This is a genomic window from Limnothrix sp. FACHB-406 (genome assembly GCF_014698235.1).
Taxonomy (GTDB): Bacteria; Cyanobacteriota; Cyanobacteriia; order CACIAM-69d; family CACIAM-69d; genus CACIAM-69d.
This window is the reverse complement of record NZ_JACJSP010000007.1, coordinates 1-57,671: the sequence shown is the minus strand read 5'-3', so window position 1 is coordinate 57,671 and position 57,671 is coordinate 1. Positions and strand designations below refer to the sequence as shown.

49 protein-coding genes, 2 tRNA genes and 1 pseudogene are annotated in these 57,671 nt (G+C 56.0%); 30 read left to right on the top strand and 22 right to left on the bottom strand.

Going from position 1 to position 57,671, the window contains the following annotated elements; translation table 11 throughout:
• Positions 1 to 140: 140 nt before the first annotated feature.
• The 5 genes from fraC to cysW all read left to right on the top strand — a co-directional run bounded on the left by fraC (position 141) and on the right by cysW (position 4,647).
• The gene (gene fraC, locus H6G53_RS09025) at positions 141 to 722 is read left to right on the top strand and encodes a filament integrity protein FraC (RefSeq protein ID WP_099535239.1); all 582 of its coding nucleotides are present in this window, start codon (positions 141 to 143) and stop codon (positions 720 to 722) included.
• A 63-nt stretch (positions 723 to 785) separates the two neighbouring features.
• On the top strand, positions 786 to 1,382 hold the full coding sequence (locus H6G53_RS09020; RefSeq protein WP_099535237.1) for a DUF5357 family protein: 597 nt from the start codon (positions 786 to 788) through the stop codon (positions 1,380 to 1,382).
• Positions 1,383 to 1,718: 336 nt separating this feature from the next.
• A complete protein-coding gene (locus H6G53_RS09015) occupies positions 1,719 to 2,537 on the top strand; it encodes an ABC transporter permease (RefSeq protein WP_099535235.1) in 819 nt (272 codons plus the stop codon).
• Between the two features lie 238 nt (positions 2,538 to 2,775).
• Entirely contained in the window at positions 2,776 to 3,621 is an 846-nt protein-coding gene (cysT, locus tag H6G53_RS09010) for a sulfate ABC transporter permease subunit CysT (RefSeq protein WP_190532169.1), read from the top strand.
• 159 nt (positions 3,622 to 3,780) lie between these two features.
• Entirely contained in the window at positions 3,781 to 4,647 is an 867-nt protein-coding gene (gene cysW, locus H6G53_RS09005; protein ID WP_190532167.1) for a sulfate ABC transporter permease subunit CysW, read from the top strand.
• 110 nt (positions 4,648 to 4,757) lie between these two features.
• Here the strand turns inward: cysW and H6G53_RS09000 are convergent, their stop codons facing one another.
• Both H6G53_RS09000 and H6G53_RS08995 read right to left on the bottom strand, forming a co-directional pair.
• Positions 4,758 to 4,913: a PCP reductase family protein gene (locus H6G53_RS09000; RefSeq protein ID WP_099535229.1), complete on the bottom strand. Its 156-nt coding sequence runs from the start codon at positions 4,911 to 4,913 to the stop codon at positions 4,758 to 4,760.
• Between the two features lie 117 nt (positions 4,914 to 5,030).
• The gene (locus H6G53_RS08995; RefSeq protein ID WP_099535227.1) at positions 5,031 to 6,242 is read right to left on the bottom strand and encodes a site-2 protease family protein; all 1,212 of its coding nucleotides are present in this window, start codon (positions 6,240 to 6,242) and stop codon (positions 5,031 to 5,033) included.
• A 148-nt stretch (positions 6,243 to 6,390) separates the two neighbouring features.
• On the opposite strand from H6G53_RS08995, the pseudogene H6G53_RS08990 reads away from it, so the two are divergent.
• Together H6G53_RS08990 and H6G53_RS08985 are read left to right on the top strand one after the other, a co-directional pair.
• Positions 6,391 to 7,278 (top strand): annotated as a pseudogene (locus H6G53_RS08990) (alpha/beta fold hydrolase); the annotation flags it as partial.
• Between the two features lie 429 nt (positions 7,279 to 7,707).
• Positions 7,708 to 8,913: a 4-hydroxy-3-methylbut-2-enyl diphosphate reductase gene (locus H6G53_RS08985; protein WP_190532388.1), complete on the top strand. Its 1,206-nt coding sequence runs from the start codon at positions 7,708 to 7,710 to the stop codon at positions 8,911 to 8,913.
• A gap of 534 nt (positions 8,914 to 9,447) precedes the next feature.
• Here H6G53_RS08985 and H6G53_RS08980 read toward each other — a convergent pair.
• Positions 9,448 to 9,747 (bottom strand): hypothetical protein, encoded by a 300-nt coding sequence (locus H6G53_RS08980; protein ID WP_099535225.1) that lies wholly within the window; start codon positions 9,745 to 9,747, stop codon positions 9,448 to 9,450.
• Positions 9,748 to 10,426: 679 nt separating this feature from the next.
• On the opposite strand from H6G53_RS08980, the gene sds reads away from it, so the two are divergent.
• Positions 10,427 to 11,398, top strand: coding sequence for a solanesyl diphosphate synthase (sds, locus tag H6G53_RS08975; RefSeq protein ID WP_099535223.1), 972 nt, complete (start codon positions 10,427 to 10,429; stop codon positions 11,396 to 11,398).
• A 188-nt stretch (positions 11,399 to 11,586) separates the two neighbouring features.
• Here sds and H6G53_RS08970 read toward each other — a convergent pair whose 3' ends face one another.
• The 5 genes from H6G53_RS08970 to pilM all read right to left on the bottom strand — a co-directional run bounded on the left by H6G53_RS08970 (position 11,587) and on the right by pilM (position 18,297).
• The gene (locus tag H6G53_RS08970) at positions 11,587 to 12,519 is read right to left on the bottom strand and encodes an Npun_R2821/Npun_R2822 family protein (RefSeq protein ID WP_190532164.1); all 933 of its coding nucleotides are present in this window, start codon (positions 12,517 to 12,519) and stop codon (positions 11,587 to 11,589) included.
• A gap of 326 nt (positions 12,520 to 12,845) precedes the next feature.
• The gene (locus tag H6G53_RS08965; RefSeq protein ID WP_199309190.1) at positions 12,846 to 15,059 is read right to left on the bottom strand and encodes a type IV pilus secretin family protein; all 2,214 of its coding nucleotides are present in this window, start codon (positions 15,057 to 15,059) and stop codon (positions 12,846 to 12,848) included.
• 142 nt (positions 15,060 to 15,201) lie between these two features.
• On the bottom strand, positions 15,202 to 15,978 hold the full coding sequence (locus H6G53_RS08960) for a hypothetical protein (RefSeq protein WP_099534313.1): 777 nt from the start codon (positions 15,976 to 15,978) through the stop codon (positions 15,202 to 15,204).
• On the bottom strand, positions 15,968 to 16,924 hold the full coding sequence (locus tag H6G53_RS08955) for a PilN domain-containing protein (protein ID WP_190532161.1): 957 nt from the start codon (positions 16,922 to 16,924) through the stop codon (positions 15,968 to 15,970). Before H6G53_RS08955 ends, H6G53_RS08960 begins: the two co-directional genes overlap by 11 nt.
• A gap of 221 nt (positions 16,925 to 17,145) precedes the next feature.
• Positions 17,146 to 18,297: a type IV pilus assembly protein PilM gene (gene pilM / locus H6G53_RS08950; RefSeq protein ID WP_099534315.1), complete on the bottom strand. Its 1,152-nt coding sequence runs from the start codon at positions 18,295 to 18,297 to the stop codon at positions 17,146 to 17,148.
• Positions 18,298 to 18,596: 299 nt separating this feature from the next.
• Here pilM and H6G53_RS08945 point away from each other — a divergent pair, with 299 nt between their 5' ends.
• A complete protein-coding gene (locus tag H6G53_RS08945; RefSeq protein ID WP_190354567.1) occupies positions 18,597 to 19,910 on the top strand; it encodes an ABC transporter substrate-binding protein in 1,314 nt (437 codons plus the stop codon).
• Between the two features lie 191 nt (positions 19,911 to 20,101).
• On the opposite strand, the gene H6G53_RS08940 is transcribed toward H6G53_RS08945, so the two are convergent.
• On the bottom strand, positions 20,102 to 20,521 hold the full coding sequence (locus tag H6G53_RS08940) for a CAAD domain-containing protein (protein ID WP_099534318.1): 420 nt from the start codon (positions 20,519 to 20,521) through the stop codon (positions 20,102 to 20,104).
• A 331-nt stretch (positions 20,522 to 20,852) separates the two neighbouring features.
• On the opposite strand from H6G53_RS08940, the gene H6G53_RS08935 reads away from it, so the two are divergent.
• From H6G53_RS08935 to H6G53_RS08905, 7 genes are all read left to right on the top strand, one after another.
• A complete protein-coding gene (locus H6G53_RS08935; RefSeq protein WP_199309195.1) occupies positions 20,853 to 21,902 on the top strand; it encodes a thiamine phosphate synthase in 1,050 nt (349 codons plus the stop codon).
• 162 nt (positions 21,903 to 22,064) lie between these two features.
• A complete protein-coding gene (gene thiS, locus H6G53_RS08930) occupies positions 22,065 to 22,289 on the top strand; it encodes a sulfur carrier protein ThiS (RefSeq protein WP_190354566.1) in 225 nt (74 codons plus the stop codon).
• A gap of 621 nt (positions 22,290 to 22,910) precedes the next feature.
• The gene (locus tag H6G53_RS08925; RefSeq protein ID WP_190354565.1) at positions 22,911 to 25,265 is read left to right on the top strand and encodes a CHAT domain-containing protein; all 2,355 of its coding nucleotides are present in this window, start codon (positions 22,911 to 22,913) and stop codon (positions 25,263 to 25,265) included.
• A 526-nt stretch (positions 25,266 to 25,791) separates the two neighbouring features.
• Complete coding sequence (locus H6G53_RS08920) at positions 25,792 to 27,216, top strand: form I ribulose bisphosphate carboxylase large subunit (RefSeq protein WP_099534321.1); 1,425 nt, start codon at positions 25,792 to 25,794, stop codon at positions 27,214 to 27,216.
• A gap of 134 nt (positions 27,217 to 27,350) precedes the next feature.
• On the top strand, positions 27,351 to 27,758 hold the full coding sequence (locus H6G53_RS08915; RefSeq protein ID WP_099534322.1) for a chaperonin family protein RbcX: 408 nt from the start codon (positions 27,351 to 27,353) through the stop codon (positions 27,756 to 27,758).
• A 94-nt stretch (positions 27,759 to 27,852) separates the two neighbouring features.
• Positions 27,853 to 28,188, top strand: coding sequence for a ribulose bisphosphate carboxylase small subunit (locus H6G53_RS08910; RefSeq protein WP_099534326.1), 336 nt, complete (start codon positions 27,853 to 27,855; stop codon positions 28,186 to 28,188).
• Positions 28,189 to 28,394: 206 nt separating this feature from the next.
• On the top strand, positions 28,395 to 28,916 hold the full coding sequence (locus H6G53_RS08905; RefSeq protein ID WP_099534323.1) for a bifunctional nuclease family protein: 522 nt from the start codon (positions 28,395 to 28,397) through the stop codon (positions 28,914 to 28,916).
• Here H6G53_RS08905 and H6G53_RS08900 read toward each other — a convergent pair.
• On the bottom strand, positions 28,897 to 30,084 hold the full coding sequence (locus H6G53_RS08900; protein ID WP_190532155.1) for a tol-pal system YbgF family protein: 1,188 nt from the start codon (positions 30,082 to 30,084) through the stop codon (positions 28,897 to 28,899). The genes H6G53_RS08905 and H6G53_RS08900 overlap by 20 nt on opposite strands.
• A gap of 173 nt (positions 30,085 to 30,257) precedes the next feature.
• Between H6G53_RS08900 and H6G53_RS08895 the strand changes: the two genes are divergently transcribed.
• On the top strand, positions 30,258 to 30,878 hold the full coding sequence (locus H6G53_RS08895; protein WP_190532152.1) for a nuclear transport factor 2 family protein: 621 nt from the start codon (positions 30,258 to 30,260) through the stop codon (positions 30,876 to 30,878).
• 103 nt (positions 30,879 to 30,981) lie between these two features.
• Here H6G53_RS08895 and H6G53_RS08890 read toward each other — a convergent pair whose 3' ends face one another.
• From H6G53_RS08890 to H6G53_RS08880, 3 genes are read right to left on the bottom strand one after another with little or no spacing between them, the layout of a single operon-like run.
• Entirely contained in the window at positions 30,982 to 32,097 is a 1,116-nt protein-coding gene (locus H6G53_RS08890) for a universal stress protein (RefSeq protein WP_099532953.1), read from the bottom strand.
• A gap of 32 nt (positions 32,098 to 32,129) precedes the next feature.
• Positions 32,130 to 33,641, bottom strand: a complete 1,512-nt coding sequence (locus H6G53_RS08885; RefSeq protein WP_234406830.1) for an HlyD family secretion protein — start codon at positions 33,639 to 33,641, stop codon at positions 32,130 to 32,132.
• A 20-nt stretch (positions 33,642 to 33,661) separates the two neighbouring features.
• Positions 33,662 to 33,811: a hypothetical protein gene (locus H6G53_RS08880; RefSeq protein ID WP_190532149.1), complete on the bottom strand. Its 150-nt coding sequence runs from the start codon at positions 33,809 to 33,811 to the stop codon at positions 33,662 to 33,664.
• An 89-nt stretch (positions 33,812 to 33,900) separates the two neighbouring features.
• Between H6G53_RS08880 and H6G53_RS08875 the strand changes: the two genes are divergently transcribed.
• From H6G53_RS08875 to H6G53_RS08860, 4 genes are all read left to right on the top strand, one after another.
• Positions 33,901 to 33,985 (top strand) — tRNA-Tyr (locus tag H6G53_RS08875).
• 4 nt (positions 33,986 to 33,989) lie between these two features.
• Positions 33,990 to 34,061: transfer RNA gene (locus H6G53_RS08870), tRNA-Thr, on the top strand.
• An 81-nt stretch (positions 34,062 to 34,142) separates the two neighbouring features.
• The gene (tyrS, locus tag H6G53_RS08865; RefSeq protein ID WP_190532146.1) at positions 34,143 to 35,351 is read left to right on the top strand and encodes a tyrosine--tRNA ligase; all 1,209 of its coding nucleotides are present in this window, start codon (positions 34,143 to 34,145) and stop codon (positions 35,349 to 35,351) included.
• Between the two features lie 480 nt (positions 35,352 to 35,831).
• Positions 35,832 to 36,443: a PH domain-containing protein gene (locus H6G53_RS08860; RefSeq protein ID WP_099532952.1), complete on the top strand. Its 612-nt coding sequence runs from the start codon at positions 35,832 to 35,834 to the stop codon at positions 36,441 to 36,443.
• A 33-nt stretch (positions 36,444 to 36,476) separates the two neighbouring features.
• Here the strand turns inward: H6G53_RS08860 and era are convergent, their stop codons facing one another.
• Positions 36,477 to 37,406 carry a GTPase Era gene (gene era / locus H6G53_RS08855; protein ID WP_190532385.1) on the bottom strand — a complete coding sequence of 310 codons (930 nt, stop codon included), beginning with the start codon at positions 37,404 to 37,406 and terminating at the stop codon, positions 36,477 to 36,479.
• Between the two features lie 437 nt (positions 37,407 to 37,843).
• Here era and H6G53_RS08850 point away from each other — a divergent pair, with 437 nt between their 5' ends.
• Positions 37,844 to 39,199: a bifunctional 2-polyprenyl-6-hydroxyphenol methylase/3-demethylubiquinol 3-O-methyltransferase UbiG gene (locus H6G53_RS08850; protein ID WP_190532143.1), complete on the top strand. Its 1,356-nt coding sequence runs from the start codon at positions 37,844 to 37,846 to the stop codon at positions 39,197 to 39,199.
• A 266-nt stretch (positions 39,200 to 39,465) separates the two neighbouring features.
• Positions 39,466 to 40,812, top strand: a complete 1,347-nt coding sequence (locus tag H6G53_RS08845) for a class I SAM-dependent methyltransferase (RefSeq protein WP_190532141.1) — start codon at positions 39,466 to 39,468, stop codon at positions 40,810 to 40,812.
• On the opposite strand, the gene H6G53_RS08840 is transcribed toward H6G53_RS08845, so the two are convergent.
• Positions 40,809 to 41,078, bottom strand: a complete 270-nt coding sequence (locus H6G53_RS08840) for a hypothetical protein (protein WP_190532139.1) — start codon at positions 41,076 to 41,078, stop codon at positions 40,809 to 40,811. The genes H6G53_RS08845 and H6G53_RS08840 overlap by 4 nt on opposite strands.
• Positions 41,079 to 41,121: 43 nt before the next feature.
• Here H6G53_RS08840 and H6G53_RS08835 point away from each other — a divergent pair, with 43 nt between their 5' ends.
• Positions 41,122 to 41,610 (top strand): type IV pilin-like G/H family protein, encoded by a 489-nt coding sequence (locus H6G53_RS08835; protein ID WP_190532137.1) that lies wholly within the window; start codon positions 41,122 to 41,124, stop codon positions 41,608 to 41,610.
• Between the two features lie 131 nt (positions 41,611 to 41,741).
• Here H6G53_RS08835 and H6G53_RS08830 read toward each other — a convergent pair whose 3' ends face one another.
• On the bottom strand, positions 41,742 to 43,244 hold the full coding sequence (locus H6G53_RS08830) for an aminotransferase class I/II-fold pyridoxal phosphate-dependent enzyme (RefSeq protein ID WP_190532135.1): 1,503 nt from the start codon (positions 43,242 to 43,244) through the stop codon (positions 41,742 to 41,744).
• A 70-nt stretch (positions 43,245 to 43,314) separates the two neighbouring features.
• Between H6G53_RS08830 and H6G53_RS08825 the strand changes: the two genes are divergently transcribed.
• Positions 43,315 to 43,566 carry a YiaA/YiaB family inner membrane protein gene (locus tag H6G53_RS08825; RefSeq protein WP_190354671.1) on the top strand — a complete coding sequence of 84 codons (252 nt, stop codon included), beginning with the start codon at positions 43,315 to 43,317 and terminating at the stop codon, positions 43,564 to 43,566.
• A 66-nt stretch (positions 43,567 to 43,632) separates the two neighbouring features.
• On the opposite strand, the gene H6G53_RS08820 is transcribed toward H6G53_RS08825, so the two are convergent.
• Complete coding sequence (locus H6G53_RS08820) at positions 43,633 to 43,800, bottom strand: hypothetical protein (protein WP_190528039.1); 168 nt, start codon at positions 43,798 to 43,800, stop codon at positions 43,633 to 43,635.
• A 65-nt stretch (positions 43,801 to 43,865) separates the two neighbouring features.
• Here H6G53_RS08820 and pdhA point away from each other — a divergent pair, with 65 nt between their 5' ends.
• Together pdhA and H6G53_RS08810 are read left to right on the top strand one after the other, a co-directional pair.
• Entirely contained in the window at positions 43,866 to 44,900 is a 1,035-nt protein-coding gene (pdhA, locus tag H6G53_RS08815; RefSeq protein ID WP_099532957.1) for a pyruvate dehydrogenase (acetyl-transferring) E1 component subunit alpha, read from the top strand.
• A gap of 381 nt (positions 44,901 to 45,281) precedes the next feature.
• Positions 45,282 to 46,796, top strand: coding sequence for an ABC transporter substrate-binding protein (locus tag H6G53_RS08810; RefSeq protein WP_190532133.1), 1,515 nt, complete (start codon positions 45,282 to 45,284; stop codon positions 46,794 to 46,796).
• 41 nt (positions 46,797 to 46,837) lie between these two features.
• On the opposite strand, the gene H6G53_RS08805 is transcribed toward H6G53_RS08810, so the two are convergent.
• From H6G53_RS08805 to H6G53_RS08795, 3 genes are all read right to left on the bottom strand, one after another.
• Positions 46,838 to 47,779: an iron chelate uptake ABC transporter family permease subunit gene (locus tag H6G53_RS08805; protein ID WP_190532381.1), complete on the bottom strand. Its 942-nt coding sequence runs from the start codon at positions 47,777 to 47,779 to the stop codon at positions 46,838 to 46,840.
• 8 nt (positions 47,780 to 47,787) lie between these two features.
• Positions 47,788 to 48,546 (bottom strand): metal ABC transporter ATP-binding protein, encoded by a 759-nt coding sequence (locus H6G53_RS08800; RefSeq protein WP_099532945.1) that lies wholly within the window; start codon positions 48,544 to 48,546, stop codon positions 47,788 to 47,790.
• 132 nt (positions 48,547 to 48,678) lie between these two features.
• Positions 48,679 to 48,816 carry a hypothetical protein gene (locus H6G53_RS08795; RefSeq protein WP_190532131.1) on the bottom strand — a complete coding sequence of 46 codons (138 nt, stop codon included), beginning with the start codon at positions 48,814 to 48,816 and terminating at the stop codon, positions 48,679 to 48,681.
• Between H6G53_RS08795 and H6G53_RS08790 the strand changes: the two genes are divergently transcribed.
• Entirely contained in the window at positions 48,815 to 49,951 is a 1,137-nt protein-coding gene (locus H6G53_RS08790) for a metal ABC transporter solute-binding protein, Zn/Mn family (RefSeq protein ID WP_190532129.1), read from the top strand. The two genes, H6G53_RS08795 and H6G53_RS08790, sit on opposite strands and share 2 nt — an antisense overlap.
• Positions 49,952 to 49,976: 25 nt before the next feature.
• Here H6G53_RS08790 and H6G53_RS08785 read toward each other — a convergent pair whose 3' ends face one another.
• Positions 49,977 to 52,445: an ATP-binding protein gene (locus H6G53_RS08785; protein WP_099532943.1), complete on the bottom strand. Its 2,469-nt coding sequence runs from the start codon at positions 52,443 to 52,445 to the stop codon at positions 49,977 to 49,979.
• A 727-nt stretch (positions 52,446 to 53,172) separates the two neighbouring features.
• Positions 53,173 to 55,458, bottom strand: a complete 2,286-nt coding sequence (locus H6G53_RS08780) for an HAD-IIB family hydrolase (protein ID WP_190532127.1) — start codon at positions 55,456 to 55,458, stop codon at positions 53,173 to 53,175.
• Positions 55,459 to 55,726: 268 nt separating this feature from the next.
• Here H6G53_RS08780 and H6G53_RS08775 point away from each other — a divergent pair, with 268 nt between their 5' ends.
• Positions 55,727 to 57,262 (top strand): glycoside hydrolase 100 family protein, encoded by a 1,536-nt coding sequence (locus H6G53_RS08775; RefSeq protein ID WP_190532126.1) that lies wholly within the window; start codon positions 55,727 to 55,729, stop codon positions 57,260 to 57,262.
• Positions 57,253 to 57,441 carry a hypothetical protein gene (locus H6G53_RS08770; protein WP_190532094.1) on the top strand — a complete coding sequence of 63 codons (189 nt, stop codon included), beginning with the start codon at positions 57,253 to 57,255 and terminating at the stop codon, positions 57,439 to 57,441. Before H6G53_RS08775 ends, H6G53_RS08770 begins: the two co-directional genes overlap by 10 nt.
• The last annotated feature ends 230 nt before the right edge of the window (positions 57,442 to 57,671 follow it).

The following is a 57,671-nucleotide window of genomic DNA, read 5'->3' as shown; positions in this document are numbered from 1 at the left end:
GAAGCGCCCAGACCCGATCGCCCCGATCAGCTCGATCGCGACCGAACCCCCCCGATCGCTGAGAAGCCAGCCCGGTAAAATCAGCATTAACCGGCCCCAAATCCCATCCTGCAAACCCTGACACCCCCCCGATCGCCCCTATGCCTCTGATCTTGCCTTTGCCCACCGTTATTTTTCAGATTTTGTTTCTGTTCATCGCGATCGCCAGTGAAGCGGTGATCTTCAACCGACTGGCGGGCATGAACCAGCGCCGCAGCGTGGAATATGCCGCCGCCATGGAACTGCTGGTGCTGTGCGTGGGGTGGGCCTGTTTCTTCACGGCCTATGAGCTGTTCCCGCCCTCAATTCAAAACGATTTGCAGTCGCTGATCTTGCAAGGCGTTTGGTCGAGCGAGCTAAATAACTGGTTATTAATTGTTGTCCCGATCGTCTTTTTCCTGATCTTTGAACTGAAGTCGATCGCCGTCCAATTCCTAGACTTAATCTTGAAATATCCTGCCCCCGGTGCTGATTTGGGCCTTCCGGAAGAGCCGGAAACCGAAACAACCCCCACCCTCACCATCACCATGCGCAAGCAGCTTCAGAGCTTCTTTCAGCGCTATCAGTCCATTCAAAGTGAATTGGCCAAAAAAACGATTTTTTGGGGACATATTGCCAGCACCGGCATTGGCGCTTTGGTGATTGCCATTCAAAGCATTCTCTTTGCCCTTCGTCAGGCTTAGGGTGACTCATTGAGTTCAAAGACAACCGTAAGACCACTGTAAGTTATAGGAAATTGACAGACAATGCTCAAAGAAATTAGCGGTGATTTTTGGAAAATTGTACAACCCAGAAAAGCCTTTTCCTGGCAGACTTTGCTCTGGGTCAGCATTGGCTTTTTAATCTTGTCTGTTATGGCACGGTTGGGGGCGAATAACCTGGAATTACAGCGCACCTTTGCGGGCTTCAGTGCCCTGATGTTGGCCCTGTCTGGGGTGGTTTGGTCGATCGAGCAAAAGCCAATTCAAATTCGGGGTGTTTCCCTTGGCCCCTGGATGGCCGGTGCTCTGTGCTCCCTGCTGCTCTATCGGTTTTTGGCGGATCCCAGCAGCGATCGCACCGATGCCCTGTACCTAGCTTGCTTAACCTTTCCGCTCAGTTCAATTACCATCAAAATTGTCCAAGACTTTCTCAGCAAGCCCACGGATTCTCGCTACAAAGTGCCGATCAAAGAGCGCATTCCTTTGGCGATGTGGTTGCTGGGCCATTTCTTGCTGGCCTTTTGGATTCGGTTTGCTTTCATGATCCAATCCTGGATCGATCAACATCCGGCTCTGAATAATAACGATGTCCGAGCCTATGCGGCTAGCATGTTTGTCTGGCCAGTCGATCTGTTTCAATAGGGTTGATCGATCTCATTAGGATCATTAGGATCAACAGAGTGGTCGTAGCTTCGGCTTCATTGGCTTTGAGTTAATTAGTTTTGGATCAATCATCCTTGAACTAATTAACATCAGATCCAGCGTTAGCCCGTAGGGTGGGCAGTGCCCACCTGATAATTGCTCCATGACACCCGCGATATGGTGTGCCAATCGTTCTAGGTAAAGGCTGTAATTAATTTAGGATTGATTAGTATTGATTGATCTTGAAGGAATCGACACCCGATCAATCAACGTTGAATTCAGCGACTTTGCCCTTTCTCTCTTGTATTCACGTTGCGTTCAGAATTCGTCAGGAACATGGGTCAATTAACAGGTTGGCGAGCATTCTTGGCTGGGTTCAGTGGCCAGCGAATTTGGGCGATCGCCCACAATGCTTTTCTGGAGGCTTGGCGCGCCAAAATCGGCTATTTACTTTTGGTCTATGCCGTAGCCTTGGTGCTGGCGATCGCCCTAGTACCCTTAATTTCCGCCGGTGATTCCGCTGGCAAAATTGTGCTCGATGGCTGCTTGGCCGCCACCAGTCTGCTGGGGCTGTTGGTGACAATTTTGGTGGGCACAAGGCTGATCGATCGCGAAATCGAACGCCGCACCATTTTGCTCGCGATCGCCAAACCCCTCAGCCGCACAGAATTCATGCTGGGCAAGCACTTGGGTTTGTCGATGCTGTTGGCGGCCTGGGTCACGGGGGCCACGCTGGTGCAAACGGTGGGCCTGTGGTTGTGGGGACGGGCCAGCTTTGAACTCAGTGCCATGGTGTTGACGGCTCTGTTTGCTTGGCTGGAGCTGGTGCTGATTGCGGCGGTGACCCTGTTGCTGGGATCCTTCACCAGCCCCCTGCTGGCGGTTGTGCTGACCCTGGCGATTTACCTGATGGGCCACATCAGCCGCAACCTGCTGACGATCGGGATTCAGCTTCAAGATCCCTTTATGCAGCGGCTGACGGAAATTCTCTATCTGATCCTGCCGGATTTGGAGCGGTTTAACCTCAAAAACCTCGCCGTGTATGGCCTAATTCCCGAGGGGCATCTGTTGATCGGTGATGCGGTGTATGGGGTTTTATACGCTGTGCTGCTGTTGTGTGGGGCAATTTTCGCCTTTTCGCGACGAGAGTTCTAAGGGCCATTCTTCTGCTCAGGGAGCGATCGCCCATCCAACGCATTCCATGGCGACTTGCCCGGAGATCACCCACACATTGCCCGTGTATCACCCGGACATCACACCCATGACGCTAGACCCCGAGTTTCTGTGACGCTAGACCCCGAGTTTCTGAAGAATCTCCCCTAAATCGATTGGAAATGTGTACTTTCGGGAACCCTTTGGCTTATCCTGAAAACGACTTCGTTGCAAAATCCCTATGACCGCCAACGCAACTTCCCGCCGTCCGCGTCGCAGCTGGGCCTGGCCCCAGAACCTCTCCATTCCCTGGCAGGTCACGATCGGCTACATGTTGCTGCTGTTGCTGTTGCCCTTTGCGGCCATGTTCAGCAAAGCCAGCACCCTCCCGATCGAGAGCTTTTGGGAAACGGCCACCGCCCCGATCGCCCTGGCCACCTATCAGGCCACCTTTTTAACGGCTTTTTTGGCCGCTGCGGTCAATGGTCTGGCGGGGTTCATCGTTGCTTGGGTGCTGGAGCGCTACCAATTTCCCGGTAAGCGGCTGCTGGATGCGGCGATCGACCTGCCCTTCGCCCTGCCCACCGCCGTAGCCGGCCTGACCCTGGCCACGGTTTACAGCGAAACGGGTTGGATTGGCTCCCTGCTGGCTCCCCTGAAAGTCCGCGTTTCCTTCACCATCACGGGAGTTTGGGTAGCTATGCTCTTCATCTCCCTGCCCTTTGTGGTGCGCACTTTGCAGCCCGTGATTCGGGAAATTGAATCGGAACTGGAAGAAGCGGCCTGGAGCTTGGGGGCTTCCCCTTGGCAAACCTTCACCCGAGTGCTGTTGCCGCCCCTGCTGCCCGCCACCATCACGGGGGTGGCCCTGGGATTTGCTCGATCGGTAGGGGAATTCGGCTCAGTGGTGCTGATTGCCAGCAACATGCCTTTTCAAGATTTGGTCGCTTCCGTCTTGATTTTCCAAAAGCTGGAACAGTACGACATCGAAGGAGCCACCGTCATTGGCACCACCATGCTGCTGATTTCCCTGGTCATGCTGTTGATCATTAACCTGCTGCAAGCTTGGGGTCGCCGCTACGACTAGTTTTTTCCCAATGGAAGCGACCGCCGCAACCACTGTTTGCAGTCCTTTCACGATTAATCGTTAAAAGTTAATCGTTAAAAGTGCGTCGCGCCGGCCGCCACCAGCCGCACGCCACCCCTTCGTCAATCCACCTTTGCGAACTTTTCCCCGTCGGTCACCATGGCTTCGACCCCTCTGAATCCCCCCAACGCTCCCCAGTCCTTGCCCCAAAAAAACTTCAAAGTTGATTGGGTGAAACTAACTCTCATCTTGGGAGTTGCTGCCTATTTATTGCTGGTGCTGGTCATTCCCCTGCTGAATGTGATTTACCAAGCGCTTGCGGGCGGTTTTCCGGGGTTTTGGGCTGCGCTTCAAGAGAGCGACTTTCAAAAAGCCGTTCTGCTGACGCTGCTGATTGCGGTGATTGTGGTTCCTTTGAACACGGTTTTTGGGCTTTGCGCGGCTTGGGCTTTGACGCGGCGCAATTTTCCCGGTCGCGCTTTTCTGTTAAGCGTGATTGACCTGCCGTTTTCCGTGCCGTCGGTGGTGGCGGGGTTGATGTTGGTGCTGCTCTATGGGCGGGAAGGTTGGTTTGGCCCCTTGCTCCAAGATTGGGATGTCAAGATCATCTTTGCGGTTCCGGGAATCGTGTTGGCTTCGGCCTTTGTAACGATGCCCTTTGTGGTGCGGGAAGTGTTGCCGGTGCTTGAGGACTTGGGCAAAGACCAAGAGGAAGCCGCCCGCACCTTGGGCGCGAATGAGTGGCAAATCTTTTGGCGAGTGACGCTGCCATCCATTCGCTGGAGTGTGATGTATGGGGTGATTTTGACCAATGCTCGCACCATGGGCGAGTTTGGAGCGGTGGCGGTGGTTTCCGGCAGCATTGCGGGCAAAACGCAGACCTTGCCGCTGTATGTGGAGGAAGCCTACAAGCAATATCAAACCCAAGCGTCCTATACGGCGGCGTTGCTGTTGGCTTGCTTGGCGTTGGTGACGTTGGTGCTGAAAACGGTGCTGGAACAGCAAACGCAAACAGGGGATGAGTAGTCGATCGAGTCGATCGCCCCACGCCACCAATAGATTAGTAGATCAGTAGATCAGTAGCCGATCGAGTCGATCGCCCCGAGCCGCCACAGAAGAACAGCCTTAAGCAATCCCTAGCCAAATTTTTTCTTGGCGGCTTCGTAAACTTCAACGGTGATGGTGGTTTCACCGGCTTCTTGGGCGAATTTCTCGATCTTTTTGCGAGCGGCGGGCCGTACAAAGAATGGAATTTCTTTGAGCTTGGCTTCGGCTTCGGGAGTCCAGTTCATAAGTAAGCAAATCAAGACGAGCAAGTTAACAAGATTGCCTGGGATTTACGACTGGTCAAGCGGTCGCCACCCAGGACAGCGGCAACTGAGAGCGGTGGCAACCGGGTCAGCAGGCCCCTAGGCCATCTCTTCAGCCAGGGTGCGGGCGATCGCCCCGAGGTTAAAGCCCGATGGGTAGCAATGTTCGGCTTTGCACCGCTTCAGTTCCGTTTCATTGATCACGATTTTGAGCCGCTGCATGATTTGGCGGGTGAGGTCAGCGCGATCGAGCGTGCCCACCACGGAACCGATCGGACTCAAAACCACCAACCGCTTCACCTGCCGTTCTTCCATCAGCAGGGCCGCTTCGGCCAGGGTGGCGCTATCCGCGATCGAGGCGAGGCGGTCAATGGGTTCGATAGCATCCACCACCCGAATCCAGGGCCAGCGCTCATGGTCAATGGCTTTGAGGCTTTCGGGATCAATCCGGCCCCGATCTCGGCCATCCATGGCCACAAAGTACTCCGGGCGATCGGCCGTCAGCAGATAGTTATCCACAAAATCCCGCAGGCTCAGGTGGCCATCCACGATCCGGAATTCCCGGGACTGGGCATTGGCCACCCGTTCATTCACCAGGGCTTCTTGCACGGTGGTCAGGCGTTCGTAACTGGCGGCATTTCGCAAACAGAACCAGCCAATTAACCCAATCCACCACCCCTGGAGACCACCGGGCACAAACAGGATCAGGCAGGCCGCCAAGCTGATGCCCAACCAGCCGATCGCCTGGCCAGCTTTGGCGGCCCAACGCACGCCCGTAAACCGGCTGCCGGTGGCTTTCCAAACCAGTGCTTTCAGCACTTGGCCGCCATCGAGGGGCAAACCGGGAATCAGGTTAAACACCGCCAGCACTAAATTAATCCGTGCCAAATTCAAGCAAAGGATGGTGAGCGGGCTGGTGGGAGCCAACCGCCCGATCGCGGACAGCAAAATAAACAGGCTCAAGCTGACGAGGGGCCCCGCGATCGCCACTTGCATTGCGCCGCCGGGGGTTTTGGATTCCCGGTCGATCGCGGCCACACCGCCAAACATGAACAGGGTGATCGAATTCACGGCGATGCCTTGCGATCGGGCCGCCAAGCTGTGACCCAACTCATGCACCAGCACGGAGCCAAAGAGCAACAAAGCGGTCAGCAAACCCAACAGCCAAGTTAGCCCCGCGCCCCAATCGGGATAGCGGTTCGCCCACTCAACACTGTTGGCGGCCGAAAACCAAACCAAAATTAAAAACCACGATGGATCGACTAGTAGCGGAATGTTAAAGATCGACCCCACGCGCCAACCGCTTTGCATGGTAACCGCCTCAATCGATCGAACTCTTTCTTCCAGGGTAACGCGCTTCCTTGGATCGACTGAATCGACGCAAGGAAATTGATAATTATCAGCTTTACAATCTCGTTAGGCTCCCTTTTCCAATCCCTTTCCCCCTGCCGTGACTGCGATCGCCCCTGAACTCACCCAATTTTCCGCCACCGATGCTTGTCCTTATGTTTGGACTTGGCAAGGCCATCGCATTTGCTATCAGCATTCGGGTGATGCTGGCCCCGCTGTGGTTTTAATCCATGGGTTTGGCGCTTCCTGGCGGCATTGGCGTAAAAATATTCCCTTTTTGGCGCAACATTGCCGAGTGTTTGCCCTTGATCTAATTGGCTTTGGGGGGTCAGCCAAGCCCACGCCCGATTGGGAAATTCGCTACACCTTCGAGACTTGGGGGCAGTTGGTGGCGGACTTTTGCCGCGAGGTGGTTGGGGAAGCGGCGTTTTTGGTGGGCAACTCGATCGGCTGCGTGGTGGCCATGCAGGCGGCCGTTGACCACCCCGAGCTGGCGCGGGCGGTGGTGTTGCTGAACTGTTCCTTGCGCCTGTTGCACGATCGCCGCCGGGCCGAGCTGCCCTGGTTCAAGCGGGTTGGCTCCGGCTATTTGCAAAAAATCTTGGGTTGGCCTTGGTTGGGCCGAACTTTTTTCCAACAAATTGCCCAGCCGGCCACCGTGCGCAAAATTCTTTGCCAAGCCTACCGAGACACCAGCGCGGTGACGGATGAGCTGGTGGAGATCCTGATGGAACCGGCACGTGATCCGGGGGCGGCCGATGTGTTCTTGGCCTTCACGCGCTATTCCCAAGGGCCGTTGCCAGAGGACTTGCTCCCGAAGCTGCCTTGTCCGGCCATGATTCTGTGGGGCGCGGCGGATCCTTGGGAGCCGATCGAGCGTGGGTTGGCCTTCGAGCAATACCCAGCCGTTGAGCGGTTTGTGAATTTGGAAGGGGTCGGCCACTGCCCCCAAGACGAGGCTCCCAAGCAGGTGAACTATTTGCTGCGGGATTGGATTCTTTGGAAAGCGGCAGCCAAGCAGCAGCATTCACCCTTGTCGATCGGGGATTGGGTGGAAATTGCAGTGGTGCGGCCCGACGGAGACCCAATTTGGAACGGCCTGCGCGGCCAGGTGGCACAGGTGGGCGATCGGGCGGTGACGGTGCGAGTGGAACAGGGCCAAGGCATCCGGCACTTCTATCGAGAAGATGTGAGGGCGATCGAACCGCCAACGGATTTGGAGTGGGAAAAAGATGGGGAATAGGTTGCGCAGGAAGTCCATCACTGCCGCTGGATCCGGCCCATCACTGCCCGATCGCCCCTGATACAATGGGGCCGAGCCGTTTAAACAAAACTCGATTTAAATCCCGAGAGCGATCGCATGGAAACGCCCGTCACCGACCTGGCCCCCGAGACCCAAGACAGCGCCGCCCAAACCGCCGCCCCTCTGGATACCAAAGCATTTCGGCGATCGCTGAACCATTCCGATAATTACTTTCGGCGCGGGTTTGGTCACGGAGAAGCGGTGGCTGAAACCATGGCCACCTCTTACCAAAGCGGTTTAATTCAAGAACTGCGGGCCAATGGCAATGTGTTGACCCGGGGCGATGTGACCATTCGCTTGGCCCAAGCATTCGGGTTTTGTTGGGGGGTGGAACGGGCGGTGGCCATGGCCTATGAAGCCCGCAAACAATTCCCCACGGAGCGCATTTGGATCACCAATGAAATCATTCACAATCCATCGGTGAATGACCATTTGCGACAGATGGGCGTGTTGTTCATTGAAGTGAACCATGGCCAAAAAGACTTCTCGGTGGTGGAACGAGGAGACGTGGTGATTCTGCCGGCGTTTGGGGCCAGTGTGCAGGAAATGCAACTGTTGAACGATCGCGGTTGCATCATCGTAGACACCACTTGTCCTTGGGTGGCGAAGGTGTGGAATAGCGTTGAAAAACACAAAAAAAGCGATTACACCTCAATCGTTCATGGAAAATACAACCATGAGGAAACGATCGCCACAAGTTCCTTTGCCAATAAATATTTGGTTGTGCTGAATATGGAGCAGGCGGAATACGTCAGCAACTATATTCTGCACGGCGGAGACAAGACAGAATTTCTCGCCAAGTTTGCCAAGGCCTGTTCTCAAGGGTTCGATCCCGATCGGGATCTCGATCGGGTGGGTGTGGCGAATCAAACCACCATGCTCAAGAGCGAAACCGAGGCGATCGGGAAACTATTTGAGCGCACCATGATGCAACGTTTTGGCCCCGACAAATTGAACGAGCACTTCATGAGTTTCAACACCATTTGTGATGCCACCCAAGAACGGCAAGATGCCATGTTTGAGTTGGTGGATGCGCCGATGGATTTGATGATTGTGATTGGTGGGTTTAACTCTTCCAACACCACCCATTTGCAGGAAATTGCCATCGAACGCCATATTCCTTCCTATCACATTGACAGTGCCGATCGAATTGTGGATGAGCGGGCGATCGAGCACAAACCTCTCCACGGCGACATCGAACGCGCCGAAAACTGGTTACCCGCCGGGCCGATCACCGTGGGCATCACTTCCGGTGCATCCACGCCGGATAAGGCCGTTGAGGAAACGATCGAGCGGATTTTTGCCTGCAAAGAACGCCTCGCTCAATAGGCTAGCTAGAATTTTTATTCTGAGAGGCGGTCTAGGACGTTAACGCTTGATGAGCGATCTTAATGGGCGATCTTAATGGGCGATCGTGATAGGCAACTTTGTTAACCCACGAAAGCCCCATCAAAAGCCTCATCAGAAGCCTCATCAAAAGCCCCGCCAAAAACGCTATAAAAACGGGGTACTGGCTCTTAACCAGCACCCCGTTTCTGTTGTGGCAAAAGCTTAGAGGATGTCTGAGCGGTAATGGCTTGTAAAGCACTAGCAGTCGTGGGGGCAAGGGGCTTAAGCCCCTTGTCTCTATCGGTTAAATTGATCGATGAGACCCACAAGGTAGCATTTTGATTGTTGAGACATCCCCTCACAGCAACTTGGATTGACTAGGGACTTGAGATCCTTATATTTGAACCCAAGAGTTGAATCCAATCTTGGTTGAACTCAATCATTTCATCAGAGAAATGCTGCTAGAGAGAACCTGTTGGATATTGTGTCCTTTGCCTTCTTGGTTTGACCTTTATTCAACTTTTGCTCCTGGAGCTAAAAGCGTCTGGTGGCCAGGTCGCGACCATCCGATAACCCCAACGATTCCACCCGATCGCCTCTGGATTCCGTAACTCGTTCAGCGACTTCTTGGTAGCGGTTTTTATAGCGTTGCTGTGCGATCGACAGCAGCAAATAAACCACCGCCAAATAGACTACCGATGCCCCCAAAATAGTCCAAGACGTTTGCTGCGGAAACACCAAATGCGCCACGTTATTAATCGGTAATGAATACCGATTTGCGATCACCAATCCTTGGTAGAGGGCCAATCCCACCAACAGTCCCAGCGCGTTCATAGCAGTAACTGTACATGAATATAGTTTTTGTGAGCTGAAAATATGGTCGCGCTGAAGCCAGCACTGAAATATGGTTCAAAACGCGATCGACATCCCCCGGTCGCCGTTTCAAAACAATGACAGCACTCACCATGGCGCACACCAAGGCCGAACCCTGACTCAAGGCAATTGAGAATCGGAGTCCAACCTAGTGCTTAACCCCTATCTGGGTCTGGGCCTCACTGAATAGAACCATCCCATCGGGAACCGGAACACCCTTAAGGATGCTGATTCGCGATCGCTACCGGATTGGTTCGGGTCAGCAGACCTGATAGCGGCTTGGATCTGGTCGTCTTTGTGTGATAGTGCTCACGCAATTCACATTTCGGAGTCCAGTCCTATTCAATTCGGCAAAGCTTGCAGCGGGCAGCTTTCCCATGAAGTTTTTAGAAACCCCTGACCTATAGAATAACACCTGATTTCTCAGGGTTGACAGTGAATTTTTGGTGGTTTTTACAAATCTTTAGAAATCCCCAAAAGCCCGTATTGATGGGCATTCGTGCAACAGCGATCCCCGATCAATCACCGTAACCTTGACAAATCCCGATCCCACTCATCTACACGGATTGGTCTGGGGTTAGCTTAAAATAATCACAGAATGCGTAAAATTTCGTAACCTGATGCTGCACCGGGCCAATCCATGACCTCGACGATTTCCCTGCTTTCTCCGGTTGAAGCCGATCTTGATGCCATGACGATGAACCTGCGCAAGCTGGTTGGCGCAAAGCATCCGATCCTCTATGCAGCGGCAGAGCACTTGTTCAGTGCAGGCGGCAAGCGTTTGCGACCGGCGATTGTGTTGTTGGTGGCCCGGGCCACGATGGGGTCAGCGGAAATTACGGCCCGACATCGACGGTTGGCAGAAATTACGGAAATGATCCACACGGCCAGCTTGGTTCATGACGATGTGGTGGATGAAGCCGGAACGCGGCGGGGTGTGCCCACGGTACACAGTCGTTTCAACAACCGGGTGGCGGTGCTGGCGGGCGATTTCCTCTTTGCCCAGTCCTCTTGGTACTTGGCGAATTTGGATAATCTGGAAGTGGTGAAGCTGCTTTCGGAAGTGATTATGAATTTGGCGGAGGGCGAAATTGACCAAGGCCTCAATCGCTTTGACACCAGCCTGACCCTGGAAGCCTATCTACAAAAGAGCTACTACAAAACCGCATCGCTGGTGGCCAACAGTTCCAAGGCGGCGGCGATTCTGAGCGATGTGGAGCGATCGGTGGCTGAGCGGCTCTATAGCTACGGTCGCCATGTGGGTTTGGCGTTCCAGGTGGTGGATGACATTCTCGATTTCACCAGTTCCGATGAAGTGCTCGGGAAACCGGCGGGGTCAGATTTGCGCAGCGGCAATCTGACGGCTCCGGTTTTGTATGCGCTGGAGGAGTTCCCCCAACTGGAGGGGCCGATCGAGCGGGAGTTTTCAGAGGAGGGCGATATTGAAACGGCCCTGGAATTGGTGCGATCGAGCCAGGGTATTGAGCGGTCTCGTGCTTTGGCGAAACATCACGTGGAGCAGGCGATCGAGGATGTGATGGTGTTGGCTCCGTCGGCGGCGCGGGAGGCCTTGGTGGGGTTGGCACATTACGCGATCGAACGGATTTACTAAGGTTGGCTGGGTTTCAAGGGGGGGCGATCGGGTGATGGTCGCCAACGGGTGATCATCCCAGAGCAATCACGATCCAGATCAATCACGATCTCAAACCAACAGCCACTCCAGACAAGGGGCTTAAGCCCCTTGCCCCTCAGGATTTTGAGATGTAAGAACCGGGGGTTTGCGAATCCGAGTGATCGGCCCTAGCGTTTGGGATGGGGCTTCAGGATGCGTTTGGCCTTGGTCAGGGCCCGTTGCCAGATCGATCGCGGGGGTGGCGGGGCCAACGGGGAAACGGTCGGTTTCGGTTCGTGTAAATATCGATATTGCTCCCACAGTTCCCAGTAGGGACAACCGGGCTGGAGTCGAATGCCGGCCCAATGCAGATAGGGAACGGGTTTGTTGACCTTTGGATCAATCAAGCGATCGCCCTGCCAAACAAAATGTTTGCTACCGGCCCAGCTTCCGGGCCCCTTTGCGGGTCGCTGTGTCCAATTCCAACGCCGAGGAAACCGACGCAAAACCATGTAGTTAATGATCGGTTGGTCGGATGTTTTCTTAGAAAAATCAAAATATTCTGGGTGAGCGGCACATTCAGCAAAGGTGTCGTACAAATCCTGTTCGGTAATTAATCCCTTGCGAGATCCCCACAAACCGCCGTTAAAAGTTCCCCGCAAATCTTCTTCTGTAAAAATGCCTTGCTCGAGAACGGTGGATGTGAAAACGTCCTTCAGACCTCCAGCATGTTGATAGTCATAGCAAACAAAGTCTGCTTCAGAGAGGGCATCAAGGCATTGAATAATCGGCTCAAAAACAATCAGGTCTGTGTCAATGTAGAGAAATTCATCAAAGGGGCCAAACCAGCAAGCTTGTTTACGAAACTGATTAGGACGAGCGAAAAATTCCTGACCAAAGATGCTTTGAAGCTGAACAGAAAGACGCTGAATAAACTCTAGATCTTCAAATAATAAAACACCGAAGCGATTGCTCAGAATTTTGGCAACCTTTTGGTAGTGATCATCATAGGGAATGAGCATAACGGGTGTTTCGGAATCAGTTGCCCGAATACTTTCGAGCAGCGCGATCGCATGTTCCGTTACTTTGTCATTAGCGATGATATAAAATCCACGACTCATAGTCGATCGATCCTTTGCAATTCAGTTCAGCCGATCCTTGGCCATTTCAGCATAGGCCTGAACCTTTATTCTTGCCATCGGTTGCCAAATCCCCATAAATCGGAGCCATCTTGGACGGTGCTCAAAGATGATGCGCCCAAGAATCATGCGCCCAAGCATCATGCGCTCAGGGACGATCGGCTGAGAAAGAATTGGGCGATGAAATTGATATTGATCAAGAATAATCTGCTCAGAAATTCAAAGGGGCGATCGAACCCGCTCGATCGCCCCTTAATTTGCTCGATGGATGCCGTCAACCCTTGAAAACAGCAACCGCCAGTGTTTTTCTATCGCATGTTGGTGCGTTGAATTAGCTCTTGGGCTTCTCGGCTGGGCGTGTAGCTGTAGCCAGCGGTTGAAGCGTTCGAGTCGTCCAGCAATTGCGGTGTGAGCAACACCACCAACTCCTTGCGCTCGTTGCGGCGATCGGTGCGGCGGAACAGAGACCCCAACAGCGGCAAGTCACCCAAAATCGGAATCTTGCGCACTTCGCTACGATCCGTGTCTTGAATAATGCCCGCCAGGACTAGGGTTTGGCCATCCCGAATCCGAATCGTGCCGGATGATAGCTTCCGCTCAGACAACAAAGTGGCAAAGGCATTATCTTCAAGGGCCCCAAACCGATCAACCGGGACTTTCAGCGAGGGCGAAACCGATAGGGTCACAAAACCATTGTCATCGATTCGATCGACTTGAATGCCCAAAACGAGGCCGGCCTTTTCCTTTTCAATGGTGAAAGTCGTGTTGCTCACACCATTGGAAACTTCCGTTTCCGCCTCCACGGTTCCCACCACTTCTTCAGTGAGTTCCACGTTGGCCACTTGCCCTTCCTGCACCACCAAGGTTGGATCGGTCAGAATTTTGGCATTTCCGTTAACCACAGACGCTTGGAGCTGAGCGAGGAAGTCGTTGGCGATGTTAAAACCATTGGGATTTTGGCCATTCACATCGCCTGAAATTGACAGGGGAACCGAAACGGGCCCAAACCCAACGGACTCGGGAGCCAGACTGGTGGAGTAGGGCGCGCCCCGATCGCTCCAGTTAATCACCCCGATGCCGCCCGTGTTGACGATGCGAGTACCGCCCACCCCAAAGGAGAAACTCGTACCCAGTCGATCGTTTTGCAGCAGGTTGATGTCAATCACCCGCACATTCACCACCACCTGACGCAGGCGGCTATCAATCCGCGACAACTGCTCAGAAGCCAGGGCAACCAAATCCCGCTGCCCCACCAAGGTGATGGTGTTGGTGCGCTGATCTACCGCAATTTGCAGGCCGCGGAGAATCGGAACCGAATCTTTCGGGTCATAGCGAAGCGGGTTAATGACCGTGCGCTCACTAGTGCGGGTTTGGGTCAAGGGAGCCGCTTGGACTTGCGCATCACCACCGCCCTGCTGCTGTTGCTCTGCCCCGATCCGCACAACCTCCGTTGTTCGCTCCGTGGCCGCCGTGGCACTTTCGGCCCCCAAAATCACCAAATAGCCAGCCGCTTCGTTGGCCCGCACTTGGTTGAGGCGCACGGAACGCATGGCCACATCCCGGGCCGCGTTGGGCAAACTGCGGCCCACAAAAATGGTGCGGCCATTGCGGCTGGCCTGAAGACCGCTAATCCGCAAGACGTAGTTAAAAACGTCCTGGGCCGATTCGTTTTCAATGTCGAGGCTAATCCGAGCATCGGCTCCGGTGGTGGGAGGCGTGCCGGGAGCGGTGGGGCTGCCGGGGGTGGGGCCAGCCGCGTTGTCGGCGAAGGCAATGTTCACGCCGCTGGCCCGGGCTAGCAGCGACAACACCTCGCGCACGGGGGCTTCTCGTAACACCAAACGGGGAATGATTTGGTTGCTGCCCAGGTTAATGGTGTAGGGCTGGATCGGCAGATCGGAAATGGCAATGTCGCCAACGGGTGGGGCGATCGCCCGGGGCATAGTGGGGGGAGCCACCGCCGGACTGAGCACGGCCGGTTGACCATCAATGGTGATGGTGGGGTTGGGAACCAGGACGTTGGGTGCGCCGTTGCCAACCGGCGAGCCGGTGTTGGCCGGTGTTTGGGCTACGGGACTGCCAGTATTGCTGGGGGTGCTTGGGGTGCTGGGGGTGGTCGTGCCGGCATAGCTCAGCAGAACGGCATTGTTGTTGCTGGGGCGAATGCGACCGGTGGGGCGAGCCGTGGTGCCACGTACCGTCACCTGGACGGTGCTGCCATCCAGTTGGGTCACTTCCACTGCTGCAATCCCGGGGGCTGGGTTGGCTCGGGTCACGTTGCCGCCGGGAACCACCAACCGCGCGCCGGCCACATGGGCAATCAGGCTGGTTCCTTGGGGAGGCAACAGGAACACCTGGGGTCGATCGACCGAATCGGTCACCAACTCCACATCCACGCCGCTGCCGCTGCCGCTGATCCGCACATCCAGCACGTTGGTTTCGGCCAAGGCGGGCTGCACGATCGCCACCGTTGCCAACCCACCCATCAGCGCTGCATTGCCCAAAATCCGCTCGTAGTTCACCGTTCGCTCCTCACTGCTGTTTTGTCGATCGTGGTTGTTGGGGTTAGGGAAAGGAAAATGGGTGTTCGCCAGGGCGATCGAGTCAGAACATCATGATGCTGCGGATCCCTCGGCCACCAATCTCGCGATTACTTTCTGGCGATTACTTGGGTGCTTCGCCCTCCGGTTTATCTGCGTTTTCGCCTGCTTTGTTGGCTTCGGCGGCGGCCTGTTGGGCCAACTCCCGAGCCGAGAGTGGTAGGAGCACCTTTAACGAAAAATTGGTTTGAATCCGAACCTGGGGCGCACCTTGGGCGACAAACTGCCCAGTTTTGTCATCAAACCGCACCGCCTGCTTGGAGAGTTTTAGCTCGGAGGTCAAATCATCGATCGCCAGCATTGACTGATAGCGCTCAAGGTTGCGCAGGATGTTGCCGGTGCGATCGTAGTCCGCCTCGAACCCCACCTTCAGCACCAGTTGCCGAATTTTGCTGTTGACCGCATCGCCCCAAGAGCCATCGGTGACCATCTCCTCCGATGGACTTTTGACCGGGACAGGTTCCAGCTTGGTGATTTGGCCAAACTGTTCGGAAACAATCCGGTTGAGATCCAGCGGCAGCACCGAAACCGTGGTGGGAGCGGGAAACAAAGCCAGCACTTGCTCTTGGGTGGCGCGGGCCCGCTGCAAATTGTCGAGGGTTTGCTGCACCTTGCGCTTTTCTTCGGCCACCTGCTCTAGGCGTTCTCGTTTGGTGGCCACATCCTCTTCAAGCTTTTTGTATTCTTCGTATTGGGGCATCACCACCTGAATCAGGAGCGCTACGCCGCCAATGACACCGACGGCGGCCACAACACCACCCAGGATGGTGGGTGTGAAGGTAATCCCAAAAACAACGGGATCGCTGGGTTCCGTGACCGCTTGCTGTGCGCTAAACGCCATTGTTGGTATTCTCCTTAGGCTCGCTGTCGCCGGCCGGTGGGGTGAGACCGGTGTTGGGGGTTTTGCCTTGTTCAGCCAAAATGCGGCGAATGGTTTCGATGCGCACCACAAGGCCGGAGGCTCCGTTGCGATCGAGCACCGGCAGCAACTCTTCAGCGGGCTTGGTCGTGTAAGCCGACTGAATCGTGTACTTAATGACCTTCGGCGCAACGATTCTAACTTGGCCACCGGCGGCCGCCGCAGTGGGCGGGGGCGCGGCTAGCACATAGGCAATGCCATCTTGCACCTCTTGGTTCGCCTGGACGATCTGGGCGGGGTTATCGATCGCCTGGCTGCCCACTAACTGGGTTTTAGCCGCATCCAAAAAGGGCGACTTTTGCAGCAGCAGCAAAAACTCGCCCACCCCTTCCAGGGAGTTGGCATAACCCTCGATCGTCAGGGTTTTCGGGGGACGAATGGGTTTGTTGGCCGCGGGCGCGGCGGCTGCGCCAGGGCTGGGTTTGGGGGTGCTGGCGGCGGCGGTGGCAGCGTTCTTGTCTTCGACCTCGCGGATGGCCGTCATCTGCACGCCCACCGGCAGTCGATCGCGCAAATCACCCAGCAGGGCAGACCAAGACTTCACGCGACTGAACACCCCCACCAAGCCTTGGGTGAGCTGATCGATCGCCTTCATCTCTGCTTCGGCCTGGGCCGCTTTGGCCAATTCCGCTTCCAATTCCTGCAAGTCTTTATTGAGTTCGGCTTGGCTCTGTTCCAAGGCGGCTTTTTGGAACTGGAGATAGCCCCAAAATCCACCGATGGCCGCCGGAACCGCCAAACCCACCATCACACCCAAAATCAGCGGCAACTTACTCGCCTGGGCGACAGCCGCACCCGCTGTTTTGCCGGCCCCGGCGGTTTGGTACTCGGGGCGATCCTTCAGGAAGTTGATGTTGAGACTATACATAGCGAGGGCAACAGTCGGGTGGCTCGGGGTTTGCAGTCTCGGGATTCAGCTCGGTCATCACCCGGGGCAGAAGGGCGGACGATCGATCAGGGGCGATCGGGCAGGGAGTCGATGGGTCAATTCAGAAGTTGAGCGGTTGAACCGACATTAACCAACAGGGGTAACAGCAACAACCCTTGCGAGTCAATGGCTGCGCGTCGGTGGCTACGTGCTAGGGCCCCCTATTCCCGGTCATCGAGTGCATTCCGCAGCCCCAACCCTAACACGACTCCCAAGCTGGCGCGTTGGGCTTCGGTGATGTCGCTGTCGGCCTCCAAACCCAAGGACTCGATCGGGTCAACCCGCATCACGGGCACGTTTAACCGTTGGGTAAAAAACTCATCAATTTCCCCGATCGCCGCGCCGGGCCCCGCCAACATCAACTGGGCAATTTCCAAATTTTCGCTTTGGTTGAGATAGAAATCGACCGATCGCCGCAACTCATCGGCCAACTCGCCCATCATTTTCACGATCGCCACCGAACCGGGACTCATGCCCGTTGTGCCCGAAGCGGCCCCCACGGCCTCGATTTGCGAAATGGGAATGGTCATCTCCATCAGCATGTCCGTGCTGCGGCTGGGGGGCGTGTTCATCGCCCGATTCAAAGCCTCTTGCATCTGTAATGTCCCGATCGGGACTGTCCGCGAAAACTGCGGCACGCCATCCACCACAATCGCAATTTCACTGCTATCAAACTGAATATCCACCAGCACCACGGCCTGATTGGAAGCATAGCCCCGGAGCTGTTCGCGGATGGTGCGAATGAGGGCAAAGCTGCTGATTTCTAAGGTCTTGATTCGTAGCCCCGCCTGCTCAAAGGTGTCCAGATAAGCATCAGTGACTTCTCGACGTGTGGCCACCAGCAACACTTGCACCTTTTCGATTCCATCTTCATCGGTGAAGTAGCCGAGTTTTTGATAGTCAACATCCGCTTCTTCCCGAGGAAAAGGCAGATAAAGACCCGCTTCCTGGTTCATGTATTGCCGCAGTTCATCATCATTGAGTTCCGCTGGTACGGGAATCAAACGAATCACGGTTTCGCGCCCCGGAATCGCCGTGGCCACTTCCTTGACCTTGACGCGGCTATCTTGAATGACCGCCTGAATGAGTTCGGCGGCGGCGGGGGGATCCACAATCGCTCCCTCTTCAATCACGCCTTCAGGAACTTCGACGGAAGAGAGGATATTGAGCTTGAATTTCTGGCCCTTTTTTTGGAGTTGAACCAGGTTAATTCGTTCGGGTGAAATTTCGATGCCGATGCCTTTTTTACCGCCTCCTAAGAGACTGCCGATCGCGTTGGTTAAGGGGGCAAACAAGTTTCCAGCAGCGTTCATAGTTGGGGACGGTTAGGAGACCCGAAAATGGCAGTCAAGGGGCCGATGGGCAACCATCAGGGATCCAAAATCAGGGGGATTGTTTGGCCCCAAATGGGTTGGCAGGCAGGGAATGGATGGCTCAAAAAGCCGAAAACGCTGATGGTTTCAGCACTACCATGGACTACGACGCATGGTATCCAATTTCGTTTAAGATCGCCATACCCGAGGGTAAAGAAATCTTGCTGGCCGTAGGTTTTCACGATTGACGGCGATCGGGAAATCGCCGCAAAATTCCGTGTAAATTCGGAGAGAGCACCATGGGGATGGCCAAGATGCAGCGGAGAGGGCAGCACGGAGGGTGGAGCCGTCGATCGTTCTTGCAGTTGGCTGGCGGCACGGCGATCGGGCTGGCGGCCTGTGGCCGATCGAATTCATCATCGGCGCTGCAATTTTGGACGATGCAGCTCCAGCCCAAATTCACGGACTATTTTCAGCGGGCGATCGGGGAGTTTGAATCGGCTCGATCGGGCCTGCGGGTGAATTGGCTCGATGTGCCCTGGGCCGCCATGGAAAGCAAAATTCTGACGGCGGTGGCGGCCCGCCAGGCTCCGGATGTGGTGAATTTGAACCCCAGCTTTGCCTCTCGGCTGGCGGCACGCGGGGCTTGGCTGACCTTGGGCGATCGGGTGCCTGCGGCCGTTCAAAGGCGCTACTTGCCCAATATCTGGCAAGCGAACGCGATCGGGGGCGAACCCTTTGGCGTGCCTTGGTATTTGACCACCAAGGTGACGATTTATAACCGATCGCTCCTGGAACGGGCCGGGATCGATCGGCCACCCGCCACCTACGAAGACTTGGCGGAGTTGGCCCAACGGGTGCGCGAAAAAACTGGCAAATACGGCTTTTTCATCACCTTTGCTCCCAATGATTCGGCTGAGGTGCTGGAAGCTTTGGTGCAAATGGGGGTGACCTTGGTGGACGATCGGGGGCGGGCCGCCTTTGAGTCGGCCGCCGGGCGAGCCGCCGTGAACTACTGGGTTAACCTGTTTCGGCGGGGCTGGTTACCCCCGGAAGCCCTCACCCAAGGCCACCGTCGCGGCATTGAGCTATATCAGGCGGGAGAATCGGCCCTGGTTGGTTCCAGTCCTGAATTTTTGAATGCGATCGCCACCAATGCCCCCTCGATCGCGGCCCTGTCGGCGGCGGCTCCCCAAGTGGTCGGTTCCTCCGGGGTGCGCAGTGTGGCCGTGATGAATCTCACCATTCCCAAAAAATCCCCCCGAGCCGAAGCGGCCGTCGATTTTGCCCTGTTTTTAACGGACGATCGCCACCAACTCAGCTTTGCCCAGGCTGCCAACGTGTTGCCCTCCACCCAAGGCGCTCTGGCCAGCTTGCGGGCTAGCCTGGCCCAGGCCACACGCCAAGGTAACTCCAGCGCGATCGACCAAGCCCGCAAAATTGCCGCCGACCAACTGACCAGCGCCCGCGTGTTGCTGCCCCCAATTAAAAACCTGAAGGATCTTCAGCAAATTTTGTATGAAAACATCCAAGGCGCGTTGCTAGACGAAAAAAGCGTTGATCAAGCCCTGCGGGATGCGGCGATCGAGTGGAATCGTTTAGCCCCCAGCTAGGTAGATTCCCAAATATCAAAAGGGACAGCACCACACAGGGCTGTCCCTTTCATCGGTCTTGGTCGAAAATTGGGGTTGCGATCGATACCGCACCGGTTTGCGATCAAACACCTCACCCGTGGCAAGGGGCGATCGAGCGATAGGAACTGGCGCGGCCTGAGATTGCCCAATCTCCATAGCCAACCAGGAAACTACTTTTGACCCAACACCTGACCCTTCAGGGTTGCAATCTTGCTGGAGAGTTCCTGACGGTTTTCGGCCCGCAGCAGGTAGCGATAAATGAACCAACCGGTGTAGGTGGCCCCAATCAGCTCGAACGTGGGCGACAGCAGCGGGATCTCGTTGATTGCACCCAACAGGGCCAACAGGATCTTCACTGAAATCAGCGCGAAAACAATCAGAGCGACGGTGACTACGGGCTGACGGTATTCGCCATAGAACTTGCCGATGTATTCCGGCAGTTTGGCCAAAAAGTCAGAAACTTGGTCAAGGATTTGCTGAAACTCAGCGTTGCTTGCTTCTTCGCTACTGGCCGGGGCTAGCGAACCGCCTTTTTCGGCACTTACGGAGCCAGCGTCGGCATAGTCAGATTTTTGCAGTTCGGGTTCCATTGTTCACGACCGATATACAGCGTTTCGATAGTAGACTGCTGCCGCAAAGGGGGACTGTCCGATCAAAACATCCGATGGGAACAGTTGTTTTGGGGGGACAGCTCACGGTTTACGCAGTCAGTCCGGTGTGTGGTGGGTTGGGCTGGAGCGAGGGGCATTCCCGATCGAGCGATCGTGGTTTAGCTAGGAAAATACCCTAGACTCTTCAGAACTGCAATCCTGGGACGATCGCCCGGCGAGGGGCCTGCCGAAAGTCTAACCAAGCTAGCACGGCCGATGAATATCGGTAGATGGAAGTTTTGTTGAGCAGGGCGAAACCATGAGTGAACCAATGGAACAACGGGGACTGGCTTCTCAATCCCGATCAACCCGATCGGCCGTTTTGCGAATTTTGGATGCCAACCTCGATCGGGCCCGGGAAGGCCTGCGGATTGTGGAGGAATGGTGTCGGTTTGGCCTAGAAAGTGCCGAACTCACCGAGCAGTGCAAAGCCATGCGCCACGAGTTGGCCCAATGGCACAGCGATGAAATGCGATCGGCCCGCAACACCCCCGCTGATCCCGGCACAACCCTGACCCACAGTAACGAAGAGACCCGATCGAGCATTCAGGCCGTTTTGCAGGCCAATCTGTGCCGAGTGCAGGAAGCCCTCCGCTCGATCGAGGAATATGGCAAGCTGCTATCCCCCGAGCTATCCCAAGCTTGCAAGCAACTGCGCTACCAAACTTACAGCCTAGAGAGCCGTTTGCAGGGACGGAACCGCCACCAACAATTGGCAGCCGCCCGGCTTTATTTGGTCACCTCACCCCATGAATACCTCTTTGAGGTGGTGGAAGAGGCCCTCAAGGGGGGGCTGTCCCTCGTGCAATATCGCGACAAAAACGAGGACGATGGGCGGCGCTTGGCCAATGCCCAACGACTTTGCGACTTGTGCCATCACTACGGGGCGCTGTTTTTGGTGAACGATCGGGTTGATGTGGCGATCGCCGTCGGGGCCGATGGGGTTCACCTGGGTCAGCAGGATTTTCCCCTGGAAGCGGCCCGGCAGATTTTGGGGCCCGAATATCTCATTGGCTGCTCCACCACCAACCCGACTGAAATGGAGCGGGCCCTGCGAGGTGGTGCTGATTACATCGGTGTGGGCCCCGTCTATGAAACCCCCACCAAAGCGGGCAAGGCGGCCGCTGGGTTGGAGTATGTGGCCTTTGCGGCGGAAAAGTCGCCGGTTCCCTGGTTTGCGATCGGGGGCATTGATGCCCAAAACTTGCCGGCCGTTTTGGAAGCCGGTGCGCAACGGGTGGCCGTGGTGCGGGCCCTGATGGCCGCAGAGCAACCCAAACAAGTCACTCAATATTTACTGTCCCAACTTTACGCCCGATAACTTCGCGTCCTTTAACTTCGCGCCTTTTAACTCCAAGCCCTTGAGTCCTTTGGGCAGGACGGGGGCACAACCCGATCTCCGGGACTGTTGCCCCAATTGCAGCAAACTTTCCACATATCCAGACCCTTTGAGCCGTTTTTGAGCCGTTTTGGAGGATCCTTCATGAGTGAGCTATCCAGTTCAACCATTGCCTTGCAGGTGAATGGCGAAGCCCGCCACTGTGCTCCTGGCACGCAGCTCCCGGATTTTTTGACACAATTGGGACTAAATCCGCGCTTGGTGGCTGTGGAATATAACGGTGAAATCTTGCATCGGCAGTTCTGGGAGCGCACCACGCTACAGGGGGGCGATCGGCTGGAGATTGTCACGATCGTGGGTGGCGGCTAAGGGTGGGGCTAGGGGTTTAGCCCCCTTGTCTGTCAGGTAGGCGGGCCGACAATCTGGAGATGGAGTCGTCGGAATTGCCCGATCGGGCCTGATCGGGATGGATTACCCACCGATACCCAAACCATCAAAGGCGGATGATTTTGAAGCGGATGATTTTGAAGGATTGCGACTCGGGAAATTGCAATTCAGGCAATTGGGATCTAGGGCAATAACGATTCAGCTCGGTTTAGGTCGATTTAGGTTGATTGCCCATCAGGTTGATTGCCCATCAGGTTGATTGCTCACCGATCGCTACTGATCGTCCAGTGATCACCTACCTGATTGCTCACCGATCACCTAAACCGATCGTGCGATGGGGCGCGATCGCAAAAAAAAGCTCCCCACCCGAAGGCGGAGAGCTGAGATATCGTCAGGGTGCATCTACCTGTCTTTTCCCTTCGCAGAACCATACGGTTGATCCGGAGAAGCTGACGAAAAAAATTTTAGCTAGTTTGGTTTTTGATTGTTCTTATTTACTTTCCGCTTGTTCGCTTTCCTTTTGTTCGCTTTTTTCCATTGCCACCCTATGGCTGTCTGATTTTTGGCTGTCTGATTGTTCGCCCGCTGTAGCGCCCTTGTCCTATGCCGACTTCCGTGATCGCCAAAGCCGTCTTGGAATTTCACCTGTCGATTACGCCGTTGGGTGGGGACGATCGGGTGTTGATTCGCACGGAGCGAGCGCCTAAGGGAGTGATGTTGGCAGAGGAGCAAGCCATTTGGCCGATCGGGGAATGGTTGGTGCAGGCGGAACGGTTGATGGCGGATCCTCTGTGGGATCTGTTTCGCACGGAGCCAGCAACCGATGAGCGCCTGGCCAGTCTGGTGGCCTTGGGAGAACAGCTATACAGCGCTCTATTTCAAGGCTCCATTCGCGATCGATGGATTTCTGCCCAAAGCGTGGCCGATAGCCAAGATGCGGCACTGCATTTGCGGTTGGGACTGCGGGGCGATCGATTGCTGCAATTGCCCTGGGAAGCGCTCTATGGCGATGGGCGACTGTTGACCACGGGCACGGACATCACCTTTTCTCGCTATCGATCTCAGTTTGGCCGCTCCGGTAGCTTTGATGCGCGGCGGTTGACCCTGCGCCGTTCAGACTCATTGCGAATTTTGGTGGCCCTGGCGGCTCCCGACGACCAAGCGGCCTTGGCCGTGGAGCAAGAAGTGGGGCGGTTGCGCCAAGAGCTGCAACAAACCACCGCCCACATGGAAATTGATGTGCTGGATCAGCCCGATCGGGAACAACTCACCCACGCCCTCGAACAGGGGCAATACCATGTTTTTCACTACGCCGGCCACAGTGACCCGGGCCCCGATGGGGGCAGTTTGCACTTGGTGAATCGGCGCACGGGCCTGGCGGAACCCTTGGCGGGCAACGACCTGGCGGGGCTGTTGGTGAATAACGGCGTGTGGCTGGCTTTTTTGAATTCTTGTCGGGGCAGCGACTCGCCGGTTTATCGATCGGATGCGCCGGAAACCGATGCGGACACGTTGGCGGCGGCCCTAATGCGGCGCGGTGTGCCGGGGGTGCTGGCCATGTCGGAGCAAATTCCCGACGATGTGGCGATTACTCTGATGCAGTTGTTTTATCGCAACCTGCGTCCAGACTATTCCCTAGATTTAGCTACCAGTCGAATGCGTCAGGGGTTGGTTTCCACCTATGGTTCGGCGCAGTTCTATTGGGCCTTGCCCATTTTGTATTTGCATCCCGATTTTGACGGGCTGCTATTTGCGGCGGGTGTACCCATCTCGCTGCCGGGGCGATCGCCCTTAATTCCCAACGGTGAGCCACTGCCCACCACGCCCCGATCGCCCGATGAGTCGGGGTTGCGGCCCCCAATGCCCCTCAAGGGTCTGGCGGATGAGCAGCTAGCGGATGATCAGTGGGCTGACCAAACCATGGCGGTGAATCTGGAGGAACTGGTGGCGCGATCGCCCTCAGATGCCTCAAGGGGTGATCACCCGGCAGCGAGCCAGGGTGGCTCCAATCATCAAAAGGGCCAAGAGGGTCAGGGGCATTTATTTTCTGCGGCCTCCTCATCCGCTGCGGCCTCATCCCCTGCGGCTCCATCGGCGGATCGATCGCACCCTCGGTTTGACCTGGGATCCGCCGACGCGGACAACGCTGCCCGATCGGGGGCTGCCAAGGCCGTCACAGTGCCCCAATCTTGGTTAGTGGCCGGAGCCTTGGCCGTGCTGTTGGGGGCGGGCGGGTTGTGGTGGACGGGGGCCCGATCGGGAACCCAATCGCAGCCAACGCCCCAACCCACCGCCCCGATCGCCCAATCCCTGAATCCGCCAAACGACTGGAACAACACCGACACGGAAACAGTGCAGGCGATCGCCCTGCAAGCCTTGCGCCAAAAGCAACTCCCCACCGCTGTTCAGGCGATCGAAGCCCTGCTGGCCCCCAACCGCAACGCCGCCGCCATTGCTCGGGACGTGCTGCAAACCCTCCCCAACAGCCAAGACACCGCCGAAACCCTCTTCTTGCGCGGGCGGGTGACCTGGCAACTGGCACGCCAACAGCAACCGGACTACAGCTTCAACGATGCCCAGCGGTTTTGGGAGCTGGCCATTCAACAAAACCCCAATGATCCGCGCTATCACCTGGCCTTAGGGTTTGCGCATTTTCAGACCCAAACCCTCGATCGGGCTGAGCAAGCCTTTGCCGAATCCCTGAACCTCTCCCAAACGGCTGACGGAGCCATCCTCAGCGATAACCTGGCCCTCACCGCCCAAGCCGGACTCGCACTGGTGGCCCAGGCCCGGGCCCAACAAAACAACGACTCCGCAGCCCTGCAACAGGCCATTCGCTACCGTGATCAGGTACAAGCCAATGCTGGCAGCCAGTTTCAGCCCCCCGTTTTGGCGCAAAATTGGCTCTGGACAGAGTTGGCCCTCAGTCAATGGCAGCAACTACTCAGCCGATCGTAATCTTTTGAAATCTTGCCATTTGCCCCGATCGAGCGACCCCAAAACCGGGACCAGATCTCCCCTTTGTTGGCCAGAGTTTGGCTCCGTTGGCTTGCGCTGTGCCCCTTTGCCCCGTTTTCTCGATCCCAATGCTCGATCGCCTTTGCTACGAACCGTAACGTTAATTACGAAAATTCATAAGATCCCAAAGTATTTGCAAAGTTCTAGCTATACCTTTCCTGATATATTTTTTTTGGGCAATTCGGCTACAACTTCGCGAGAGTGCAGCCCGTTGGCGGTATCGTCTCGACCGTCACCTTTGAAGAAACTGCTTCTCTCGGATTTCTAGCTGCTTGATCGCTCGTCTAAGCGCCGATTCATCGAAAATAATGCAATTTGCATAATGCGGTTCGCATTCCTCGGTTTGCGAAGCTCCAAGATCTAAGGGGCTTCGCAAGATTCTGCTGTGAAGACGCTGTTGATCTCTCAATCGCCCACCACTTTCGCCGACCCTCGATCGACGAAGCAGTTCTTAGGAAGGGACGTTATGGCTTACGCACAGACGCAATCAAAAGCTGGCTACGACGCTGGCGTAAAAGACTACAAGCTGACCTATTACACGCCGGACTACACGCCGAAAGATACTGATATTTTGGCTGCGTTCCGCATGACCCCGCAACCGGGCGTTCCCCCGGAAGAAGCTGGGGCAGCCGTGGCCGCTGAGTCCTCGACTGGGACTTGGACCACTGTGTGGACTGACCTGCTGACCGACCTCGATCGCTACAAGGGTCGTTGCTACGATCTAGAGCCGGTTCCCGGTGAAGACAACCAATACATTGCCTACATCGCCTATCCCCTGGATCTGTTCGAAGAAGGCTCCGTTACCAACCTGCTGACCTCGCTGGTGGGTAACGTTTTCGGCTTTAAGGCCCTGAAAGCGCTGCGTCTGGAAGACTTGCGGATTCCCGTCGCTTACCTGAAGACCTTCCAAGGCCCCCCGCACGGGATCCAAGTAGAGCGCGATCGGATCAACAAGTACGGTCGTCCCCTGCTGGGTTGCACCATCAAACCCAAACTGGGTCTGTCGGCGAAGAACTACGGTCGTGCAGTGTACGAATGTCTGCGCGGCGGTCTGGACTTCACCAAAGACGACGAAAACATCAACTCGCAGCCCTTCCAACGTTGGCGCGATCGCTTCTTGTTTGTGGCTGATGCCATTCACAAGGCGCAAGCGGAAACCGGCGAAATCAAGGGTCACTACCTGAACGTGACCGCTGCCACCTGCGAAGAAATGCTGAAGCGGGCCGAGTACGCCAAAGAACTCGAAATGCCCATCATCATGCATGACTTCTTGACGGCTGGCTTCACCGCCAACACCACCCTGTCGCACTGGTGCCGTAACAACGGCGTGCTGCTGCACATCCACCGCGCTATGCACGCGGTAATCGACCGTCAAAAGAACCACGGGATCCACTTCCGCGTGCTGTCGAAGTGCTTGCGGATGTCCGGTGGTGACCACATCCACACCGGTACGGTGGTCGGTAAGCTGGAAGGCGACCAAGCCGTGACCCTGGGCTTTGTGGACTTGCTGCGCGAAAACTACATCGAGCAAGACCGCAGCCGTGGGATCTACTTCACCCAAGACTGGGCTTCGATGCCGGGCGTGATGGCCGTGGCTTCGGGTGGTATCCACGTTTGGCACATGCCCGCACTGGTTGACATCTTCGGCGATGACGCGGTGCTGCAATTCGGCGGTGGTACGCTGGGTCACCCCTGGGGTAATGCTCCGGGTGCAACGGCCAACCGCGTGGCTCTGGAAGCTTGCGTCCAAGCCCGTAACGAAGGCCGCAACCTGCTGCGTGAAGGCGGCGACATCCTGCGTGAGGCTGCTCGTTGGTCTCCTGACCTGGCTGTGGCCCTGGAACTGTGGAAGGAAATCAAGTTCGAGTTCGAGGCGGTTGATACCGTCTGATGATGCGGCGAGCCGGTTGATTGGCCGATCGAGGGGGAAGCTGCGCACCGATGGAAATCGGTCAGCCGGTAGCGGTTTCTGAAGCTGCGATCGTCTAGCATCGTGAGAACGTTGGGCGATCGCGGAGGCTGCGTATGGATCTCAAGCAAATTGCCAAGGATACGGCCAAAACGCTGCAAAGCTATTTGACCTACCAGGCAATGCGGACTGTCCTCGCGCAACTACATGAAACTAATCCCCCCAAGGCGGTTTGGCTGCATCGGTTTTCGGCGGAGAGCAACTTGCAAGATGGGGAAGCCTATTTGCAATCCCTGCTGACTGTTGATCCGGATTTGGCCTTTCGTCTGATGACGGTGCGTGATGAGTTGGTCAGTGATGTGACTGACTATTTGCCGGAGATGGTGCGTGAAGGGGTTCAAAAGTCCAATGGCCATCTCCGTCGCCAGCACCTCGAACGGCTAACACAACTGGTTTTGGCTGAGGAACCCGATCGACTCCTGGAATCGGAGCGGCGATCGGGTGACCACTCGATCGATGATTAATTCCACTCCTGGAATTAGCCACGGGATGAGTGAATCGCATTCGAATTGCATTCGTTGAAGTTTTTTCTCTTCGCCCCGTTTGGAGACAACTGGCATGAAGACTCTGCCCAAAGAGCGTCGTTTTGAGACCTTCTCGTATCTGCCTCCCCTCAGCGACCAACAGATCGCCAAGCAAATCCAGTACATGATCGACCAGGGCTACATCCCCGGTGTTGAGTTCAACGAGAACTCGGATCCCGAGGTGTACTACTGGACGATGTGGAAGTTGCCTCTGTTCAACGCGCGTTCGGTGCAAGAAGTGTTGACCGAAGTGCAAGCTTGCCGCTCGGAATATGGCAACTGCTACATCCGTGTTGTGGGCTTCGACAACATCAAGCAGTGCCAATCGGTGGGCTTCATTGTGCACCGTCCTAACCTGAGCCGCTACTAAGTCGCGGTGGGAGCTAGCTAGCGCGATCGAGATCGTTAGCGGCTAAAGTGGTCATTTTGAATCAGCAACAGGGGTGAGGTTGACTCGCCCCTGTTTGTTTTTCTGCGGGTTTTTTCCGTAATCCCGCCGATTGGCAGGGCATACTGAGAACAGGCTTGAAGGCGAATACCGGTCAATCGCTCACGGATGCTACGGATGCTGGGTCTATGGTGGAAATGAAGGTTGCGGGAATTGCATTGGATGCGGCGAGCCGCACGCCGATCGTGTTGCTTCGAGATACGGCCGATCGGCGTGCCCTCCCGATCTACATTGGGCCGGATCAAGCCAAGGCGATCATCAGTGCCATGGAGGATCGGCCACCGCCACGCCCGCTCACCCATGATTTGATGGCGAATCTGCTCCAGGCTTGGGAAATGACCCTGGAGAAGGTGATTGTCCATTCGCTGCAAGATGGCACGTTCTATGCGGTGCTCTGTGTACGGCAAGGGGATGTGCAAAAGGATATTGATGCGCGTCCAAGCGACGCGATCGCCCTGGCCCTGCGCACCGATAGCCCCATTTGGGTGATGGAGGAGGTGATTGCCGATGCTTCGGTGCCGGTCGATCGGGACGCGGACGAGGCCGAGCAAGCCGCTTTTCGGGACTTTCTTGCCAATTTACGCCCGGAGGACTTCTCGGAGCGGGGCAATCGTTTCCAGGGCGAGCCGACTAGCGAATCGGAGAGTTAGGACGACAGAAGCTGACGCGGCTGTAAAGGGCGAAGGCGGCATCTTCGCGCATGGGCTGGGCGTTGCGGCGAGGAACAGGGATTTGGGGATTGAGCCGATCGAGCAATTCTCGGTAATCCAAGGCTGTTTCCGCAAAACCGGTGAACCGATCAAACACCCGGGCGATCGGGGTTTGTTGAGCCACAAAGGTCACGAGGGCGTTCCATTGGGTGCGCCGGGTGGGGCGACCGTCATCCAATTCCTGCACAAAGGAGTTGGGCGAAAATCCCATGGGTGCAAAGGCCACACCCCGATCGAACTGATAGGCACTTTCACAAAGGCGCAAAATGCAGCCCCGATCGGGTAAATGCAAATCCACAAGAGGAACCCAATCTTGGGTTTGATCTCGGCGCACAATTTGGCCGCGTGCATTCAAATCAATCACCGATTCCACCACGGGCACGGCTCCTAACACGCGCTGGCTCACCTCTGCCCACCGAAAAGCCAAGGTTCCCAACTGGTGTCGATCGTTTTCGCAAATCACGATCGGGTCTGGATCAACGGATTGAAAATGCTTGATGGTGAAAGTTTTGACGGCTTGTACCGCTTTTTCATCCACACAAAAGCAGGGAATTTGGTGCGATTGGAGGGCTTCCGCATAGACTTGCAGTTCTCCCAAGAGGCCGGTGCGATAGAGTCGCCAATCGCGGCTGGGCAACTGCATCCGGGCGGTGTAGGGATCTAAGTCAAAAATGCGGGCAAATTGTTTCGCCGCTTCCGGGCGATCGTCCGAGGCGATCGGCTCCAAAATTAAAATGCCGTGGGCTGGTTTTGGGAGTCGATCGCCCTGGTTCGTGCCTTGATGGGTAGCTTGGCTGGCGGCGGCTCGGGCTTGGGTAATGGCGGCTTGGCGTTGGGTGCGATCGGCCGTTTCTAAGCGCTGCAACCCCTGGCGAGCTTGGGCCAAAATCTTGGGATTGGGGTTGGTTGTGTTTTTTAGCAGCTCTCGATAAATGGGTTCCGCCACCGTCGGCCGCCCCGCCAGCTCATGGAGCCGCGCCGCATAGAGTTGCACCCAAGGATCGCGTGGGTGGCTGGTGAGCAGTGGATTCAGCAACCGGGCGGCGGTGCGATAGTCCTTGTTTTTAAAGGCTTCGATCACGCGATCGATTTCGGGAGGACGACTCATGGGCGATCGAACCTACGATGGCCGTTGCAGCAAGGGATGGGGGAACTAAACTCAACTCAATTCAACCAAACCCAAAAATCTAGATCCCAAAAACCTAGATCCCAAAAATCTAGATCCCAAACTAGACGCTAACAACGATTCAAGGGGAAGGAATTGTGATGATGGATCCAAGCATGGCACAGGTATGGCGGCGGTTGCGAGTGGCGATCCTCGGCGCTGTAATTGGCGCGATCGGAACCGGAGCCATGGTTTGCCCGCAGTCGCCGGCCGCCGCCCTCACTCAGCCCCACCGGGCCGAGACCCAACCGGAGCGCCCCCCAATGCCACCCCGAATGCCACCCCGAACGCCACCCCGGATGCGTTCACCCGTGGAATTGACCGAAAATCAGGTTCGATCGCGCTTGGAAGGGCTGCTGGCCGCCATCAAAAACCAAGATATTGAGGCGATCGTCAGCTTCTATGCACCTAATGCGGCAATTCGGGCAACGGTGAACCTCGCCGGAGGATCTCAAATGATTCGGCTTGACGGTCGCCAACAAATTCGAGATTTGCTGGAGCTAGCCTATCCCCAAATGCGCATGACCGCCGTTCGCTACGAAGATTTGGTGATTGAGATTTCGCCCGATCGCTCCCAAGCGGTGGTGACCTGCACCCTGTTTCAGTCAGCGCTGGCTCGCGATCAGCCCCTGAACAGTGTGGCGAATCAGCGGTTGGTGTTTCGCGTCATTGATCAAGAAATTCTGATTACCGAAGATATTTCTGAGGAAACGAGTCGTAGCTTTCCCAAAAATTAATTCCAACCTAGCGACCCTGTGGGAAATTCGTGACCGGGAAAATTACCTAAAAATTCCCGAAAATTCCCGCGCTGAAAACCGGAAACTCCTTGGAAAATATTGATCAAGACTCAGCAGAATTCTGAGAGCGTGGGGCGCGGCTGTCATGACTCATGATGTGCAAATCCACTGACTGCTCCGTTAGGAGATTCATCAATCGGTAGGTTAAAGAGCCGCGCAGCAATAATTGCCACCGCGATCGACGGGTTTCGCCCAGCACAATTTGTGTAATTCGATAATCTCGGGCCACTTTGGCGATCGCCTGGGGAATGTTGGAGGCTTGAACTTGTAAAAACTCCCCCCCAAACTCCTCACAAAGTCGCTGACAGCCCTCAATTTGGAGCGCTTCGCTTTTGCTTAAAAACCGATCGGGCGGACAAACAAATAAGCCATACAAGGGCGCATTCATATAGCTCGCCAAACGCGCTGCCCGTCGTAATAGGCGCATCGATCCTTCATAGGTCGAAACACAGACCAATACGCGCTCGTGAATGTTACAAAATGGAGTGCTGGGATCTTGGTCAATCGCCTGTTCTTCAACATTGTCGGCCACTTCCCGCAAGGCCAGTTCTCGCAGAGCAATCAGGTGGCGACGTTGAAAGAAATTGGTCAACGCTTGGGGAATTTTATCCAGGGCATAAACCTTCCCATCCTGTAGGCGTTCTTCTAAGGTTTCAGGGGTGACATCAATCACCACCACCTCATTCGCTTCCTCAAGAATTCGATCGGGCACGCGCTCTCGAATCACCACACCGGTAATTTGAGTCACGAGATCATTGAGGCTTTCTAAATGCTGAATATTCAGCGTGGAAAACACATCAATTCCCGCCGCCAAAATCAGCTCCACATCTTGATAGCGTTTGGGGCGATCGCTCGTGGGCACATTCGTATGGGCCAGCTCATCAATTAACACCAACTGGGGCTGGCGATCGCAAATGGCGGCCACATCCATTTCCGGCAGCAATCGATTTTGATAAGCAATTTGGGCGGGGGGAACCACCTCCAATCCGATCGCTTTGTCGGCGGTTTCTTTGCGGCCATGGGTTTCCAATAACCCAATCACCACATCCACGCCCTCTGCTTTTAATTGCTGGCCTTCTTCCAACATGCGGTAAGTTTTGCCAACACCGGGAGCCATGCCGATAAAGACTTTATGTTTACCGCGTTTGGGAATATGCATGAGCCGATCGCCCTTTGAAACTGACTGCGCCCCTAGGGATTAGCCGATCGCCCATTGCCGGGTTTCGCCTTGTTGTTCAAGATGCTGTCGAGGGTCTGCCCCGGTGGCAAATCCGTGAAGACCCGATCGCCCGGTTTAATGCCTTGGAGCACCTGCACCTGATTACCCAAGGTGGGGCCCAAAACCACCGCGCGAAACTCCGGCTTTTGGGTGGCATTGGGGACTAAAACGCCCGTGCGCCCGCGATCGGTCACCACGGCCACCGTCGGCACAACCACGGCTTGGGGCAGGCGATCGCCCACAAAGACCAAATCCACATTCATGCCCGATCGCAACACCTCCTGCCCTGACAGAATCGCCACGCGCACTTCAAAGGAGGTGACATCGCGCTCCCGAATCGCTTCCGGAGCCACCAGCTTCACCCGTCCCCGAAAGACCCGATCGGGATAGGCATCGGCCGTAATTTCCACCGTTTGCCCCAACTTGATTTGCCCAATGTCCACTTCCGGAACCCGCGCCAACACCTCCAACCCGCTGGCCAGAGCCGCGATCGAGGTGGAAGTTGCTCCACTGCCGGAGGAAGCGGACGTGGTGGGAGTCACGAAGGAGCCGGGTTCCGCATACTTTTGGGAAATGAATCCGGCAAAGGGCGCACGCACCACGGTGTCATTCAATTGCGTTTGGATCAGGGCCATTTGGGCGCGGGCCTCGGCCACATCGGCCCGGGCGGCGGCGATGTCCTCAATCCGGGAACCGTTCCGAATTCGATCGCGCCCCTTTTGGGATTCCACCAACGCCGCCTTGGCTCGATCGACATCCGCCTTGGCGCTGCGGGCCTCTTGCTCAAACCCATCCAGGCGATCACGCTCAATCACTCCCGCTTCCGCCAGCGATCGGTTGCGTTCCAGCCGTTCCCGCGCCAAATCCAGCCGCGCCTGGGCACTCACCACATCCGCGCGCGATCGATTAACGCGAGCTTCCGCCTCGGCAATTTCTTCCGGTCGGTTGCCGGTTTGGGCCTCCGCCAGCCTTGCCTGGGCCCGCGCCAAGCCGGCCTGGGCCCGCGCCAGTTGCGCCCGCAGTTCCGCATCATCCATCCGGGCAATCACTTGGCCCTTTTGCACCGCATCTCCCTGCTCCACATACAACTCCAGCAGTCGCCCGGAGGTTTTGGGACTCAGGTTCACGGTTTGGATCGGGCGGATAGTGCCGCTTGCATCAATCTTGACCGTCAAATTAGCGGAGGTGACCGGAACGGTCAGCTTGGCCAAGGGATCAACCGCCGGATCCGCTGGCTTGCGCAATTGCCACAGACCCCAACCGGCGGCCCCCAAGATGGCCGTAGCTGCCACCCCAAACAAAGGCCAAAACAAACGGCGCGATCGCTGCTCCCATTGGTTCAGCTCCTGGAGTGCCGAGGGTGAGGCTGGGGGGGCAGATCCAGAGTCCGAATCAGCAGCCGGGGCACTTGATGGAGATCGCTGGGCCGTGCCCGATCGACCCGCATTCGATCGCTGGGTATCAGGCTGAGACTCAAGTTGCACAGGTTGCTACTCAGAACGCGCTAACTATATTCATTATGAAAGGGATTGGGCGAACTGCGGAAGCCGCCGCCCGGCGAAATCTCCACACCCGGCGATCGCCCCAGCGGCCTCCCGATCGTCCCCAGTTTTTGCCCCCAGCGTCGCTCAAGATCCCGCCCTAACCGGGCCAAGCGCTTCCTCAAAAAAATTTAAAAAAATTTTGGGCTGCCTATTGGGAATTTTCGATCCTTGTGCTATTGTTATCTCCCGTGGTGGAAGCGGGTCGATGCCCGAGTGGTTAATGGGGACGGACTGTAAATCCGTTGGCTATGCCTACGCTGGTTCAAATCCAGCTCGGCCCACCACCCCGCCTCTGTAGCTCAGTGGTAGAGCGCACCCTTGGTAAGGGTGAGGTCACGAGTTCAATCCTCGTCAGAGGCTCTTTTGATCAGCTCATCAAAATTTTTGAGCTTCGATTGTCAACCCCTATTCAATCCCTATAGCGAATTGAGCGCACCAGTTATGGCAGCGTCTAACTTCGATTGGCTCCATCGCGGAACCGCCGATATTTTTCCCAACCAACCCGACTCAGCGGATCCGACCCAGAACCTAGAGCGGTTGTTGGCCACGACCGATCGCCCCTTGCGCGTCAAGCTCGGCATTGACCCCACCGGCAGCGATATTCACCTGGGGCACAGCATTCCCGTCCGCAAATTGCGCGCTTTCCAGGATGCGGGCCACACCGCTGTTCTGATTATTGGCGATTTCACCGCTCGCATTGGCGACCCCACCGGTAAATCGGAAGTGCGCAAGCAACTGACCGAAGCGCAAGTGCAAGCCAACGCGGAAACCTATTTGGAACAGGTGCGATCGATCCTGGATTTTGAAACGCCTGGCCGCCTGGAGGTGCGCTACAACTCCGAGTGGTTAGCCAAGCTGGACTTAGGCAAAATCCTGGAACTCCTCAGCACCATGACCGTTGGCCAAATGTTGGCCAAGGAAGGATTTGCAGAGCGCTATCAGCAGGAAAGCCCCATCTTTTTGCATGAATTTCTTTATCCGTTGATGCAGGGCTACGACTCCGTGGCCGTGCGGGCGGATGTGGAACTGGGTGGCACAGACCAAAAGTTCAACCTAGCCGTAGGGCGAGATTTGCAGCGCCACTTTGGTCAAAAACCGCAATTTGGATTGCTCACGCCCATTTTGATCGGGACAGATGGGGTGCAAAAAATGTCCAAATCCTTGGGGAACTATGTGGCCCTGCGAGAAGACCCGCTCACCATGTATTCCAAGCTGGAAAAGGTGGCCGATGCGCAACTGGAAACCTACTTTGAACTGATGACGGATTTACCGTTGGATCAGTTGCCCGAAAATCCCCGCGATCGCCAGAAATTGTTGGCCCTGGAAATTACCCAACAAATCCATGGCGAGGCGATCGCCCTGCAAGCCCAAAAAGATGCCATGAATTTGGTGTCGGGCGGTGGCGGTGCGGAAAATGTACCGGAATTTTCCTTGGCGCAGGTGGAATTTCCGGCTCCAATTTTCTATCTTTTGAGTGCCACAAAGTTATGCACCACCAGTAGCGAAGCCCGTCGCCAAATTCAAGGGGGCGGTGTGAAACTGGATGGCGAAAAGCTGGCGGATGTGAACCAAAAGTTTGAATCGGCGGCGGATTTGTTGGGCAAAGTGCTGCAAGTGGGAAAAAAGAAATTTGTGCGATTAGTCGCTTAGGAACAGCCCAAAGCCTAGTAGCGCGACAGGCTTAATATATTGGGTCAACGTTGCGGAGCCAGTCGTGGTAACAAGGGGCTTAAGCCCCTTGCTGCTTAACGATCAGGTGACGGTAACAGCCATATCATTTAACCCAGCGAATTAAGGCAGCCACGCTACTAGCCTGAGAGTTGATTGCCCCTGGCAACCAACAAAATTCGATTGTTATGCGGAGCCAGTCGTGGTAACAAGGGGCTTAAGCCCCTTGCTGCTTAACGATCAGGTGATGGCAACAGCCATATCATTTAACCCAGCGAATTAAGGCAGCCACGCTACTAGCCTGAGAGTTGATTGCCCCTGGCAACCAACAAAATTCGATTGTTATACTGGCTGGTCGGGCTAGCCTCAAAATGGTTACTCAAGCCAGCCTGGCAAGGTTGGGCAAAGTAATGCTGGGCTGGGCAATGCTGGGCTAGGGCTAATCAACAATTGGTGATTCCCATGTTTAAGAGTTTGGCTTCGGATGCCTTGGGTCTCAGTGATATTGGGGTGGTGATTCGTCCCCAGGATTACGGCAAGGTTGATGCGGACGACTACATCATCAATGAAGAAGGCGAGAAAATCTATTTTTTGATTAAGTCCAAGATGGATGAATATTGCTTCACCAACTTGGCCCTAATCCATGTGGATGGCACATCGGCTGTCAGCAAAAAACGCACTTTGCGGCGCTTTAACTATGCCCACCATGCCATTTCCCATGTGACTTTGGAAACGGCGGGAACGCTCGATCGGGATGTGGAAATTAAGTTTTCCATGGGCAGCCAGCATTACTCGATCGATGTGGCCAAAGTCCATATTCACGAACTCAAGGACTTGTATAAGGCCCTGCTGAAAATTGCCTTGATTCAGCAGGAAAATACTGCGTTCCACGGCTATGCACAAACCAGTTTGAACACGGCGGCCACCACCATCAGTCGATCGACCAGCACTTCAACGGCCGAAGAGCAATTCAAGGCAATTAACCAATACGCATTCAATTGGTTAAAGCTGGCCCATGAGTCCTATGTACGCAAGGATTTTGGGGAAGTTTTCGAGAAGTTTATTAATAACTAGTCACTCGCGGCTAACTTCTTGCGGGTTTGTCGCCTAATCTTCTTCAATTCGGTAACCCAAATCGGCCAGGCGAGCGGGCGATCGCCGCCATTTGGGTTGCAGCTTCACGTACAACTCCAGGTAAACCTTGCCATCAATTAACTTTTGAATTTGTTCGCGGGCTGCCGTGCCGATCGCCTTCAGCATGGAACCACCTTTGCCGATCAAGATTGCCTTTTGGCTGGCCCGTTCAATGTGAATGGTGGCTAATACGCGGGTAATTTTCGGGGTTTCCTCTACCCGATCGATTTCCACCGCCACGGAATGGGGAATTTCGTCCCGGGCATGGAGCAAAATTTGCTCGCGAATTAGTTCGCCCATAATGAATCGTTCGGGGCGATCGGTCACCAATTCCGGGGGGTAATAAAACGGGCCCGGCGGCAGTCGATCGATCAGCGCCTGCAATAGGTCTTCTGTCCCTTCGCTCTGGAGCGCCGAAAACCGCACGATCGGCCAACCCCGATCGGCCGCCAGGGCCGCGTAGGACGCTTCCACCGTCGGATCCGTTTGCAGATCAATTTTGTTCAGCCCCAAAACCACCGGCACGGGTGCTTGGGCCAGCCACTCGGCCACGAAGCGATCGCCCCCGCCTGCTTCCACCGACCCATCGACCACAAACAGCAGCAAATCCGCCGAATGGATGGCCATGCGTGCATTGGCCACCAACACTTTGCCCAATTCGTGGTGGGGCTTATGAATGCCGGGCGTGTCTACAAACACAATTTGTGCATCATCCCGGGTCAGGATGCCCCGCAGTCGGTTGCGAGTGGTTTGGGCGATCGGGGAGACAATGGCTACTTTTTGCCCCACCAAACCATTCATCAGCGTGGACTTGCCCACATTTGGCCGCCCCACAATTCCCACAAAGCCCGATCGAAAATCGTCGGGAGCCGTCGGAATTCCCAAGTTCAGCGCCTCTAGCATTTCATCCAACGAGTTGGCCACAGCGGCGCGATCGTCCGTTGGCTGGGAATGCTGTTCAATGCTCATAGGGTTGCGACTGACGATGTGGGAAATGGTGTTGGAGAAGATGGCAGGACAAGCCGTTCAAAAGTTTTCAGCCCACGGTGAAATCCATGGTGAAGCCGATTGCCGAGTTGATTGCCGAGCCGATTGTGCAGCCAATCACTAAGCAACTTGTTAAACAAATTGTGAAACCAACTGTTAAAACGGATCGGCGATCGGGCGGCAGGTAGCGGATTTGGGGCGATCGCTTCGGGATCGAAATGGGGCAATATGGCCAAGGTAGCCTCGGCAACCGCTTGACCACGGCCAATCCATGGCCCCGTCAAGATTCTAACCCGCCCTTGCCGTTGGGTCTTCCCACCCTTGCGTTAGGACAACTATTCGTCAACCCCCGCATGACCGAGCCATCCCTCTTGCCTTCTCCCACAAACCCCGCTGACGATCCGCTTGAGGATCCCCTTGCCAAGGTGCGGGCCCAGTTCGATCGCGCCCCCTATCCCCGCATTCCGCTCGATCGCTTACCGGCCGAAACCCATACCTACTGGCACGATTTCCGCACCGCCTACTATCGTCGCAACCAAAAAATTGCCAACACCGAAGGGCGGTTGATGCTGGATGTGGGCTGTGGCAGTGGATACGGCGTGTTGAGCATGGCTTTGGCCAACCCCGGTGCGCGTATTGTGGGGGTGGACTTGTCGCCCGCTTCCGTGGACTTGGCCCAAAAGCGCTTGGAGCATCATGGATTGGGCGATCGCGTGGAATTTCATGCATTGGCAATGGAAGAATTGCCGCAATTAGGCATGGAATTTGACTACATTAACTGCGATGAATTGCTATATCTGCAACCGGATCCTGCCGATGGGTTGGCGGCCATGAAAGCCGTCTTGAAACCCGATGGCATTATTCGTTCCAATCTCCATAGTCTTTATCAGCGATTTGACTATTTCAAGGCCCAAAGCTTGGCTCACCTGATTGGGTTGATGGATGACAATCCGGGTGAGCTGGAAATGGGAATTCTGACCGAATTGATGGAGTCTTTGAAGGATACAACACTCCTGAAAATGCGAATTTGGGATTCTGGGAAAATGAAGGATGAACAGCGGGTGATGATGAACCTGTTGTTCCAGCGCGATCGGGGATTTACTATTCCGCAGCTTTTTGACTATATCGATCGCTCCGGTCTGGAATTCATTAGCATGACCGATTGGCAGTCCTGGGAAGTGACGGATCTGTTCAAAGACCCAGAGAATATGCCCATTTCGATCGCTTTTGGATTGGCGGAAGCGCCGATTTCCGATCAACTACACTTTTTTGATTTGATTCGATCGAACCATCGACTTTTAGATTTCTGGTGTGGTCATCCTGACGCGGCGCAACCCTGGACAGCCCTCAGCGATTGGGAACCAGAAGATTGGCATCAATCCCGAGCCGCGCTTCACCCGCAGTTAGATACGCCAGAATTTGCCGCAGATCTCAAAAATGTGGTTTTAAAGGGCACTGATTTAAAGTTGAGTCAACACCTGTCTCTGAACTGGGGTTGGGAGTCGGTCAGCAGCGCGATCGCTCTTGGGTTGTTGCCCCTGTTGGAAGGGACGAAAACCTTTACGGAACTCGCAGATTCGCTGCAACAATTGAGTCCTGTGGATCCCGTAACCTTGGAACCCATTGCGCGATCGGAAGTGGAAGCAGCCTTGCGTTATCTGCTCTCGGAATTGGGTCAAGCGGGTTATTTATTGGTTGAACTTGCCTGAATTGAACTTGCCTGAATTGAACTTGCCTGAATTGAACTGAATTACTTGGTGAATTGAACTGACGAATTGACGAATTAACTTGACTTGGCGCGAATTTTGTGAAAATTCACGAGAACTCGAACGGAGTAAAGCCAAATTAATCTGAGTCAAATCAAATTCAAACCAAACTCAAGCCAAACTCAAGTCAAATTCAAGTCAAGCCAGATTGAATCAAATTGAATCGAATTGATTGATTTCGCAGCCCTGATTGGAAGCCCTGATTTGCTATGAATTTTGAATCTTCCGCTGAACGAGAAGCCTGGATTCAGCGACAGTTTGACCAAACGCCTTACCCTCGCGAACCGATCGAAACGGCTCCCGATAGTCAGCCCGATGAATTTCATGCCCACTCCTTAGCCACCGCATTCTATGCCCGTGATCGCCGATCGGTCAGCTCCGAAGGAATGCAGATTCTGGATGTGGGTTGCGGCAGCGGCTTTAAGGGTTTGATGTTGGCTCATCTGAACCCGGGAACAACCATTACCGGCATCGATCTTTCTCCGGCTTCGATCGATGTGGCGATCGAGCGGTTTCGGCGGTTTGATTTGCTCGATCGGGCTAAATTTTTAACCCTCAATATCGATCAGCTTCCTAGCCTCAATCAGCAATTTGACTACATCAACTGCGATGAGGTGCTGTACCTGTTGGAAGATCCCCTCGCTAGTTTGCGGTTGATGGCCAGCGTGCTGAAACCAACGGGTATTTTGCGAGTGAATCTGCATAGCTTCAACACTCGAATTCCCGTGCTTTGTGCCCAGGAATTTTTGCGTGATGTGGGCGCAATTACACCCGATCGGGATGAAAAAACCACCATGGCCCTGGTGGAATCTATTGTGTTGTCCCTGAATCCGCGCAATGTGGATGTGCGGAAAATGTGGGATCGCAATGACACCGAAAATCCTGATATTCGCGAGCGGATCTTGGCTTTTAATTTCATGCTCCACGGCGATCGGGGATTTGCAGTGCCGGAGGTGTTTGACCTAGTTGATGGTGCAAACTTACAGGTCATTGCCCCGGTGGAACCCCAGGATTGGACAGTGAAAACCATGCTGGATCTGGAGCAATTTCCCGAGGAACTGCGATCGCGATTTGCGCAAATCAGTTGCCGTGAACAAATGCATTGGCACGATTTGTTGGTTAGCCGCAACCGATTGATCGACATATTCTGTACGCCAAAAACCATGGCAGAATCGCCGCAGTCGCCCACGGTTGAGCAGTTGGTCCAGCAGCCCGATCGCACCCAAGCGGTGCTGCACCCACTTCTGAACAATCCAGAATTTGAAGCCGCCCTCGTGGAATCCTGCCGCTACCTCAAGCCCCTGAACTTCGCGAAATTTTTGCGGCGGCCGGAAGGCATCGCAGCGGCCAGTGCCAGCCTAGTGCCTGTGTTGGTTCCGCTGTTGACGGGGCCCCAACCGATTACGCAACTGATCGATCGGTTCATGCGGGTGCGGCCCCTGAACCCAGTCGATCGCTCACCAGTCGATCGCACCAGTGCCGCCCAAGCGGTTTGCAGCTTCTTGCGGGAACTGGAAACCTTCGGCTACATCTTCCTAGAGTCCACTGAGGCCTAGAGTCGATCCAAAATCCCCAAACGGCATCCCTTGGGCATCCCCAAAAATGGTGCTGAACAGGTGCTGCGCCCGCCCGCCAAGATCGCGGAAATCATGATCCTGATCCAAAAGCCACCTAAAAATTCCTTGGGGTTAACTCTCGAATATGCTTGTTTAGCAAGGGTTTTCAGGCTTTTTCCCTTGACCCCAAAAAAATTCTGCTGCGGTTGATATGAATCCCCGGTAACCTGGGTAAGTTGCAAGCATGAGGGGAACAAAATCCCCACCTTCCCAACCTTCCTCCCCCAACTCTCGAGGAGACTATCCCAGATGAAAGCTGAATTCAAAGCCAAGCTGATCCAACACCTCGCCCAGCGCCGCAACAGCGAAGAAGGCTTCACCCTGATTGAACTGCTGGTTGTAATCATCATCATCGGTATTCTGGCAGCAATTGCTCTGCCCTCCTTCCTCAACCAAGCCGCTAAGGCTCGTCAGTCGGAAGGTAGCACCTATGTTGGTTCGCTCAACCGTGCTCAACAGGCTTACTACGTGGAGCAAGGTAAGTTTGCTACTGACCTGAAGACCCTGAACGCTGGTATCAAGGAAAAAACCGATAACTTCGAGTACAAGACTGAAGGTGATGCAACGAAAGCAACCAGCACTGCTGAAAAGCAGCAAGCTTCTCTGAAGAGCTTCAAGGGCGTGGTGACGTTGGAAGACCAACAAGCCAAGGCTATCTTGTGCATCACGGCTAAGGAAAATGAATCTGCTAGCGCCGCTACCAAGTTGGCTAGCGACTCTACCAAGGAATGCAACTAATCAAGGCTAGCGAAGTCCATTGCGAAAATGGATAGCCTTGGGTGGAGCCAGTGTTGTCGCTGGCTCCACCTTGTTTTTTGGGAATTTTTCCTTGGGAACTTTTCTTTGGGAACTTTTCAAGGAGCTGATCGCTAGCGATCGGCTGAAATGAGGACAAGACATTGTTGAACGCTGAAGTCCGCACAGCCGGTGCAGTCGCCGCCGAGGGCCAGGGTTTGCTGAATTTGGCCGATCGCCTCGGAAGTGATGATTTCCCCAGGCACGATTGCGGGAATTCCCGGTGGATAGGGACAGATCCACTCAGCGGCAATGCGCCCGATCGCCCGGTCAAGGTCGATCGCCTCGGTGGGGCGCTGGCTGGCCTGGCGTGGGGTCAGCGGGGCCGGACTGGGAGGCGCAAGCAACCCGGCAATGGCATCCAGCCCCCGATCGGGAGCCATTTGGGGCGATCGCGCCAGGGCCCCCAAAGCCGCCACCAAGCGATCGGCTTCCTGGTCGGTGTTGGCCGGTGTCCAAACAAAGGTTAGGTGCTGGGGGCTGCTGAGTTCGGCGGTGATGCCCCAATCTTGGTCTAACGCTTCATCGGCCTGGTAACCATTCCAGCCAGCCAAGTGAACGGTTAAGCGCGATCGATCCAGATTTGGCCCCGAAAGCACCCGAATCGCTCGATCGCCCGCCAACTGCGATCGCACCCGATCGACCCGCACCAACGTTTGGCCCCAATCAACTTGACCCCACAGCGCCGCCCGCCGCCGAGCCGCGTCCAAGCTGGCCATCAGCAAGTAGCTGGGGCTGCTGGAGGTGACCCATCGCAACACTTGATTCAGCCGATCGCGATCGATCAAAGCCTGGGGGTGTAGATGAAGCAGCGCCGATTGGGTTAAGGAGCCAAGGGTTTTGTGAGCCGAAGCCACCACCAGATCCGCGCCGGCCGCCAAGGGAGCGATCGGGAGTTCCGGATGCAGCCCCAAGTGGGCCCCGTGGGCCGCATCGACAATTAAAGGAATACCGTGCGATCGAGTGAGTTGGGCGATCGCGGGCAAATCCGAAACCCAACCGTGATAGGTCGGTGACACCAGCAGCACCGCCTTCGCTTGGGGAGAGGTCGCCAGGGCTTGGGCGATCGCCTCGGGAGTCACCACCGTGGGCATTTGCCATTCCCGATCGACCGTTGGCCAAACCCAGCAGGGCCGCGCCCCCGCAAGAATTAAACCTGCCAAAACAGATTGATGGGCATTGCGAGCCACAATCAGCGAGTCGCCATCTTGGCAAACTGCCCCGATCGCCGCCACCAGTCCGCTTGTGGCCCCATTCACCAAAAATCGAGTGAGGCCCGCCCCAAAGCAATCAGCCGCCAACGCTTCGGCCGCCGCGATCGCGCCCTGGGGAGCCGCCCAATTATCCAACCCATCCAGTTCTGTTAAATCCCAGGCCCAGCAATCGCCCCAAGCATCCGCCAACAGCGGGTCGATCGCCCGGCCCTTATGACCCGGCACATGAAACCGCCCCGATCGACGGCCAGCGCGATCGGCCAGCGCTTCGAGCAAGGGTGCGGCTTGCTGACACTCAGCGTGATGATCCGTGTGATGACCCGTGATTGCGTTTGAGATCGCAAACTGTCCCCCCAATTCCATGCATCCCCATCCTGTATTTCACAATCAATTCATTCAAGAGCCATTCCTTCCACCCAAAACACCCTCTACCATGCGCCACACCACCGCCTGGATCGTCCAAGTTTGGCTATCGTTCCTGTTTTCAACCGGGGGGACAGCCCTTTGCATCTATTACCTTCCGGTCGATACCTGGATGAAATTTGCCATGTCCATGGGTTTGGGTTTCACCATCAGCTCAACCCTGACGCTGGCCAAAACCACCCGCGACCAATATGAAGTCAAACAATTGGTGGCCAAGGTCGAAGAAGCAAAGGTTGAAAAACTGTTGGCCCAACATCACTAACAGCAGGAGACTGAGACATCTCTTGAGGTGCTCGCAAATCACCAATCACCTTGGCTTGGGCAATCTCTAGGGGTAGTCATCCACAACGGCAACCTGACCCGTCGCCCCCGCGCCCAACCAGCGCCGCGATCGCCCAACCGCGCGGGGACTGCCAAAGTCCGGTACTATGTTGAACTGGATTTCCCAAAAAATTAGCCGCGCAACCGGTGGGATGGCGCAATCGATCGCCGCCACCCTTGCCCAGGCAATCCGAACCCTCTGAATTGACCGACTCAGCCCGCAACCCCAGCACCAGCGAAATGGTACAAGAACGCGTACTTCCCGCAACCCCGACCACCCGCGCCACCGTCACCCGCGAAGAAGGGCTTATGCTCTACGAAGACATGGTGCTGGGTCGCCTTTTTGAAGACAAGTGCGCCGAGATGTACTATCGCGGCAAAATGTTTGGCTTCGTTCACCTCTACAACGGCCAAGAAGCCGTTTCGACGGGGGTGATTCGGGCTTTGCGCCGCGATGCCAATGACTACGTGTGTAGCACCTACCGCGATCACGTTCATGCCCTGAGTGCTGGTGTGCCTGCCCGGGAAGTGATGTCAGAGCTGTTTGGTAAGGTGACGGGTTGCAGCAAGGGCCGTGGTGGTTCCATGCACTTGTTCTCGGAGCCGCACCGCCTGCTGGGGGGCTATGCCTTTGTGTCGGAAGGAATTCCGGTGGCGACGGGCGTGGCCTTCCAAAGCAAGTATCGACGAGAAGCCATGAATGACCCCAGTTCCGACGGGGTGACCGTTTGCTTCTTTGGGGACGGAGCCGCGAACAATGGCCAGTTCTTTGAATGCTTGAACATGGCGGCCCTTTGGAAGCTGCCGGTGATCTATGTCATTGAGAACAATAAATGGGCGATCGGGATGGCCCACGAACGGGCCACCTCGGTACCCGAAATCTACAAAAAAGGCCCCGCGTTCGGGATGCCCGGCGTAGAAGTGGACGGGATGGATGTGTTGGCGGTGCGCGGTGTGGCCCAAGAGGCGATCGCCCGGGCCCGCGCTGGCGAAGGCCCCACGGTCATTGAAGCCTTGACCTATCGTTTCCGGGGTCACTCCTTGGCCGATCCGGATGAACTGCGGGCGAAGGAAGAAAAGGAAGTTTGGGGTAAGCGAGATCCGATCACTCGCCTGGCCGATCACCTGCTTGGTGAAGGATTGGTGAAGGCGGAAGAACTGAAGGAGATTGATCGCCGGATCCAAGAGCATGTGAACGATGCGGTGAAATTTGCCCTCGACAGCCCTGAACCGGATCCCAAGGATCTGTACAAGTACATTTTTGCGGAAGATTAAGCTAGCCAGAACCGTCAAAGATCGAATGAACGGGCTAATCGAAAGCTAAGGCGATCGTCCGTCAGAAACCGCGAAATTCCGCATAAACTGGGGCAAAGGGTCATCCTTCCTGCCCCAGTTTTTGATCGGACAAATCCGACAAATCGGACAAACAGATCGCACAGATTTTCCGATCGAGCGATTGGCGCGAATGATTGAGCGAACCTATCGATCGAAGACTGGCAACAGCAATGGGGCAAAACAGAAATGGTCAAAACCAAGGACTGCCGGATCGGGTCATTGTTGATCGGGTCGTTGTTGATCGGGTCATTGTTTTGATTGATGGGCTGTGGGGTGACCTATTGATCCAGCCATCTTGATCCAGCCATCGCGGTTTTGCCCATGAGTCGTCGCTCCCAAGATGCCCCATTACTGATTACGGCTCTGTTCATGTCCTTGGCCCTGTTGGGTGGGGGCTATTGGTTGGTGCGATCGAACGGTCTTTTGGGCAACGAGGGCCAGACCCCGCCAACCGCTAATCCCCAAGGGGGGCCGGCCCCGTCCTTGAGCAGTGGTGAGCAGGTCTTGTTGGCAGACTCGCCCGATAAGTTGGCGGCGGCCGCGGCGGGGCAAGCTGGAGATCCAATCCAGGCGATCGCCCTGTTGCGCAAAAGTCTGCAACAGCGGCCCAATGATCCGGAAGCCCTGATTTATTTGAATAATTGGCTGGCGCGGGAGGCTCCGCAACGGACGATCGCCGTGGTTGTACCGGCGGCTAATTTGCCCGACGTGGCCAAGGAGTTGCTGCGGGGAGTGGCGCAGGCCCAAGCCCAATGGAACCAGGGCGATCGGGAGCGATCCGGCCCGAAACCTGCCTGGCAATTGCGAGTGGTGATTGCGGACGACAGCAACAACCCGGTCACCGCCAAGGCCGTGGCTGAAACCCTAGCGGCAGATCCTCGGGTGTTGGGGGTGGTGGGTCACTTCAGCTCCACCACTTCGCTGGCGGCGGCTGGGGTTTATCAACGGGCTGGGCTGCCGATGATTTCCCCTTCCAGCACGGCGGTGACCCTCAGTGGGTTGGGGGATGCGGTGTTGCGAACGGTTCCGAGCGATCGCCAGGCGGGACAGGCCCTGGCAATGGTGGCCCGTCAGCAGTTGAAACTGGCGCGGGTCTCGGTGTTTTACAACCCCAAAAGCGCCTATAGCCAATCCCTGAAAACGGAATTTGTGCAACAGTTCATGGCCGACGGCCAGGGCCAGGTGCAGTTGCAAGAGATGGGTTCCGAGCCGATCGATGCGCAACGGGCGATCGGTCAGGCCCAATCGTTTAACACGGAGGGCTTGGTGCTGTTTGGGGAACGCCAAAGCCAGGGTAGCGAAGGGTTAGTGCTTTTGGGCGATCGCTCGACACTGCCGTCAGCTTTGGCGATCGTGGAAGCCAATCAAGGACGGCTGCCGGTGTTGGGGGGCGATTCAATTTATTCACTGGACTTGTTGAAGTTGGGAGCCAGTGCGCAGGGCACGATTCTGGCAATTCCTTGGCATCCGGATTTGCCCCAATCGCTGGATTTTGCCAAGGCCATGCGTCGTCGTTGGGGTGGGGATGTGAATTGGCGAACGGCGATGGCCTACGATGCGGCCCAGGCTTTGATTCAAGCAATTAATCAGGAAATTACTCAAAAACCCGACCAAAAACCGGTTTCCGGCAGTGATCTGAACGAGGCCCAAGACCCCACGCGATCGGCTGTGAAGGCTGCGTTGCATCGGCCAGATTTCCAAGCGGCGGGGTCTTCCGCTTCCGTGCGCTTTGCCAATACGGGCGATCGCTCATTGCCCCTGGTGTTGATCACGGTGCGGGAGGGCAATCGATCGGGAACGGGGTTTGATTTCCGACTGTTGAATCCTGGCCCCTAAGCGCCCAATTTTTGCCGATTTCTGTTGATTTCTGCTGATTTCTAGGAATCGGTTCCGTCCGTGGATTCTGAGTCGATCGAGCTGGAATGGATCGAGCTGGAATCGATCGAGCTGGAATCGATCGGGGCGTGGCCCGCGGCCTTGGCCCGCCAGCCTTGGAACAAAACCCCCTGACGCGGGCTAAACAACAGCGACAGCACAAAGAACCCGGAAGCCACCAGCACGATCGCCGGCCCCGAAGGCAAATTGAAAAAATAACTGAGATATAGCCCCGCCACGCTGGAGCAACAACCCAACAGGGCCCCTAGCCCCATCATTTGGTGGAGTCGAGGGACGAGCAAATAGGCTGTGGCTGGCGGCGTAATCAACAGGGCCAACACCAACACCACCCCCACCGCTTTCATGCTGGCCACGATCGTGATCGCGATCGCGGTGGTCAGCCCCCAATCGAGCCAACGGACGGGCAAGCCAGCCGCTTGGGCCCCGAGGCGATCGAACGTATAAAAGTGCAGTTCCTTGTAGCAAAGGGCGATCGCTCCGAGCACCAGCGCCGCCGCCAGCCCCGTATCCCACAGGTCACCGCTGGTCACCGCCAGGAGGTTGCCAAACAGGAAATGATTGAGATCGATTTTGTTGTCTTTTTGGATCGTGGTGATCAGCACAATCCCGAGGGCGAAAAAGGCCGAAAGGACAATGCCCATGGCCGCATCTTCCTTGAGGGGCGATCGATTGCGAATAAAGTCAATGGCCGCCGCGCTCACCAACCCAGCCACCAGGGCCCCTAGGAACAAGCTGCCACCCATGGCAAAGGCGATCGCTAAGCCCATCAACAGAGAATGGCTGATGGCATCGCCCAACAGGGCCATGCGCTGCACCAAAAGATAGCTGCCCGTGCAGGCACAAAGCAGGCCCACCACCACCGCCGCCACCAACGATCGCTGAAAAAAGGTGTATTGCAGCGGTTCCGCTAGGGCTTGCAGCAGCCCGTCCATTAGGCGGCCTCCTGGAAAAATTTCACCCGGCTGCCATAGGCCCGTTGCAAATTCAGGTCATTCAACACCGCCGCCCGATCGCCCGCGGCCACCAGTTGGCGATTGAGCAGCACCAAATCATCAAAATGGGTAATCGACTCGCCCAAGTCATGATTCACCACCATCACCACCTTGCCGTCTTGGGCCAGTTCCCGAAACAGGTCAAACAAGATGGCTTCATTGCGCCGATCGACCCCCACGAAGGGTTCATCAAAACAAAACACATCCGCTTCTTGGGCGATCGAGCGTGCCAAAAACACCCGTTGCTGTTGCCCTCCCGATAGCTGAGCGATCGGGCGATCGCGCAATTCCCACAGGCCCACCCGCTCCAGGGCCGCCCGGGCCGCTTGGCGGCTGGTGTTGGAAAAGGGCCGCAGCCAGCCCGTTTTGCGCGTTCGCCCCATCAACACCACATCCCAAACCGTGGCCGGGTAATCCAAATCCACCTGCGATCGTTGGGCCACATAGGCCACGCGATCGAGCTGTTGTTGCAAAGGGCGATCGCCATAGACCACCCGCCCCGCCGCGATCGGCACCAGGCCCAGCATGGCCTTCATCAGGGTGCTTTTGCCCGCCCCATTGGGCCCCACCACGCCCGTCAGTCGTCCGGGCTGGATGCGCAAACTCACATCCAGGAGCGCCTGCACGCCGCGATAGGCAGCATTTAAGTGGTCAATTTCGATCGCATGAGTGCTCATCATCATTGGAGTTGGGCCCATGGGCAAAAAAAGTCCAGATCAAATCGTGCGAAATGACCTGAACCCGATCTAGCAGCTACCTGCCTTTCACGATATCAAACCGAGAAAGATCATGAAAAGATTATGAATGTAATTATGAAATGATAATGAAAGTTAAGTCAAGCCCTCCCAGTGCTCTGATTGGGGCCAGGCTGCGGGCCCTTGGGCAAAAACACTGCGATCGGGCTGGGGTTGGCCCCGGTCTTGGACTGCTGACGGTGGCTTGATGATGGCAATGGAGAAACGGCACATGATTCGACCCTTAGAACCCCGAAAACCACGGCAGAAATTACCCCAATTACCCCAGAAAGCACGCCAGAAATTACGCCAGCAATCACAACTGGCATCACTGCGAAAACACCACACAACCGGCCAGCCCTCGATCGGGCAGCGGGGCCCCGGTTTTTCTTGGGGGCGATGGCTGGGCAGTTTGGGGATTGGGGTCTTGCTAGTGAGCTGTGGGTTAGGAGAGCGACCCAGTGGGCCCGATCGGCCCACGGTGGTGGTCACCAGCACGATTTTGACGGACTTAACCCAACGGGTGGCGGGTGATGAAGTGATCGTGAAAGGCTTGCTTAGACCCGGTGATGACCCCCACCTCTATGAACCCGTGCCGCGCGATACGGTGGCGATCGAGCGAGCAAATCGGATTTTTTACAATGGCTATAACCTGGAGCCGGGAATTATTAAGCTGATTCAATCTTCGGGACAGACGGCAAAGGCTGTGGCGATCGGGGAGCGAGTGCCGGCCCTCACCTTGACCGAGCAGGGGGCAACGGTTCCGGATCCCCATGTGTGGGGCAGTGCCCGCAATGGAATGGTGATGGTGATGGCGATTCGGGATGAATTAAGCAAGCTTTCCCCGGGCGATCGGGCGGAGTTTGTGGCCAATGCCGATCGGTTGTTGGGGGAACTCAAACAGCTTGATCAATGGATTGGTGTCCAAATCCAAACCATTCCCGCCGCCCAGCGACGACTGGTGACCACCCACGATGCTTTTCAGTACTATGCCCAGACCTATCGGATTCCGGTGCTCGGAACCCTGATTGGCATTAGCACTGAGGAGCAACCCAGCGCCCAAACCATGGCCCGGATGGCGGCGGCCATTCGCCAAGCCAAAGTGCCAGCAATTTTTGCAGAAACAACCATTAACCCGGCTTTGATTGAGACGGTGGCGGCGGAAAGTGGTGTCACCCTGGCTCCCGACAAGCTCTATGCGGATTCGATCGGGGTGGCTGGGGGGCCGGCCGAGAGCTACGTGAAGATGTTGGCGCAAAATACGCGGGCGATCGTGCGGGCCTTGGGTGGACACGATCGCCCCTTTACGCCAAACCTTGCGCCCGCCAGCGCACCCACTCCCTCAAGCGCCCCAGCCACGCCGCGTTAGGGCTGGTTGGCCAAACTGCAATCGCTCAGGTGCGGCAACTGGGCGGCAGGGGCAGCAACACCGGCAGCCGAATCACAAATTCTGTGCCCCATTCCGGGTCGGAAGTCCAGTCGATCGTGCCGCCGTGATTTTCCACCACAATTTGATAGGTGATGGACAGGCCCAAGCCCGTGCCGCGACCCACGGGCTTGGTGGTGAAGAAGGGATTAAACAGATGGGGGCGAATGTCGTCAGAAATCCCATAGCCCGAATCACGAATGGCAATTTCCGCGATCGATTGGGGGCCGTTGCTCAACAGGCGAGTGCTGATTTTCAAGATGGCGGGCCGATCGATCGACTCCATCGCGTCAATCGCATTGCCAATGAGGTTCATCAACACCTGGGCCATCTGCCCCCCATGGCAGGTCACCAGGGGCAATTCTCCCCGATCGATCTCCAACTGAATGCCCCCAAACCGCCCATTGGGTTCCAGTCGGTGGCGCAGGAGGGTGAGGGTTTCGTCCAAGCATTCGTGGAGATTGGTGGGTTTCATTCCTGCCCGATCGAGGCGAGCAAAGTTGCGCAGGGAAAGGACAATTTGCCGAATTCGCTCCGCTGCCAACCCCATGGCTTCTAAGAGTTTCGTGAAGTCTTGGCGAACAAAGGTTAAGTCAATGTCCCGCAACAGTTGGTCGATCGCCTCGTGGGCTTCGGGATAGGTCGATCGATAGGTGTCAATCACCCTCAGCAATTCCGCCAAATATTGCCGGGCATATTTCAAATTGCCATGGACAACGGCGATCGGGTTGTTGATTTCGTGGGCAATGCCGGCCACCATTTGCCCCAAGCTGGACATCTTTTCGCTTTGGAACAGTTGCATTTGGGTGGACTGCAACTCATCCAGGGCTTGGGCCAGGCGATCGGCCTGGTCGCGGGCTTGGCGGGCCTTGTCTTGGGCATCGGTGTAAAGGGCCGCTTGATCCAGGGCGATCGCCAATTGGTCGCACACCCCCCGCAACAGGCCCACCTCGCTTTCGCTCCAAATTCGATCGCCCCGATGCTCCACACAGGCCACCGCCCCCAAAAAGGTGGTGCGGCTGCCCTGAACCGGCAAAATCAACGCGGCCCCCGCCGACAGTTGCGCCAAAAATTCCTGCACCGTAATCGCCGCCGGCCGCACCACCTCATCGGTGCAAACAATTTCCCACTGCAACAGCAACGGCGCAACTCCCGCCGCCAAGCCGTGTAACTGCTTGCCCACAAAGCTCGGTAGACCGCCCTGGGCCGACTCGGCCGCCACTTCCCAATAGGATTGCTCCAGGAAGGTCACATCCTTGTTCACCGGCCGGGGGCAATAGTTCAAAAACAAGCAACGATCGACATGCAGCAGCGATCGAATCTCCTGCACCGCCGCTTGCAAAACCACTTCCACATCCAGGGATTGGCGAATTTGCCCCGCCAACCGAAACAGCAGCGCCTCCCGCCGCGACATTAGGGCCTCGCGGGCCCAGGCTCGGTCAATGGCCATGGCCAAGACGCTGGCAATCCAACCCAGGGCCCCATGCTCCGCCGACACCATGGGCCGCCGCCCAAACAGGGCCATCACCCCCACCAATTGGTCATCCACAATCAGGGGATAGCCCGCAAAGGCCACAACCTGCTCACTGTCGAGCCAATCGCGGGCCTCAAAGTTGGGGTCGGTGGCGGTGCAGTTGGTCAGGTAGGGTTGGCGACTTTGGGCGATCGCCCCCACCAGGGAAGCCCCGATCGGGATATAGGTGGGAAATTCCGCCACCAGGGAATGTTGGCCGGCTGAGGCTCGCAACTCCAGCAACCGCGCCTCCCGGTTATAGGTCCAAACCCGCACAAAGGGCACTTGCAGGGCCCCGGCGATCGTTTGGGTGCAACGTTGCAACACTTCCGACAGCGATCCCCCAGAAGCAAGGGCCGCCCCCACCTCCGCCTCCAACTTGGACAGCCGGGCCCGTTCAATCAACACCCGATCGGCCAAGCGCCGTTCCGTGATGTCGTGGCAGTTCACCACAATGCCGCGCACGGCCGAATCGTCCAGCAAATTGGTGGTGACCGCATCAAAAAAACGCCAAGAGCCGTCCCCATGGCGCACGCGATAATCCGACAGCCGTTGACTCACGCCGGGTTGGGCCAGGGCCGCCGCGATCGTGCCTTGGACGGCGGGTAAATCTACCGGATGCACGAAGTTTTCGACCGGTTGCCCCACGGTTTCAGCGGAGGTGTAGCCCAAAATGCCCTCGGTGGAGGGACTGACGTAGCGAAAAATTCCGCAACTGTCCAAAATCACTACAATATCCGTGGCTTTTTCAATCAGAGACTGAAAATTGACCTGATGCTCATCAAAGCTCACGGCCCGGTAGGGGGGAGCCGAATCGGCCTCCGGGTGCAGAGCAATGCTCGCGTCAGGTTCTGACCGAGACGGTGGGGTCGATGGTGAGGTCGATCCAGCAGGAGATGAGGCGGTGCTGAACGGGTCGGTCATGGGGCTAGGCAACAGGACTTCTCGAAGGCAGGATGACGGATCCCCAGGGGCGATCGCACAGGACGATCAACGCTTCCCATACGTTAACAACAGTCTGAAAGGACGGCCTGAATTATTTTGGGAAGAATTGCTTTGGGAAGAATGACTTTGGGAAGTCCGTCGGGAATGATTGGGGGACTGGGTTGAAGCTGAGGAGACTGGGGCCAGCGGCTTGCGGGCATGACTCCAGGGCAATAGAGGCACAAGCGAATGGGGCAGGGCAGCACGCGATCGGCCATGGTGCAAGAGGCTTGGTTTGAGCAAGCAACAATTCCCTCAGCACAGACTAACTGAGATTACCCGGACGCTGCCGCAGAAAGTCCCGATTTCAAGGTTTTGATTCGCTCCCTGAAGCTCACCGGATTAGAGATGCGAAAGAGATGCAAACTGACATCTAGACTGATCCACCAACCGATCGACTAGCCGATCGACCAGCCGATTGATCAGCCGATCTATAAAACAGAAAACAAAACAGAAAGCAGATGCGGGCTAAGCAGCCTCGCCAGGATGGGACTGCTGAACCCGCATGGATGTTGTTGGAGTTGCCCGATCCCTCATGATTTGAGCATGAGACCCTGCTAGCTTCCGTCGCAACGATCACGCTTCGGAGGCCAACCAGCGCCCGATCGAGCACTGAATTATGGGAAGGATCGGTTTGGGAATGTGACTTGACGGTCGCCCATTAGGCTCAAGACAGGGCCCGCTGCAAGGTTGGCTGTTTGGGGCCACCGGGGCGATCGCCTGCGATCGAGCTGCTACCGAAACGGGCGATCGGGCTGGGATACACCAACGGGGACGGAGGCCGATCGCCAAAGCCAGGAATTTGGTAATGGGCTAACCCTTCCAAAATGCCCCAAGCGTAGTGCCCTCCGGCAAAGTAGATGTTTGGATGAGTGCGCAGCCGATCGAGTTCGCGACTGTGGTTCCCCACCACCACGGCCCGGGTGTTGCCCCGCAGCATGGAAACATCATTGCCCGAATCGCCCGCCACCAGCAGGTTTTTGATCAAAAATCCCCACTTCAGAGCGCAGTAGCGAAGGGCATCGCCCTTGGAGGCACGCCAGGGCAAAATGTCTAAATATTGCCCATGGGAGCTAATTAGCCGGACATTTAGCCCCTGACGGCGCAGATATTGGCGAATTTGGCGAATTTGGGGCGCAATTTGCGGATCAATCCAATAGCTGATCTTGTGCGATCGCTGGTTGGCAGCGGGCTGCAACACCAGGCCTTCCATGTCGTTCAAGGCGTTGCGGATGGCGTTCGGTTGCCAGTTGTGGCTGATGTATTGTCGCCAACGGGTGTCGGGAACCAGGTCGGGGCCGTAGTGAATTTCGCTGCCAACGGCCGTGATCAACACATCCGGGAGCGGGATTTGCCAATCTTGCAGGGTTTCGAGGGCGCTGGGCAGGGTGCGCCCGGTGGCCACACCAAACCCGATCGCCCGATCGTCCACCAGCAACTGGGCCAAGAGCTGATCCAGTCCTTCGCGATCGCCAATCAGGGTGTTGTCAATGTCGGAAATGAACAGATGTTCTGCCCGAATCAGCGGGTTCGTGGAAACCTCCTGTCGCTGGCGATGGGTTGGGGTGGTGACGCTGAGGGCGCTGCCCACATGCAAGGCCTTGGGTTGTAACAGTTGCCGAATCTGTTGCAGATATTTTTCCGTATGGGCTTCCCAGGAAAAGGTGCGTCGCACGCCTGCCAAACCTTGCTCAGACCACTGTTGCCAACGATCGGGCTGGGTCAAGGCTTGGTAAAGGGCCGATCGAATTTGGTCAAGATTCAACGGATCCACCAACTGCCCGTTGGCACAGGCCGCCAGAATATCGCGCGGGCCGCCGTCATTGGTGGCCACCACCGGCAAACCGCTGGCCGCCGCCTCAATCAACGTTAAGCCAAAGGGTTCCGTCAGGGCCGGATTAATGAACACGCCCCGAGTTTGGGTGGCCAGGCGATATAAATCCGCCACGTCGGTGCTTTGGTGTTGCTTGGGATAGGCCACCTTGCCGTAGAGATCGTAGCGATCGATCAACAGCATCAGTTCCGTCATCACCTGCCTGGGGCCCGGCTCCATGGCTGCAATGTCCGTGCGGCTGCCCAGCACCAACACCAGGTTGGCCAGGGATTGCAACTCCGGCGACTCGCCATAGGCCTGCACCAAACTGGCCACATTCTTGCGCCGCTCCGCCCGCGACAGGGCCAGGATCATCGGCTTCTGCGGCTCGGTGAGGAATCGATCGAGCTGGGTTTGGATCGGTGGGGTGGGCCACTGGGCCGGCGGTGGATAAAACTGCTGCAGCTCCGTGCCCGGCGGAATCACCACCATCCGATCGGGCTGGTAATTGTCATAAACCTGATATTGCTCCTGCACTTCCTGTTGTGTGCTGGCCACAATCAAGCTGGCACTGGCCAGGGTGACTTCCTCCGCTTCAATGCGGGTGTTGAAGTGGAACTGCTCCTCCAGGGCGGCCGGTTTGCTGCCTTGCTCCAACATCCGCTGCAACTTCACCCGCCCCAGTGAATGGCCCGTATGTACCAGGGGCACACCCAGCCACCCGGCCACCCGGGATCCCACATAGCCCGCATCGGCGTAGTGACTGTGAATCAAATCCGGCGTGCGGCCCACCGTGCGCAGGTAGCGCAAGACTTCATCGGCAAAGATATCGAGATGGGGCCAAAGCACCTCCTTGCGCAGATAGCGACGCGGCCCGGCCGGCAGCCGAACGATTTGCGATTTGGGGCTGAGGGGTTCAATGGGCTGGGCATAGTCGGCGCTCACTTTCGGGTCTTGGATGCGGCGAGTGATGAGATCGACCCGATCAATTTCTGGACGCTGGGCGAGCGATCGCGCCAGCTCCACCACGTACTTGGTTTGACCACCCGTATCAGCATCGCGGCCCAGTTCCAAATTGCTGCCCCGCAGCAAGCCGTGAATGCTAATGGTGACGATATACAGGTTTTTCAAGTCAGTCATGGTTCTGTTGGAATCCTCCATGAACAGCCCGTTCTTCAGCGATGGGTAATGACCAATGACCCTCGGGATGCTGAATCGAGCCTTGAGTAACTCGGCAACTGACGGTGAAACGACTGGTTGAACGACCGGCCGAAACGTGCCGCTCGGCCTCTCCAGCATAACCAGCGAATTTTGAGTAGCTTGGAGGGGTTACCCGAACCTCAAATTGCCCAGCGATCGGTTAAGCACCGGCCACAAGGCGATAGATTTCCGCTAAGGATTTGCATTTATGGCTCGATTTGACAGCGTTCAAAGTATTCATCACGCGCGGCATTTGCTCTATGACAAATCAATTGTTTACTGTCGCGATCGCCCCGTGGGAACCTTTGCCGCCTTGCCACAACCTCGGCGCGATCGACCCGATGCCCCGCCGGATCCTGACCTGAATTACAACGAAGTTTTCATCCGGGATAACGTACCCGTGATGATTTATTTTTTGGTGGATGGACGAGCGGATTTGCTGCGAGATTTCCTAGACATTTGTCTGGACTTGCAAAGCACCGATCCCCAAACGGAAGGCATTTTTCCCAGCAGCTTCTATGTGGAACCCAACAGCCAAACCCTGGTAGCTGACTATGGCCAACGGGCGATCGGGCGGGTTTCCTCCGTTGATGCCAGCCTTTGGTGGCCGATTTTGGCCCATGTTTATGTGCAACGCACGGGCGATTGGAGTTGGAGCCAACAACCCAAAGTCCAACAGGGAATCCAGCGGTTTCTGCGGCTGATTTTGCATCCATGGTTTCGGCACGCTCCAACCCTTTACGTACCCGATGGAGCCTTCATGATCGATCGCCCCTTGGATGTGTGGGGCGCACCCTTAGAAATTCAAACCTTGCTGTATGGAGCCTTGCTCAGTTCCGTCGTTTTAATTCATAGCGATCTGAAGGAAAAAGTGATTGGTAGCACTGCCGGATCGGCAGCCCTCACCGATCCCTTTATTCGGCAGCAAATTTGGCAATTACGATACGCCACTGCCCTGGCCCGTCGCCTGCGTCGCTATCTGCTTCAGCACTATTGGATTAATGGCAAAACCATTCAAATCCTGCGCCGTCGCCCCACTGATCAATATGGTGAGCGAGTTTCCAATGAATATAATATTCGCACCGAAACGATTCCCCACTGGTTGCAAACCTGGCTGGGCGATCAAGGGGGATATCTGATTGGTAATATCCGTACAGGTCGCCCCGATTTTCGCTTTTTTTCCTTGGGAAATTGCTTGGGCGCGATTTTTGATGTGCTTACCTTTTCCCAACAGCGTGCCCTCTTTCAATTGGTGCTGAATAATCAAGCCGATTTGTTTGGAGAAATGCCTTTGCGCATTTGCCATCCTCCGTTGGATGCCAGTGATTGGCGCAATAAAACGGGATATGACTCCAAAAATCGCCCCTGGTGCTATCACAATGGCGGTCACTGGCCCTGCCTGCTTTGGTATTTTGTGGTGGCCGTTTTGCGACATCAACAAACGTCAACCACGCCCTACTATCGCTTTGGGCATTTGCACGAGTCGCTCTGGGATTGCTTGCAAGATGCCTATCAGGTGTTGTTGAAGCGGTTACCGGAACAAAAATGGCCGGAATATTTTGATGGGCCCACGGGGGTTTGGTTGGGGCAAGAGGCGCGTCTTTACCAAACCTGGACTTTTACGGGCCTGCTGTTGGTTCATCATTTTTTGAATAAGCCGGCCGATGCCACGGTGTTGGATATGCCGGGATTGCGATCGATCCTGTCGATCGAGGCGCAATATCAGGATTTGCGATGGGATTGAGGACGCTGGCAGCCAACGCGATCGCCCAGGGCGACCGAACCAGGCCCCGCAGCGGGCGATCGCGTGAGTTGCCGGTTCGGGCCCGGCGATCGCCCCAGGGCCCCGCCCTGAGCATCGACCCGCACAATGCCGGGGAACCCCCGGCCGAATTCCTGGGGCGATCCCCTAGCCGGATTTAGGTAAAGAAAGTTAAACTTTTCTGAGAGTGATTGTGGCGATTCGATCGCTTTGTGCTTAGTCGCCCTTAGCCATCGATCATCCCTGACCTCTCATTTTTGTCATTTATTTCCCTTCTTACTCGGAGTTCTTCCATGACCATCGCAGTTGGACGCGTGGGCACGGAACGCGGGTGGTTCGACGTAGTGGACGACTGGCTGAAGCGGGATCGCTTCGTCTTCGTCGGCTGGTC

Bases quoted from the DNA above. Each gene is read 5' to 3' on its own strand.
- H6G53_RS09000 (WP_099535229.1), bottom strand. From the start codon at position 4,913: ATGAACTGGACTCCCGAAGCCGAAGCCAAGCTCAAAGAAATTCCATTC.
- H6G53_RS08830 (WP_190532135.1), bottom strand. From the start codon at position 43,244: ATGGAATTGGGGGGACAGTTTGCGATCTCAAACGCAATCACGGGTCAT.
- H6G53_RS08835 (WP_190532137.1), top strand. From the start codon at position 41,122: ATGAAAGCTGAATTCAAAGCCAAGCTGATCCAACACCTCGCCCAGCGC.
- H6G53_RS08970 (WP_190532164.1), bottom strand. From the start codon at position 12,519: ATGAGTCGTGGATTTTATATCATCGCTAATGACAAAGTAACGGAACAT.
- tyrS (WP_190532146.1), top strand. From the start codon at position 34,143: ATGGCAGCGTCTAACTTCGATTGGCTCCATCGCGGAACCGCCGATATT.
- sds (WP_099535223.1), top strand. From the start codon at position 10,427: ATGACCTCGACGATTTCCCTGCTTTCTCCGGTTGAAGCCGATCTTGAT.
- H6G53_RS08920 (WP_099534321.1), top strand. From the start codon at position 25,792: ATGGCTTACGCACAGACGCAATCAAAAGCTGGCTACGACGCTGGCGTA.
- H6G53_RS08915 (WP_099534322.1), top strand. From the start codon at position 27,351: ATGGATCTCAAGCAAATTGCCAAGGATACGGCCAAAACGCTGCAAAGC.
- pdhA (WP_099532957.1), top strand. From the start codon at position 43,866: ATGGTACAAGAACGCGTACTTCCCGCAACCCCGACCACCCGCGCCACC.
- H6G53_RS08980 (WP_099535225.1), bottom strand. From the start codon at position 9,747: ATGAACGCGCTGGGACTGTTGGTGGGATTGGCCCTCTACCAAGGATTG.
- H6G53_RS08770 (WP_190532094.1), top strand. From the start codon at position 57,253: ATGGGATTGAGGACGCTGGCAGCCAACGCGATCGCCCAGGGCGACCGA.
- H6G53_RS08825 (WP_190354671.1), top strand. From the start codon at position 43,315: ATGCGCCACACCACCGCCTGGATCGTCCAAGTTTGGCTATCGTTCCTG.
- H6G53_RS08845 (WP_190532141.1), top strand. From the start codon at position 39,466: ATGAATTTTGAATCTTCCGCTGAACGAGAAGCCTGGATTCAGCGACAG.
- H6G53_RS08945 (WP_190354567.1), top strand. From the start codon at position 18,597: ATGGGGATGGCCAAGATGCAGCGGAGAGGGCAGCACGGAGGGTGGAGC.
- H6G53_RS08955 (WP_190532161.1), bottom strand. From the start codon at position 16,924: ATGTATAGTCTCAACATCAACTTCCTGAAGGATCGCCCCGAGTACCAA.
- H6G53_RS08780 (WP_190532127.1), bottom strand. From the start codon at position 55,458: ATGACTGACTTGAAAAACCTGTATATCGTCACCATTAGCATTCACGGC.
- cysW (WP_190532167.1), top strand. From the start codon at position 3,781: ATGGCTTCGACCCCTCTGAATCCCCCCAACGCTCCCCAGTCCTTGCCC.
- H6G53_RS08910 (WP_099534326.1), top strand. From the start codon at position 27,853: ATGAAGACTCTGCCCAAAGAGCGTCGTTTTGAGACCTTCTCGTATCTG.
- fraC (WP_099535239.1), top strand. From the start codon at position 141: ATGCCTCTGATCTTGCCTTTGCCCACCGTTATTTTTCAGATTTTGTTT.
- H6G53_RS08795 (WP_190532131.1), bottom strand. From the start codon at position 48,816: ATGTGCCGTTTCTCCATTGCCATCATCAAGCCACCGTCAGCAGTCCAA.
- H6G53_RS08785 (WP_099532943.1), bottom strand. From the start codon at position 52,445: ATGACCGACCCGTTCAGCACCGCCTCATCTCCTGCTGGATCGACCTCA.
- H6G53_RS08995 (WP_099535227.1), bottom strand. From the start codon at position 6,242: ATGCAAAGCGGTTGGCGCGTGGGGTCGATCTTTAACATTCCGCTACTA.
- H6G53_RS08860 (WP_099532952.1), top strand. From the start codon at position 35,832: ATGTTTAAGAGTTTGGCTTCGGATGCCTTGGGTCTCAGTGATATTGGG.
- H6G53_RS08890 (WP_099532953.1), bottom strand. From the start codon at position 32,097: ATGCATATTCCCAAACGCGGTAAACATAAAGTCTTTATCGGCATGGCT.
- era (WP_190532385.1), bottom strand. From the start codon at position 37,406: ATGCTAGAGGCGCTGAACTTGGGAATTCCGACGGCTCCCGACGATTTT.
- thiS (WP_190354566.1), top strand. From the start codon at position 22,065: ATGAGTGAGCTATCCAGTTCAACCATTGCCTTGCAGGTGAATGGCGAA.
- H6G53_RS09015 (WP_099535235.1), top strand. From the start codon at position 1,719: ATGGGTCAATTAACAGGTTGGCGAGCATTCTTGGCTGGGTTCAGTGGC.
- pilM (WP_099534315.1), bottom strand. From the start codon at position 18,297: ATGAACGCTGCTGGAAACTTGTTTGCCCCCTTAACCAACGCGATCGGC.
- H6G53_RS08775 (WP_190532126.1), top strand. From the start codon at position 55,727: ATGGCTCGATTTGACAGCGTTCAAAGTATTCATCACGCGCGGCATTTG.
- H6G53_RS08850 (WP_190532143.1), top strand. From the start codon at position 37,844: ATGACCGAGCCATCCCTCTTGCCTTCTCCCACAAACCCCGCTGACGAT.
- H6G53_RS08905 (WP_099534323.1), top strand. From the start codon at position 28,395: ATGGTGGAAATGAAGGTTGCGGGAATTGCATTGGATGCGGCGAGCCGC.
- cysT (WP_190532169.1), top strand. From the start codon at position 2,776: ATGACCGCCAACGCAACTTCCCGCCGTCCGCGTCGCAGCTGGGCCTGG.
- H6G53_RS08900 (WP_190532155.1), bottom strand. From the start codon at position 30,084: ATGAGTCGTCCTCCCGAAATCGATCGCGTGATCGAAGCCTTTAAAAAC.
- H6G53_RS08940 (WP_099534318.1), bottom strand. From the start codon at position 20,521: ATGGAACCCGAACTGCAAAAATCTGACTATGCCGACGCTGGCTCCGTA.
- H6G53_RS09020 (WP_099535237.1), top strand. From the start codon at position 786: ATGCTCAAAGAAATTAGCGGTGATTTTTGGAAAATTGTACAACCCAGA.
- H6G53_RS08810 (WP_190532133.1), top strand. From the start codon at position 45,282: ATGAGTCGTCGCTCCCAAGATGCCCCATTACTGATTACGGCTCTGTTC.
- H6G53_RS08960 (WP_099534313.1), bottom strand. From the start codon at position 15,978: ATGGCGTTTAGCGCACAGCAAGCGGTCACGGAACCCAGCGATCCCGTT.
- H6G53_RS08800 (WP_099532945.1), bottom strand. From the start codon at position 48,546: ATGGGCCCAACTCCAATGATGATGAGCACTCATGCGATCGAAATTGAC.
- H6G53_RS08790 (WP_190532129.1), top strand. From the start codon at position 48,815: ATGATTCGACCCTTAGAACCCCGAAAACCACGGCAGAAATTACCCCAA.
- H6G53_RS08925 (WP_190354565.1), top strand. From the start codon at position 22,911: ATGCCGACTTCCGTGATCGCCAAAGCCGTCTTGGAATTTCACCTGTCG.
- H6G53_RS08895 (WP_190532152.1), top strand. From the start codon at position 30,258: ATGGCACAGGTATGGCGGCGGTTGCGAGTGGCGATCCTCGGCGCTGTA.
- H6G53_RS08935 (WP_199309195.1), top strand. From the start codon at position 20,853: ATGGAACAACGGGGACTGGCTTCTCAATCCCGATCAACCCGATCGGCC.